This window comes from Acinetobacter sp. Q85-2 (assembly GCF_013420555.1).
Classification (GTDB): domain Bacteria; phylum Pseudomonadota; class Gammaproteobacteria; order Pseudomonadales; family Moraxellaceae; genus Acinetobacter; species Acinetobacter indicus.
In genome coordinates this window covers 1-57,671 of the sequence record NZ_VOXW01000018.1, presented here as the reverse complement: position 1 = coordinate 57,671, position 57,671 = coordinate 1, and the positions used below count along the sequence as shown (strand labels likewise).

General features: G+C 47.2%; 49 protein-coding genes and 1 riboswitch (1 of these 50 running past the window's edge). Of the genes, 34 read left to right on the top strand and 15 right to left on the bottom strand.

Annotated features, from left to right (window positions below; all coding sequences use genetic code 11):
• Window positions 1-1,012, bottom strand: the 5' portion of a protein-coding gene (locus tag FTT68_RS10685) for a GGDEF domain-containing protein (protein WP_016658730.1). The gene continues 179 nt to the left of window position 1, outside the view; 1,012 of the gene's 1,191 nt are visible here — the first part of the coding sequence; its start codon is at window positions 1,010-1,012; its stop codon lies beyond the left edge, outside the window.
• Window positions 1,013-1,244: 232 nt separating this feature from the next.
• Here FTT68_RS10685 and FTT68_RS10680 point away from each other — a divergent pair, with 232 nt between their 5' ends.
• Window positions 1,245-1,808 carry an FMN-dependent NADH-azoreductase gene (locus tag FTT68_RS10680; protein WP_005180838.1) on the top strand — a complete coding sequence of 188 codons (564 nt, stop codon included), beginning with the start codon at window positions 1,245-1,247 and terminating at the stop codon, window positions 1,806-1,808.
• 63 nt (window positions 1,809-1,871) lie between these two features.
• Here the strand turns inward: FTT68_RS10680 and FTT68_RS10675 are convergent, their stop codons facing one another.
• Entirely contained in the window at window positions 1,872-2,783 is a 912-nt protein-coding gene (locus tag FTT68_RS10675) for an alpha/beta hydrolase (protein ID WP_168369911.1), read from the bottom strand.
• A gap of 155 nt (window positions 2,784-2,938) precedes the next feature.
• Here FTT68_RS10675 and FTT68_RS10670 point away from each other — a divergent pair, with 155 nt between their 5' ends.
• Window positions 2,939-3,376 (top strand): DUF2147 domain-containing protein, encoded by a 438-nt coding sequence (locus FTT68_RS10670; protein ID WP_005180835.1) that lies wholly within the window; start codon window positions 2,939-2,941, stop codon window positions 3,374-3,376.
• Window positions 3,377-3,472: 96 nt separating this feature from the next.
• On the opposite strand, the gene FTT68_RS10665 is transcribed toward FTT68_RS10670, so the two are convergent.
• On the bottom strand, window positions 3,473-3,823 hold the full coding sequence (locus tag FTT68_RS10665) for a Spx/MgsR family RNA polymerase-binding regulatory protein (protein ID WP_016658732.1): 351 nt from the start codon (window positions 3,821-3,823) through the stop codon (window positions 3,473-3,475).
• Window positions 3,824-4,318: 495 nt separating this feature from the next.
• Window positions 4,319-5,140, bottom strand: coding sequence for an exodeoxyribonuclease III (locus tag FTT68_RS10660; protein ID WP_016658733.1), 822 nt, complete (start codon window positions 5,138-5,140; stop codon window positions 4,319-4,321).
• 40 nt (window positions 5,141-5,180) lie between these two features.
• Here FTT68_RS10660 and pyrE point away from each other — a divergent pair, with 40 nt between their 5' ends.
• Entirely contained in the window at window positions 5,181-5,831 is a 651-nt protein-coding gene (gene pyrE, locus FTT68_RS10655) for an orotate phosphoribosyltransferase (RefSeq protein ID WP_075175540.1), read from the top strand.
• 93 nt (window positions 5,832-5,924) lie between these two features.
• Window positions 5,925-6,557, top strand: coding sequence for a hypothetical protein (locus tag FTT68_RS10650; protein WP_180083971.1), 633 nt, complete (start codon window positions 5,925-5,927; stop codon window positions 6,555-6,557).
• 143 nt (window positions 6,558-6,700) lie between these two features.
• Here FTT68_RS10650 and FTT68_RS10645 read toward each other — a convergent pair whose 3' ends face one another.
• On the bottom strand, window positions 6,701-6,889 hold the full coding sequence (locus FTT68_RS10645; protein ID WP_016658735.1) for a DUF3565 domain-containing protein: 189 nt from the start codon (window positions 6,887-6,889) through the stop codon (window positions 6,701-6,703).
• Window positions 6,890-7,006: 117 nt separating this feature from the next.
• Between FTT68_RS10645 and gshB the strand changes: the two genes are divergently transcribed.
• The 8 genes from gshB to lpxC all read left to right on the top strand — a co-directional run bounded on the left by gshB (window position 7,007) and on the right by lpxC (window position 16,374).
• Complete coding sequence (gshB, locus tag FTT68_RS10640; RefSeq protein ID WP_104513186.1) at window positions 7,007-7,945, top strand: glutathione synthase; 939 nt, start codon at window positions 7,007-7,009, stop codon at window positions 7,943-7,945.
• A gap of 323 nt (window positions 7,946-8,268) precedes the next feature.
• The gene (murG, locus tag FTT68_RS10635; RefSeq protein WP_075167283.1) at window positions 8,269-9,366 is read left to right on the top strand and encodes an undecaprenyldiphospho-muramoylpentapeptide beta-N-acetylglucosaminyltransferase; all 1,098 of its coding nucleotides are present in this window, start codon (window positions 8,269-8,271) and stop codon (window positions 9,364-9,366) included.
• Window positions 9,367-9,378: 12 nt separating this feature from the next.
• Window positions 9,379-10,827, top strand: coding sequence for a UDP-N-acetylmuramate--L-alanine ligase (murC, locus tag FTT68_RS10630; RefSeq protein ID WP_016658738.1), 1,449 nt, complete (start codon window positions 9,379-9,381; stop codon window positions 10,825-10,827).
• A gap of 56 nt (window positions 10,828-10,883) precedes the next feature.
• A complete protein-coding gene (locus tag FTT68_RS10625; RefSeq protein WP_016658739.1) occupies window positions 10,884-11,813 on the top strand; it encodes a D-alanine--D-alanine ligase in 930 nt (309 codons plus the stop codon).
• Window positions 11,814-11,816: 3 nt separating this feature from the next.
• A complete protein-coding gene (locus tag FTT68_RS10620; protein WP_005180814.1) occupies window positions 11,817-12,671 on the top strand; it encodes a cell division protein FtsQ/DivIB in 855 nt (284 codons plus the stop codon).
• A 65-nt stretch (window positions 12,672-12,736) separates the two neighbouring features.
• Entirely contained in the window at window positions 12,737-13,999 is a 1,263-nt protein-coding gene (gene ftsA, locus FTT68_RS10615) for a cell division protein FtsA (RefSeq protein ID WP_005180811.1), read from the top strand.
• Between the two features lie 160 nt (window positions 14,000-14,159).
• Window positions 14,160-15,347 carry a cell division protein FtsZ gene (ftsZ, locus tag FTT68_RS10610; RefSeq protein WP_005180810.1) on the top strand — a complete coding sequence of 396 codons (1,188 nt, stop codon included), beginning with the start codon at window positions 14,160-14,162 and terminating at the stop codon, window positions 15,345-15,347.
• Between the two features lie 124 nt (window positions 15,348-15,471).
• Window positions 15,472-16,374 (top strand): UDP-3-O-acyl-N-acetylglucosamine deacetylase, encoded by a 903-nt coding sequence (gene lpxC / locus FTT68_RS10605; protein ID WP_005180809.1) that lies wholly within the window; start codon window positions 15,472-15,474, stop codon window positions 16,372-16,374.
• Between the two features lie 97 nt (window positions 16,375-16,471).
• Here the strand turns inward: lpxC and FTT68_RS10600 are convergent, their stop codons facing one another.
• The gene (locus FTT68_RS10600) at window positions 16,472-16,912 is read right to left on the bottom strand and encodes a hypothetical protein (RefSeq protein WP_016658741.1); all 441 of its coding nucleotides are present in this window, start codon (window positions 16,910-16,912) and stop codon (window positions 16,472-16,474) included.
• Window positions 16,913-17,020: 108 nt separating this feature from the next.
• On the opposite strand from FTT68_RS10600, the gene FTT68_RS10595 reads away from it, so the two are divergent.
• The 10 genes from FTT68_RS10595 (at window position 17,021) to recJ (ending at window position 30,533) form a co-directional block, all read left to right on the top strand.
• Entirely contained in the window at window positions 17,021-17,704 is a 684-nt protein-coding gene (locus FTT68_RS10595) for a M23 family metallopeptidase (protein ID WP_005180807.1), read from the top strand.
• Window positions 17,705-17,972: 268 nt separating this feature from the next.
• Entirely contained in the window at window positions 17,973-20,675 is a 2,703-nt protein-coding gene (gene aceE, locus FTT68_RS10590) for a pyruvate dehydrogenase (acetyl-transferring), homodimeric type (RefSeq protein WP_005180803.1), read from the top strand.
• Between the two features lie 2 nt (window positions 20,676-20,677).
• On the top strand, window positions 20,678-22,696 hold the full coding sequence (locus FTT68_RS10585; RefSeq protein ID WP_180057137.1) for a 2-oxo acid dehydrogenase subunit E2: 2,019 nt from the start codon (window positions 20,678-20,680) through the stop codon (window positions 22,694-22,696).
• A gap of 112 nt (window positions 22,697-22,808) precedes the next feature.
• Window positions 22,809-22,949, top strand: a riboswitch (yybP-ykoY riboswitch).
• Window positions 22,950-23,020: 71 nt separating this feature from the next.
• On the top strand, window positions 23,021-23,596 hold the full coding sequence (locus FTT68_RS10580) for a TMEM165/GDT1 family protein (protein WP_016658743.1): 576 nt from the start codon (window positions 23,021-23,023) through the stop codon (window positions 23,594-23,596).
• A gap of 183 nt (window positions 23,597-23,779) precedes the next feature.
• Complete coding sequence (locus tag FTT68_RS10575) at window positions 23,780-24,577, top strand: MBL fold metallo-hydrolase (RefSeq protein WP_180057135.1); 798 nt, start codon at window positions 23,780-23,782, stop codon at window positions 24,575-24,577.
• Between the two features lie 108 nt (window positions 24,578-24,685).
• Window positions 24,686-25,051 (top strand): YkgJ family cysteine cluster protein, encoded by a 366-nt coding sequence (locus tag FTT68_RS10570; protein WP_075167288.1) that lies wholly within the window; start codon window positions 24,686-24,688, stop codon window positions 25,049-25,051.
• Window positions 25,052-25,230: 179 nt separating this feature from the next.
• Window positions 25,231-26,697 (top strand): IMP dehydrogenase, encoded by a 1,467-nt coding sequence (gene guaB / locus FTT68_RS10565; protein ID WP_005180795.1) that lies wholly within the window; start codon window positions 25,231-25,233, stop codon window positions 26,695-26,697.
• Between the two features lie 126 nt (window positions 26,698-26,823).
• Complete coding sequence (gene glmM / locus FTT68_RS10560) at window positions 26,824-28,161, top strand: phosphoglucosamine mutase (RefSeq protein WP_045796225.1); 1,338 nt, start codon at window positions 26,824-26,826, stop codon at window positions 28,159-28,161.
• 11 nt (window positions 28,162-28,172) lie between these two features.
• Entirely contained in the window at window positions 28,173-28,829 is a 657-nt protein-coding gene (gene pdxH / locus FTT68_RS10555; RefSeq protein WP_104471918.1) for a pyridoxamine 5'-phosphate oxidase, read from the top strand.
• Window positions 28,830-30,533 (top strand): single-stranded-DNA-specific exonuclease RecJ, encoded by a 1,704-nt coding sequence (recJ, locus tag FTT68_RS10550; protein ID WP_180057133.1) that lies wholly within the window; start codon window positions 28,830-28,832, stop codon window positions 30,531-30,533.
• Between the two features lie 44 nt (window positions 30,534-30,577).
• Here recJ and FTT68_RS10545 read toward each other — a convergent pair whose 3' ends face one another.
• Both FTT68_RS10545 and FTT68_RS10540 read right to left on the bottom strand, forming a co-directional pair.
• Window positions 30,578-31,315: a putative porin gene (locus FTT68_RS10545; RefSeq protein WP_180057131.1), complete on the bottom strand. Its 738-nt coding sequence runs from the start codon at window positions 31,313-31,315 to the stop codon at window positions 30,578-30,580.
• A 171-nt stretch (window positions 31,316-31,486) separates the two neighbouring features.
• Window positions 31,487-32,263: a putative porin gene (locus FTT68_RS10540; protein ID WP_180057129.1), complete on the bottom strand. Its 777-nt coding sequence runs from the start codon at window positions 32,261-32,263 to the stop codon at window positions 31,487-31,489.
• Between the two features lie 442 nt (window positions 32,264-32,705).
• On the opposite strand from FTT68_RS10540, the gene prfB reads away from it, so the two are divergent.
• From prfB to FTT68_RS10515, 5 genes are all read left to right on the top strand, one after another.
• Window positions 32,706-33,801, top strand: a protein-coding gene (gene prfB / locus FTT68_RS10535; protein WP_104470758.1) for a peptide chain release factor 2 whose coding sequence is annotated in 2 segments (ribosomal slippage) — window positions 32,706-32,777 and window positions 32,779-33,801 — 1,095 coding nt in all. Because the reading frame shifts where the segments join, the coding sequence is not laid out codon by codon here.
• A 166-nt stretch (window positions 33,802-33,967) separates the two neighbouring features.
• Window positions 33,968-34,267 carry a helix-turn-helix transcriptional regulator gene (locus FTT68_RS10530; RefSeq protein ID WP_104489264.1) on the top strand — a complete coding sequence of 100 codons (300 nt, stop codon included), beginning with the start codon at window positions 33,968-33,970 and terminating at the stop codon, window positions 34,265-34,267.
• A gap of 45 nt (window positions 34,268-34,312) precedes the next feature.
• Complete coding sequence (locus tag FTT68_RS10525; RefSeq protein WP_180057125.1) at window positions 34,313-35,392, top strand: alkene reductase; 1,080 nt, start codon at window positions 34,313-34,315, stop codon at window positions 35,390-35,392.
• 106 nt (window positions 35,393-35,498) lie between these two features.
• A complete protein-coding gene (locus FTT68_RS10520) occupies window positions 35,499-36,779 on the top strand; it encodes a 3-deoxy-D-manno-octulosonic acid transferase (protein ID WP_180057123.1) in 1,281 nt (426 codons plus the stop codon).
• A 196-nt stretch (window positions 36,780-36,975) separates the two neighbouring features.
• Window positions 36,976-37,686 carry a 16S rRNA (uracil(1498)-N(3))-methyltransferase gene (locus FTT68_RS10515; RefSeq protein WP_005180773.1) on the top strand — a complete coding sequence of 237 codons (711 nt, stop codon included), beginning with the start codon at window positions 36,976-36,978 and terminating at the stop codon, window positions 37,684-37,686.
• Here the strand turns inward: FTT68_RS10515 and FTT68_RS10510 are convergent.
• Window positions 37,672-38,643, bottom strand: a complete 972-nt coding sequence (locus FTT68_RS10510; protein WP_075167295.1) for a mechanosensitive ion channel family protein — start codon at window positions 38,641-38,643, stop codon at window positions 37,672-37,674. The two genes, FTT68_RS10515 and FTT68_RS10510, sit on opposite strands and share 15 nt — an antisense overlap.
• A 343-nt stretch (window positions 38,644-38,986) precedes the next feature.
• Here FTT68_RS10510 and acs point away from each other — a divergent pair, with 343 nt between their 5' ends.
• Together acs and FTT68_RS10500 are read left to right on the top strand one after the other, a co-directional pair.
• Complete coding sequence (gene acs / locus FTT68_RS10505) at window positions 38,987-40,930, top strand: acetate--CoA ligase (protein WP_104483887.1); 1,944 nt, start codon at window positions 38,987-38,989, stop codon at window positions 40,928-40,930.
• A 135-nt stretch (window positions 40,931-41,065) separates the two neighbouring features.
• Window positions 41,066-42,244 (top strand): acyl-CoA dehydrogenase family protein, encoded by a 1,179-nt coding sequence (locus FTT68_RS10500; RefSeq protein WP_180057120.1) that lies wholly within the window; start codon window positions 41,066-41,068, stop codon window positions 42,242-42,244.
• 229 nt (window positions 42,245-42,473) lie between these two features.
• Here FTT68_RS10500 and msuE read toward each other — a convergent pair whose 3' ends face one another.
• Complete coding sequence (msuE, locus tag FTT68_RS10495) at window positions 42,474-43,205, bottom strand: FMN reductase (protein WP_005180758.1); 732 nt, start codon at window positions 43,203-43,205, stop codon at window positions 42,474-42,476.
• Between the two features lie 375 nt (window positions 43,206-43,580).
• Here msuE and FTT68_RS10490 point away from each other — a divergent pair, with 375 nt between their 5' ends.
• A complete protein-coding gene (locus FTT68_RS10490; protein ID WP_005180757.1) occupies window positions 43,581-44,231 on the top strand; it encodes a response regulator transcription factor in 651 nt (216 codons plus the stop codon).
• A 65-nt stretch (window positions 44,232-44,296) separates the two neighbouring features.
• On the opposite strand, the gene FTT68_RS10485 is transcribed toward FTT68_RS10490, so the two are convergent.
• Both FTT68_RS10485 and FTT68_RS10480 read right to left on the bottom strand, forming a co-directional pair.
• Window positions 44,297-45,064, bottom strand: a complete 768-nt coding sequence (locus FTT68_RS10485; protein WP_160240867.1) for a hypothetical protein — start codon at window positions 45,062-45,064, stop codon at window positions 44,297-44,299.
• Between the two features lie 405 nt (window positions 45,065-45,469).
• The gene (locus tag FTT68_RS10480; protein WP_005180746.1) at window positions 45,470-48,958 is read right to left on the bottom strand and encodes a PAS domain-containing hybrid sensor histidine kinase/response regulator; all 3,489 of its coding nucleotides are present in this window, start codon (window positions 48,956-48,958) and stop codon (window positions 45,470-45,472) included.
• Between the two features lie 184 nt (window positions 48,959-49,142).
• Here FTT68_RS10480 and FTT68_RS10475 point away from each other — a divergent pair, with 184 nt between their 5' ends.
• Entirely contained in the window at window positions 49,143-49,475 is a 333-nt protein-coding gene (locus tag FTT68_RS10475) for a DUF485 domain-containing protein (protein ID WP_005180745.1), read from the top strand.
• A gap of 1 nt (window position 49,476) precedes the next feature.
• Window positions 49,477-51,192, top strand: coding sequence for a cation acetate symporter (locus FTT68_RS10470; RefSeq protein WP_075167300.1), 1,716 nt, complete (start codon window positions 49,477-49,479; stop codon window positions 51,190-51,192).
• Window positions 51,193-51,234: 42 nt separating this feature from the next.
• On the opposite strand, the gene FTT68_RS10465 is transcribed toward FTT68_RS10470, so the two are convergent.
• The gene (locus FTT68_RS10465; protein WP_180057118.1) at window positions 51,235-52,134 is read right to left on the bottom strand and encodes a hypothetical protein; all 900 of its coding nucleotides are present in this window, start codon (window positions 52,132-52,134) and stop codon (window positions 51,235-51,237) included.
• A gap of 3 nt (window positions 52,135-52,137) precedes the next feature.
• Window positions 52,138-52,662: a DUF697 domain-containing protein gene (locus tag FTT68_RS10460; RefSeq protein ID WP_005180740.1), complete on the bottom strand. Its 525-nt coding sequence runs from the start codon at window positions 52,660-52,662 to the stop codon at window positions 52,138-52,140.
• Window positions 52,663-52,761: 99 nt separating this feature from the next.
• On the opposite strand from FTT68_RS10460, the gene FTT68_RS10455 reads away from it, so the two are divergent.
• Both FTT68_RS10455 and FTT68_RS10450 read left to right on the top strand, forming a co-directional pair.
• Window positions 52,762-53,442 carry an ion channel gene (locus FTT68_RS10455; protein ID WP_180057116.1) on the top strand — a complete coding sequence of 227 codons (681 nt, stop codon included), beginning with the start codon at window positions 52,762-52,764 and terminating at the stop codon, window positions 53,440-53,442.
• A gap of 172 nt (window positions 53,443-53,614) precedes the next feature.
• Window positions 53,615-55,582 (top strand): choline BCCT transporter BetT, encoded by a 1,968-nt coding sequence (locus FTT68_RS10450; protein ID WP_180006643.1) that lies wholly within the window; start codon window positions 53,615-53,617, stop codon window positions 55,580-55,582.
• Between the two features lie 65 nt (window positions 55,583-55,647).
• Here FTT68_RS10450 and omp33-36 read toward each other — a convergent pair whose 3' ends face one another.
• Window positions 55,648-56,541, bottom strand: a complete 894-nt coding sequence (omp33-36, locus tag FTT68_RS10445; RefSeq protein WP_266097194.1) for a porin Omp33-36 — start codon at window positions 56,539-56,541, stop codon at window positions 55,648-55,650.
• Between the last annotated feature and the right edge of the window lie 1,130 nt (window positions 56,542-57,671).

Below are 57,671 nucleotides of genomic sequence, written 5' to 3'. Positions count from 1 at the left end.
GCTCAATCTGGGTGATGGCCTGCCGGCAGCGCTCGGCCACCTGTTTGGCCTGGTGCGCAGTGGCCTGTTTCAGGACCAGAATAAATTCTTCGCCACCAAAACGGCCCAGCACATCCTGCTCGCGGATATGGCCGGCCAGCACATGACAGACTTGGACCAAGGCTTCATCGCCTTTATGATGGCCATGCTCATCATTAATCTGCTTAAAATGATCCAGATCGACCAGAATCACTGCATAACTGGGTGCCTGTTTGTGGTTCAGTTGTTCCAGACACTGGTTGATACTGCGCCGGTTAAAGGTATTGGTGAGCGGATCGACCTGACTTAAATGTGCAATCAGCGCCTCCCGATAGCGCCACTGACTCAGCAGAATTTCAAACAGCACCAGGCAGGTCAGCAGAATCGGCACAATAAAAAACAGCATCGACAGCACCCAGAAGCCATTTTTATAAGGAAAGTCGGTTAATAAAAATAAAGGTGCATAGGTTAACTGGCCGAAAAAGCTTAAATAACCGCAGCTGACCAGATACAGTGTGGCCGGAATTAAGGCCGAATAGACAATTCTGCGTTCAAACAGCACCAGACCGACCGTGGGTAGACTGATATAGGTCACCATAGTGGCCGGACTCAGCACCCCGACCAGATAGCCATCGCGGCACAGACTGACCACAAAGGTGGCCACCGCAATATAGGGCATATAGCGCCGGGTCCAGTCCTGTTTGCGAAAGTAGTGGCAGATGCCAATCATGCCAATAAACACGAACAGTCCGAATAAATTAATGACCAGCTGCTGTTTTAACAAGGCCAGATTGACCCAGCGCCACAGTTCCGGGGTGAGTAATACCACACTTTTCCAGATGGCCCAGATCACGTGCATCAGGCTGCCCAGAAACAGCATCAGAATACATTTGTTTAACGTGCTCCAGTTCATCACCACTTCTTTTTCGAGTAAATAACGGGTGACTTTGTATTTAAATGTGGGCACAGCACTGTGCGCAATGCGACTTTTCATGCGTGAATCACGACCCCAAAAATGAGCGTCTAAAGTCTCATTTTTATACAATTATTTTAATAAAACCTAACATATCATGATTTTAGAGAATTGGTAATGGCTATTTTTTGTACTTTTCGGGAAAATATCGTTGCATGGGTGCAACAGTGTGTGTTGTTTAAATCACTTATTTCTATTTTAAACTGCAGTAAAATGGCGCTATTGAAAAAATCACAGTTTAGGATTCTCTCCCATGAAAATTTTGCATATCGACTCGAGTATTTTAGGCGACGCTTCTGTATCACGTCAGTTGTCTAAAGCTATTGTGAACCAGCTACAGGCGAAAAATACAGCGGCCCAAGTTGACTATCTGGATCTGGCTGAACAGACCATTCCGCATTTAACCGCTGAAATTTTAATGGGACAAAATGCCGAGCAAAGCGCTTTAGGCGAACAGATTCTGCAACAATATCTAGATGCTGATGTCGTGGTGGTGGGCGCAGCCATGTATAACTTCGGTCTGCCATCGACTTTAAAAGCCTGGATTGACCGGATTAGCGTGGCAGGTCGTACCTTTAAATACACCGAAAATGGCCCGGTCGGTCTGGCAGGTGACAAGAAAGTGTATATCGCCAGCAGCCGCGGTGGTGTCTATGGCGAACAAAGCCCGGTTGATTTCCAGGAAGCATTCCTGAAAACCGTGTTTAACTTTACCGGTGTCAGTGATATTGAAGTAGTACGTGCTGAAGGGGTTAGCATGAGCGATATTAAAGATCAGGCGATTACTACGGCATTAGACCAGATTGCCAAAATCTAAGCTTTACGGCGCTGCATTAATCACAAAAAAGGTCAGTTTCTACTGACCTTTTTTTATGGTGTTTTAATCTCGGTCCTGCTGATGGGCAAATTCGGCTAAATCGGCCAGCGCCATTTTGGCTTCATCAAACCACGGTGAGAACATAATAAAGTTATGCCACATACCGGTATACAGTTTAAAACTGACCTTCACGCCCGCCTGTTCGGCCTTGTCACGAAAACGCTGCGCATCATCCAGCAGCAGTTCTTTAGAACCCACCTGCACCAAGGTTGGTGGTAAATCGGTTAAATCATCAAATAGCGGCGAAACACGCGGATCACCACGATCGACCGACGGTGGCACATAGTATTGAATCCCGGTTTCCAGAGTTTCAATCGACAATAAGGCATCGTGTTTGCGGTTATAACGAATTGATTCACTGGTCAGGGTTAAATCCAAAAATGGTGAAAGCAGCATGAGGCCGCTGACTTGCGGTAACTGTTCATCACGGATTTTTAAGGCTAAGGCCAGCGCCAGATTGGCGCCGCAGGAATCTCCTGCCAGCAAAATATCTTTGGCCTGTACGCCCTGATCCAGCAGGGTCTGATAGACATCAAAAATTGCTTCTAAGGCTTCCGGGAATGGATTTTCAGGCGCCAGCGGATAATCGATATGAATCACCTGCATCTGGGTGCGGGCGGCCAGTTCAGTCAGAAATGGGCGATGGGTATTTAAAGACCCTAAATAAAAGGCGCCACCGTGAATATAGAAAATCAGCTGGGTGGCTTCATCTTGTGGCTTGATTTCTTCGGCTTTCAGGCCAGCCAGACGTAAAGCGCGGACTTCGACAGTTTTATTGGTCGGAAACAGCCGGCACATCTGTTCGAGGGCGAAACGCAGCGGATTATGCGGTAAATTATATTGGCTTGGCAGGCGGATGGTGGTTTTTAAAAAGCCTTCTGTGAAAATTTGTTTCAATAACGGGTTGATCTTCATTGTTCTTCCATCTTGTTCTTGATTTTGGCCTGTGCTTGCGTATTTACCAACACAATTTACAAGGTTACACTAAATGGTCACATTCAAAAATTGCAAATTTGTAGTGACTTTTTAATACTAAGGCTGTCTAACACTAGACTAGGGAATCAAAAAAAATGAAAAAAATTGCACTGGCATTAGGATTAATGGGTTTAACAGCTTTGGCGAATGCTGCTGATCCGCTAAATGGTACTGTCTGGAAAACAATTGATGACAAAACCAAGCAAGCAAAAGCAACCGTCAAATTTACCGAGCAGAAAAATGGCACGTTAACTGCAACAATTCAGTCCATTTTAACGCCGGGTGAAGAAAATGCCTGTACAAAATGTGAAGGACCTTACAAAAACAAATCCTTGAAAGGTTTAACCATTGTACGTGGTTTAAAGAATTCGGGTGGTACCAACTATGACAGCGGTTCAATTCTGGATCCGCAATCAGGTAAAACCTACAAGTTAAAAGGTCAACTGGCTGATGGCGGGCAGAAATTACAATTGCGTGGCTATATTGGCGTAGCAGCGCTGGGTCGTAACCAGACCTGGGTTCGTGTGAAATAAGCCAGCCAATAGAAACGGATTAAACCAGAAAGCCTGATGCAGATGCATCAGGCTTTTTGATTTTTAACGGATAAGTAAAAGGTAGATAAAAAGAACTTATCCGTTTAAGGCGCGATAGGCGGTTTCATCAAAACCAACAATAAAGCCGTCTGCGGTGGCCAGCACAGGACGTTTGATCAGGCTGTTGTGAGTGCGTAAGGCTTCAATTAAATCTGCTTCGCTGGACAGGGCTTGTGCCTGTTCCGCTTCCGACAGTTTGCGCCAGGTGGTGCCTTTTTTATTCAGAATTTTGTCCTGACCTTCAGCATCCAGCCAGTGTTTTAGCGTTTCTGCATCAATCCCCTGTTTTTTATAATCATGAAATTCATAAGCCAGGCCCAGTTCATTGAGCAGATCAAAGGCTTTTTTCATGGAGTTGCAGTTTTTAATACCATAAATTTTAAGCATAAAGCGGATTCCAGCAAGAAACACAATGCTCAAGAGATTAACCAAAAAATTGGTTTTGCACTATAGCGGGTATAAATATTGAGTTCATGGTTCTGAAATTAAACCGTCATTAAAATGCAACGCTACCGCGCCATAATAGTGGCAGAAAAACAAGACAACACTTGAGAAGAATTATTCGTACTAAGAAAAAAACGAAAAGCAAAGAGCCAATATAAAAAATAAAAGCCCAGATGTAGAAAACCCGCATTTAATCATCCTGATTATGCGGGTCTCACTACAACGTCCGATGTCACATCCTTGAAACAAAGACCATCATGGCTTTGTTTATTTTCATCCTACGGCTTCCTGTCCCTTTGCTGTCATCCTGACACTGTCCCTTTGCCGTGCTGCAATAATGCGCCGATTTAAAAAGCAGATAAAGGTCTGAATGACGACAAAATATGTCGGAAATAAACCTCTATTGAGTGAACAATTGTTCACTCAATAGGAAGGTTTTTAGTTGAGTTTATAATCAATAATCACCGGGGCGTGGTCGCTATACCATTCCTCTTTGTAGACCCAGGCATTGACGGTACGTGCTTTCCAGTCCGGTGAGCAGGCATGATAGTCAATCCGCCAGCCAACGTTCTTGGCACGCGCTTGGCCACGGTTCGACCACCAGGAATACAGTTCGGCTTCTTTGCGCACTTCACGGAAGGTGTCGACATAGCCCAGATCATCATAGATATGATCGAGCCAGGCACGTTCATGCGGTAAACAGCCGGAAGATTTCTGGTTGCCTGACCAGTTTTTAATATCAATACGTTTATGCACGATATTGTAGTCGCCGCAGACAATGATCGATTTATTTTCATCGCGCCATTGTTTCAGGATTTTTGTATATTCTTCGAGGAAGTGGTCTTTACGGGCTTGTGCTTCTTCACCCGATGAACCCGATGGCAGATACAGTGAGCAGATATGCACCGGATAACCCAGCCCTAAATCAAATTCTGCCGTGACAAAACGGCCTTGGGAGTCGGCCAGTTCAAAGCCTAAACCATCCTGAATAGACACAAATGGCAGGCGGCTGTAAATGGCGGTGCCGGCATAACCCGGACGTTCAGCTGCGAACAGATGGGTATACCAGCCTTCCGGTTTGAATTTATCAGTCCACTGCGCATGGGTCAGACGGCTTTCCTGAATGCAGATGACATCAGCCTCTGATTTTTCCATCCACTCCAGCAGGCCTTTACTGACCGAAGAACGCAGGCCATTGACGTTAATTGAAACCACACGAAGAATTTTTTGATCACTCGGATAGCTACTCTTTGGTATCATGCGCAGGTCTTACCTCAATTTATGAATTTTGGAGCACCTCATGTCAACGCAAGCGACATTTAACCCTCAAGCTTTTATCGAACTCGCATTATCACGTGGTGTGCTTAAATTTGGTGAGTTTACTTTAAAATCGGGTCGCGTGAGTCCTTATTTTTTTAATGCCGGTTTATTAAATGATGGCGAAGCCTTGTCATTACTGGCGTCAGGCTATGCAGCCAAGTTAACAGAATGTGAAAATGTTGATGTGATTTTTGGCCCAGCCTATAAAGGCATTCCATTTGTGGCGGCAACGGCGGTGGCTTTATCGCAAAATCATGGTGTGAGCGTGCCTTGGGGCTTTAATCGTAAAGAAGCCAAAGATCATGGTGAAGGTGGTGTATTGGTCGGTGCGTCGGTTGAAGGTAAAAAAGTCTGGATTATTGATGATGTGATTACCGCAGGTACAGCAATTCGTGAAGTGGTGACCATTTTAAAAAATGCGGGTGCCACAATTGCCGGTGTACTGGTCGCGCTAGATCGTCAGGAAAAAGGGCAGGGTGATTTGTCTGCGATTCAAGAAGTTCAAAAAGAGCTAGAAATTCCGGTACATGCCTTAATTACGATGAAAGATTTAATGAATTATCTAGATGCCAAAGGTGAAAAAGAGGCTTTGGCGAAGATGGAAGCCTATCGTGTGAAGTATGGGATCTAATAATTAATACAACGTATTGATTTTTAATAAAGCTCTATCCATGATAGGGCTTTATTTTTATAAAAAACAAAAATGAATCTAGATTGGAATTTAATGATCGCAAGTTTTTCAGCTATTGCTGCAAGTGCAGCATCGATAGCGACTTTTTTGGGTTGGAAAGAAAATAGGGAACTTAGAAAAGTTCAAACCGAACCATTGATAGACATTAAGTTAGAACCTGCTGAGTACAGAATCCATTTTTTACGTTTAAAAATTACAAATGTAGGAAAAGGAGGAGCTCATAACGTAAAAATAAAATTATTTCCTGAACCTTCACTCGATGCTTCTTTTTTAGTTACTGCTCAAAAAGCTATTAAAGTTTTTATGCAAAGAGATTTTATGATTAAGGGAGTCAATTATTTAGCACCGAATGATTCTAAATATACGGACTATCTAAGTTTTACTGGTTTAAATCCTAAAGAGTTAGATAGTGAATACTTCTTTAATCTTATTTTTAATGCTGAGATCAGATATGAGGATTTAAAGGGAAAGAAATATAAGAATACATATAAAATTGATACTTCAGAACTAAAAATTTATAAATTAGGAGAGAGTTTTGAAGAAGCTCTTCCCAAAGCATTAGCAGGAATTCAAAAGTCTTTAGAAAGTATGAGTAAAAATATTAATAGGCAAACTGCATTTTTAGATAAAAAATCAAAAGCAGAAGAAACTCATTGGAATGAATAGGAGCTAAAACAAAAGTTGAATTATATGAGCTATGTAAAACGTCGCAATAAAGAGTTAGATATCGATCAGGATGCATATCTTTTTAAAAAAATAGAACGTAGATTGTCTATTCATGAAGTAAGAAGGAAAAATAAATAACAAAATCATCCTTCCTCACACTTCTTACACTCCAGCATCACCCCTAATTTTTCTTTGCGTCCTTGCTCCGTCATCACCCAGGGCCGGTTCTGCCACGGTGGATTATGCCGCACATGCTGGCCATGACCACAGGCCAGCTCTGCGACCCAATGATTTTCTTCATCTAAATGATATCCCACAATTGGCTGTTGCATGGGCAGCTTCCTGAAATCAGCAAATACAGTGCTGCAAAGCTTTACTCAAATTCAGAAAAACAGGCAGCGAATCTCCGTTATACTCCACATTATAGCAATTTTAAAAGAGCAGTCATTATGCGCGTACTTGTGGTGATGGACCCGATTGAAACGGTGAACCTGAAAAAAGATTCCACCATGGCCATGCTGTGGGCCGCGGCACGTCGGGGTCATGAGCTCGGTTATGCACTACAACAAGATTTATATATTGATCAGGGCAAGGCTTTCGGTCTAATCAGCCCGTTAAAAGTCTTTGAAGATTACAACCATTATTATGAGCTGGGCGAAAAACAAAAAGAATCCATCGCAGCCTATGATGTGGTGCTGATGCGTAAAGACCCGCCATTTGATATGAACTTTGTCTATAGCACCTATATTCTGGAACAGGCAGAGCGCGAAGGAGCGTGGATTATTAACAAGCCGCAAAGCCTGCGTGACTGTAATGAAAAACTGTTTGCGACCCAGTTCCCGGAGCTGCAGGTGCCGACTTTGGTGACCTCTCAGCAAAGCCTGATTCGTGAATTTATTCAGCAACATGGCGATGTGATTGTGAAACCGCTCGATGGGATGGGCGGCATGGGCATTTTCCGTCTGTATCAGAATGGTGTGAATATTGGCTCTACCATTGAAATTCTGACCAATAACGGCACCCAGCCAATTATGGCGCAGCGTTATATTCCGGAAATTGTAGAAGGGGATAAACGCATTTTAATGGTCAATGGCGAGCCAATTCCGTATTGTCTGGCACGTATTCCGCAAAACGGCGAAGTGCGTGGCAACCTGGCCGCTGGTGGTCTGGGTGAAGCACGTCCATTGACCGACAATGACAAGGCAATTGCTGCCAAAGTCGGGCCATTTTTACGTGAAAAAGGTCTGGTATTTGTCGGTCTGGATGTGATTGGTAACTATGTCACTGAAATTAACGTGACCAGTCCAACCTGTATCCGTGAAATTGATGCCCAGTTCGGCACCTCAATTGCCGATACCCTGTTTGATGTACTGGAAGCCGGTCGTTAATCTATCTTTCAAAAGAGTCACCTTGGGTGGCTCTTTTTGTATTCTTAAGCGAGATTTGAGCTTGAAAAACTGCGTTGAGCAAGAAAATTATAGCGATTTTGTAAATCAAAACCAGTCGACATAATTCAGTGAAAAATGCAGGAAACTTAACAATTTCGGTGAATTAATAATAAAACTAGTTTAAACTTTCAAAACTGTTGAAAAAAACAATGAGCCGCTTGGTGAAAAAAAGTAAATAAACTTTCAAGCTCATACGATTGTGATTACAATTGAGCGCTTATAAAGAACTTTCATTAGCCATATTTGGATTGAAGAATTAGACCGTGACTGATGCAGCGCAAACCAAGCCTAAACATGTGATGATGATGGCCGCAGGCACTGGTGGCCATGTGTTCCCAGCCCTAGCCGTGGCAAAAGAACTCCAGCAGCAGGGAATCCATGTGTCCTGGTTAGCAACGCCTACAGGCATGGAAAACCGTTTATTACAAAACCAGAATATTCCGATTTATCAGATTGATATTCAAGGCGTGCGCGGTAACGGGCTGGCACGCAAACTGATGGCGCCTTTTAAAATTCTAAAAGCCACCTTAAGCGCCATGCAGTTAATGAAAAAACACAAAGTAGAGGCTGTCGCCGGCTTTGGTGGCTATGTGGCTGGACCGGGTGGTCTGGCCGCACGTCTGCTTGGTATTCCGGTCATTATTCATGAGCAGAATGCAATTGCCGGCTTTACCAATACCCAGCTGTCGCGTATTGCCAACACTGTTTGTCAGGCGTTCCCGGATACGTTTCCGGCCAGTACTAAAATTGTCACCACTGGCAACCCGGTGCGTAAAGAAATTAGCGCGACTCTCACCCCATCCTGGCGTTATCAGGAACGTGAAAAAGCAGGTTTGCCGCTGCGTATTTTAATTGTTGGCGGCTCTTTGGGCGCGCAGGCACTGAATGAACGTGTCCCTGAAGCCTTAAAACAGCTGAATGTACCTTTAAATGTGTATCATCAGTGTGGGCAAAATCATGCAGACAGCACCCGAGCGCGTTATGCCAACAAGCCGGACAGCTTAACGGTTGAAGTGCAACCCTTTATTGAAGATATGGCACAGGCCTATAGCGATGCCGATCTGATTATCTGCCGGGCCGGCGCACTGACGGTTACGGAAATTGCAACCGCGGGTGTGGCTGCGGTATTTGTGCCCTTGCCAAGCGCTGTGGATGACCATCAGACGGCCAATGCACAATTCCTGGCCAAGACGGGCGCGGCAAAAATCTGTCCGCAAGCCAGCATGACCCCGGACAGCTTAAAAGAACTGTTAATGCCGTTGATGAACCGCCAACTGCTCTCTGAAATGGCCAGCAAGGCGCGTCAACAGGCACAACCTAATGCAACCCAACATGTGGTTGCTTTAATTCAAGATTTGTAAACCGAGTAAACTATGTCTCCATCTATCCCTGCTGATCAAGTAAAAGAACTGATTAAAGTGCCTGAAATGCGTCGTATCAAACATATCCACTTTGTCGGGATTGGCGGCGCCGGGATGTGTGGCATTGCCGAGGTATTAAAAAACCAGGGCTATGATGTTTCCGGTTCAGATATTAAAGCCTCAAAAACCACCGCCCAGCTGGAAGAAAACGGCATTCGGGTGTTTATTGGTCATAGCGCAGACAATATTCAGGGCGCCAATGTACTGGTAGTCTCTACTGCAATTGATCCGGAAAACCCGGAAGTTAAAGCCGCCATCGAGAGCCGTATTCCGGTGGTGCGCCGTGCTGAAATGCTGGGTGAGCTGATGCGTTATCGTCACGGGATTGCCGTGGCCGGGACGCATGGTAAAACCACCACCACCAGTCTGGTTACCTGTATGCTGGCAGAAGAAAATCTGGACCCGACTTACGTGATTGGCGGTTTGCTGAACCGTACCGGGGTTAATGCTGCACTGGGTGCGAGCCGTTATATTGTGGCTGAAGCCGATGAATCAGATGCATCTTTCCTGCATCTGGAGCCAATGGCAGCGATTGTCACCAATATTGATGCCGACCACATGGATACTTATGGCGGCAGCTTTGACAAGCTAAAAGATACCTTTATTGAATTCCTGCACAAACTGCCATTCTATGGTTTGGCAGTGGTTTGTGGTGATGATGCCAACATCCGTGAAATTATGCCGCGCATTGCCCGTCCGGTGCTAACCTACGGCTTTAATGAAGACAATGATATTCGCGCAGTCGATGTTGATCAGGACGGTATGCGTACCCACTTTACCGTATTGCGTAAAGACCGCGAGCCACTGCGTGTTACCGTGAATCAACCAGGTCTGCACAATGTACTGAATGCCTTGGCCGCCATTGGTGTGGCGACGGATGAAGGTGTTTCTGATGGTGCGATTTGCCGTGCACTGGAAGGCTTTAGTGGTGTAGGTCGCCGTTTCCAAGTGCAAGGTGAATTTGAACTGGACGGTGGCAGCATCAAACTGGTCGATGACTACGGTCACCATCCTAAAGAAGTGGAAGCCACCATTAAAGCAGCGCGTCAGAGCCATCCGGACCGCCGTCTGGTGATGTTGTTCCAGCCGCACCGTTTTAGCCGTACCCGTGACTGTTTTGATGACTTTGTTGAAGTGTTATCGCAGGTCGATCAACTGCTGTTGCTGGAAGTGTATCCTGCCGGTGAAAAAGCCATTGTGGGTGCCGACAGTCGCAGTCTGGCACGCAGTATCCGTCTGCGTGGTCAGGTTGAACCGATCCTGATTGATCCGGTTGAAGGCAATCTGGAAACACTGGTACAAAAAGTGTTACAACCGAATGATTTATTATTGACCCAAGGTGCGGGTAATGTAGGAGCAATCTCCATCGAGCTTGCTCAAAATAAATTGTATTTAAAATAATCACCCAAAGTGATATTTGAATTTGGTCGCTCAGTGTAAAGTTTAAGGATATAAACGTGTCAAATGCTTCAAAGTTCGGCAAAGTTGCCGTGTTATTTGGTGGAAAATCTGCCGAGCGTGGGGTGTCTCTGGATAGTGGACAGGCAGTGCTCGATGCGCTGCTGCGCGAAGGCGTTCAGGCAGAAGCGTTTGACCCGAAAGATCGTAGTGTGACCGAACTGGTCAACTATGATCGTGCCTTTATTGTCCTGCACGGCCGCGGCGGTGAAGATGGCCAGATTCAGGGTGTACTGGAATGGCTGAATGTGCCGTATACCGGTACTGGCGTACAGGGTTCAGCCATTGGCATGGACAAGGTCAAAACCAAACAGGTCTGGCAAGGTTCCGAGCTGCCAACAGCGCCGTATCGTATTGTCACCAAAGATTCAAACCCGGCTGATATTGTCGCTGCATTGGGTTTACCACTGATTATCAAGCCGGTACATGAAGGTTCCAGTATTGGCATGAGCAAAGTCGAACGTATTGAAGACTTTGCTGAAGCGATTGCCAAAGCCACCGAGCATGATGCAGTGGTAATGGCCGAAAAATGGATTACCGGTCGCGAATTCACGATTGTATTACTGAATGGTCAGGCCTTGCCGGTGATTCGTCTGGAACCGCCTAAAGATGTGGCGTTCTATGACTATGAAGCCAAATACAACCGTAATGATGTGCAATACGGCATTCCATGTGGCTTAACCGAGTCGGAAGAGCAGCAGTTACAGGTCTTGGCCCTGCGTGCGTTCCAGGCGGTAGGTGCCAGCGGCTGGGGCCGTATTGATGCAATGCAGGATGAACAAGGCAATTTCTGGCTGCTTGAAGTCAACACTGTACCGGGCATGACCAGTCACTCACTGGTGCCAAAAGCCGCGCAGGCGGTGGGCTACAGTTTTGATGCCTTGTGCGTGGCAATTCTTGAACAAACCTTAACGGATGCGACCCACTAAGCCATGGCTCAACTTCCTGCTTCCATGCGCCGTAAACGCGCAGCGATTACCTCGATTCACGATAAGCCACCGACGCGTAAAGAAAAGCTGACGAACCTGGGTGGATGGGTATTGCTGTGCGTGGCGATTGTGGTATTGGCAGCAGGAATCTATGGTCTATATAAAGTCATGACCGATGCACGCGTGGCTGAACTGGACGTGGTCGGTACCCGTTCCAATGCCGAACTGCGCCAGGTCATGACCCATGTTTCGCCAGTAGTCACAGATAACTATTTTACTTCCGATCTGGAACAGATTCGTGATACCGCACTGGAACTGTCCTGGGTCGATCGGGTGGTGGTGTCACGCGCCTGGCCGAATGCCATCCGTTTACGGGTCATGCCACGCCATGCGATTGCGCGCTGGGGCACCGGACGTTTACTCAGTGACAGCGGTGATGTGTTTTCGGAAGTGACACCCAAGAATAATCAGCATCTGCCGTTATTACATGGCCCGATGCATCAGTCCAAAATGATGATGCGTCGCTATAATGAAATTAACCAGTTATTTTTACCGGTGAATCTGCGTTTAAAAGAGTTATATCTCACCGACCGGATGACCTGGTTTATGCAGTTTGATTCTGGCCTGCGGGTGATTGTGGATCAGGATCAGACCATGAGTAAATTGCAGCGTCTGAGTCATCTGGCGCAAAGTGACTTCAAGCCGGTATGGTCCAGGATTTCTGCAATTGACCTGCGTTACCGCAATGGTCTGGCGATCCAGTGGAAAAACTCGGTGGCACCAAAAATTGCCAATGGTCATTTTGTTGTAACGATTGATGACACAAGCATTGCGAATGCAATAGCAGCAAAGCCATAATACTTGGCTTTAAAAATAGAGGCATTAAGCCATTAATTAAACAAACATGTGATGGTAGTAAATAAATGAGTGAAGCTGTTCCCTCGGTTGTTGCGATTGACATTGGGACACACAAAGTTTCAGTTTTGATTGGTAAGGTACACGCGCCAGACAATATCCAAGTGATTGGTATGGCTACCGCTCGTAACCGAGGCATGAATAAAGGAAAAATTGTAAGTCTCGATAAAGTCATTACAGCCATTAAAAATGCCGTTCAAGAAGCAGAAGATATGGCGGAATGCCGGGTGCATTCAGCCTGGATTTCTATTCCAAGTGCAGAATTAAAAAGTTTTTATGCTGCGGGGCGTACCCCGATTGAAAATAGTGACCACACAATTACAACAAGTGAAGTGGTTCGTGCCTTAGATCTGGCCAAAGCCAGCCATTTAACTTCAGATCATTATCTGGTCAGCGCGGTGCCGTTGGGCTTTGATCTGGATGATTCCGGTGAATGGGTACAAAACCCGATCCGTATGTCGGCGCATAGCATGACCGGTCATTATCAGCTGATGATGCTGCCGATTAGCACCATGCAGAATCTGGACCGTGCCTTAAAAGGGGCCAATATTGGTGTAGAAAAAATGGTGGTGTCGCATCTGGCCACCGCTGAAGCCAGTTTACTGAAAGATGAAAAAGAATATGGCGTGTGCCTGGTTGATATTGGCGCCGGTACCACCAATATTGCGGTCTATCTGGATGGTCGTCTGGCGCTGTCACAAACCCTGCAGCGTGGCGGTGAGCATGTGACCCGTGATATCGCGGCGGTATTGCAGACCACCACCGAAGAAGCCGAGCGGATTAAACTGCTTTACGGTTGCGTCGATTTAAAAGTGGTCAAACCTGATCACATGATTCAGATTCAGGGCATTGATGGTCCGCAAACCATCAGCCGGATTGAACTGTCGGAAATTATTATTGCGCGTTATGAAGAAATTTTTGCGCAAATCCGTCAGGAACTGGAAAACAGTGGCGCCATTCATGGCTTATATCATGGTGTGGTGCTGGCTGGTGATGCCTGTCAGATTGAAGGCATGGTCAGTCTGGTACGCCGCACCCTGGGTGTGTCTGCGCATTTGGGCAATCCGCCGGTACAGGTTTATGCCGATGAACCGCATCAGGCTGCCTTGCGCCGTTCGCAGTATGCAACCGCAGCGGGCGTGCTGATGTATAGCCAGAGCTACAGTCAGGACACCATTGTCGAAACCGAAGACCCGGAGACCTTATCGGTCTGGGCGCGTGTAGGTCGTGCCTGGTCAGGACTCAACGAAAAACTGAAATCAATTTTTTAGTTGATTTTTTAGGGAATATTGTTAGGAAGTTGTACGGATTATCGCTTGTACTTGACAAGGCAGCCGTTGGACAGCATTCTTAAAAACAATTTTTTATTAAGATCAAGGCAGTATACGGGCTGAAGTGACTGCCAATTATGAATTAGGAAAGCTAAAGGTCATGGCCTCATTTGAATTTTTTGAAGATGATCAAACCGATAACAACGGTCAAGCCCGTTTCACTGTATTTGGTGTAGGTGGTGCAGGCGGTAACGCCGTACAGCATATGCTGGAATCAGATATCCAGGGTGTGAAATTTGTCTGTGCCAATACCGATAAACAGGCACTGGACCGCATGAATGCACAGTGCAAAATCCAGCTGGGTGAGCAAAGTACCCGTGGTCTGGGCGCAGGGGCTAATCCGCAAGTGGGTCAAACCGCTGCTGAAGAAAGCCGCGAGCTGATTCGCCAGCAGTTAGAAGGCACCGATATGGTGTTTGTGACTGCCGGTATGGGCGGCGGTACCGGTACCGGTGCTGCACCTGTTGTCGCTGAAATTGCCAAAGAAATGGGCATTTTAACTGTCGGTGTCGTAACCACACCGTTTAACTTTGAAGGTAAACGCCGTCTGCAATCTGCGGAAAAAGGCATTGAAGCTTTAGAGCAGCATGTTGATTCCCTGATCATCATTCCAAACCAGCGCTTGTTAAAAGTATTCCGCGACATTTCCATGAAAGATGCCTATAAAAAGGCAGATGACGTGCTGTTAAATGCCGTGCGCAGTATCTTTGATTTAGTGGTACGTCCAGGTCACATCAACCTTGACTTTGCCGATCTGAAAACGGCCATGAGCACTCGTGGTTATGCCATGATGGGTGTCGGTCTGGGTCGTGGTGAAAACCGTGCCCGTCAGGCAGCAGAGCAGGCGATCCGCAGTCCATTACTCGATAACGTGACCATCATGAATGCTAAAGGTATTCTGATTAACGTGACCGGTGGTGATGACGTGACCTTTGGTGAAATTGAAGAAATTACCGATGTTGTCAACCAGATTGTCGATCTGGATGAAGGCCAGGTATTCTACGGTACTGTATTTGATCCGGATGCGCGTGATGAAATCAGCGTGACCGTAATTGCCACCGGTTTGACCCGTAATTCAGCCGATGCGGTTGAGCCAGTCAAGCGTTCTTCAGTGGTGCAGTCTGCACAGGCAACGGCTCAACAGCCGGTTGAAGAAGATGATGTTCCGGCCATTCAGCGTCAGGCAGAGGCAGCGCCAGCCATCAATGCGACTGCAGGCAGCAGCAATAATTCACGTCCAACGCCAATGAGTATTCAGGAATATCTTAAAAATCAACAACGTAAATAATTTTTACGATATAGATTTTTATTCCAGAACTTGTAAAAGGTAGCCAAATGGCTACCTTTTTGTTTTTTATCAATGGCTAAATATGCTAACGTATAGCGGTTTTATATACAGATGAATTGAGAGCATGTTGAAACAACGTACCCTAGAACGTGTCGTGAAAGCGAGTGGTATAGGTCTGCATAGTGGACAGAAAGTCATGATTAACTTTGTGCCGCACCATGCTGACGGGGGAATCGTGTTTCGCCGTATTGACCTGAATCCACCGGTCGATATTCCGGCCGATGCCATGCTGATTCAGGAAGCCTTTATGTGCTCGAATCTGGTTCAGGACAATGCCAAAGTCGGCACCATTGAACACATTATGAGTGCGCTGGCGGGTCTGGGAATTGATAACCTGATTATCGAGGTTTCCGCCTCTGAAGTGCCAATTATGGACGGCAGTGCCGGTCCCTTCATCTATTTATTAATGCAGGGTGGCTTAAAAGAGCAGGATGCGCCAAAAAAATTCATCAAGATTTTAAAACCGGTCGAAGCGCTAATTGATGATAAACGTGCCATTTTCACCCCGCATGACGGTTTCCAGCTCAATTTCACCATCGATTTCGATCATCCCGCCTTTAAAAAAGAATATCAGTCTGCCACCATTGATTTTTCTACCGAAACCTTCGTCTATGAAGTCAGTGAAGCACGCACCTTTGGCTTTATGAAAGATCTGGATTATTTAAAAGCCAACAATCTGGCCTTGGGCGCCAGCCTGGAAAATGCCATTGGGGTCGATGACACCGGTGTGGTCAATGAAGAGGGCCTGCGTTTCTCGGATGAATTTGTTCGTCACAAAATATTAGATGCGGTGGGCGACCTGTATTTGCTCGGTCATCAAATTATTGCGAAATTTGATGGATATAAATCGGGTCATGCACTGAATAACCAGCTCTTACGGAATGTGCAAAAAGATCCAAGCAGCTATGAAATTGTAACATTTGATGACATCAATCAATGTCCAATTCCGTATGTGAGTGTGACATAAGTCATTGTCTTTCCTTGGTGATGTTATAATGTAACATCTAAAAAAGTGAACTAATTCTCGTTTTTATCGGTTTTGTATTTTTTAGATTGGCGCAATGTTACTTTTTATTGCTTGCCAAACGTAACAAAGCTTGGCTAAGCTTAGGGTCGCTCACAAAGTCAGCAGCACCGCGAAGCATTTCCTGGGTTTCTGTACTGAGTGTTCTTGAAGATTTTTCCTGTTTTGGGGGCGTTTGCAACTGCGGTTTTAACCGGACCTGAATCTTGTGTAAATCTTGAAGTTCTGCCAATTGTGATAGCTGAGCAACATACTGTTTTTGCAAATAGGCCAGTTGACTCACCATCGCCTGATTGGTGCCAGTAATGGTAAGAATCCCTTGCTGATAACAAACAACCTGCCAAAGTTCGGGTTGGGGCAACAAGGGTTGAATAATTTGAGTAAGTTTCTGCCAGGCAGCAACTTGCGTTGAGAGAAACGTTAGGTTTCCTGTTTTTATGTGTTTTCTTGTTTGGCGAAAGACGTTACAAGGCTCGGACATACATATTTCCTTCATGTTTATGTCTTAATCTTATGCGCTCCTTTCAGTGAAGATCAAGGAAGAGATCACCAAGGAACTCTGAGTAAGAACAGTTTTTATGAGGTTTTTATGCATACGCGACGTATTTTATTAGCGTTTTCTTTGGCGGCTTCTGCGGCGTCAGTGGCTTTTGCTGATCTGGTTGACTTAAACAGCCAAAATTCATCGACAGACCGTATTGAAGAATTGACCCGCACCCTGGCACAAGGGACCTATAGCGAGTCACAAGACATCAATATTCCGGCGCAAACTGAAATTAATGTCAAACTGCGTGAAAAAACGGTTGAATTAAACAACGAATCTTTAGCGAAAAAATACGGTTCAGCGTCTTCTGCGAAATCTTATAGCGCTAATCCATATAGCTGGTTAGTGGCGCATCCTTTACCCAATGCCCGCGTGAGCTCAAACTATGGCGGTCGTACCATGAATGGTCGTGCTGAACGTCATTCAGGTTTAGATTTAGCAGCGCCAAGCGGCACACCAATTTATGCCACTGGCCCGGGTATCGTAACTAAATCAGGTTGGGGTACAGGTTATGGTCAATATGTTGAAATTAACCATGGCAATGGCTATTTAACGCGTTACGCTCATGCATCACGCTTAATTGCACGTGTCGGCGACCGTGTTGCTGCAGGTGAGCATATTGCAAACGTGGGTTGTACAGGTCGTTGTACCGGTCCTCATTTACATTATGAAGTAGTAAAAGACGGCGTTCGTAAAAACCCATCGACTTACCTGGCAATGCTGCCTTAACAGCTTGCGGCTTTTGCTCAAAAGGCCTAATTTTTGAGCACGTCATGCATTAAGACCTTATAACGATTATATTATCACTCAAAAGAATATTGTCTGTATATTAAACCGCCACTATTGGCGGTTTTTTGTTATTTTGGGTAATAAAACGTCAATAGATATTTTTTCTCGAAATACTAGTCTAAAGTCGTATTCACCGATGGCCATACCTGTAGAAAGCAGAAATATGGTACATATAAACCATATAATTAGGATTCAGGAATGACCGACTATGGCGTATTATGGTGATACCGACGCGCAGGAAACCCAAGAGTGGCAGGACGCGTTTGATTCAGTTTTGCAGCACATGGGAACCGAGCGTGCGGCATTTTTATTAGAAAAACTTTATCAACGGGCAATCGCGAAACACGTTCCCATTCAGCGTCTAAATACGCCTTATTTAAATACCATTTCCGTTGAAGAGCAACCACCAATGCCGGGTGATCAGGATATGGAACGTCGTATCCGCGCCCTGATTCGCTGGAATGCACTGGCAATGGTACTGCGTGCCAACAAAACGGGCGATGACCTTGGTGGTCACCTGGCCAGTTTTGCTTCTTCTGCCACCCTTTATGATGTCGGCTTTAACCATTTCTTCCGTGCCAATAGCGATAACTTTGGCGGCGACATGATCTATTATCAAGGTCACTGTGCTCCGGGTATCTATGCACGTTCTTTCCTTGAAGGCCGTCTGACGGAAGAGCATTTAAATAATTTCCGCCGTGAAGTGGGTGGTAAAGGTCTGCCATCTTACCCACACCCATACCTGATGCCAGACTACTGGCAGTTCCCGACCGTATCCATGGGTCTGGGTCCGATCATGTCAATCTATCAGGCGCATATTCAAAAATACCTGATGAACCGTGGCCTGATCAAAGAAGAAGACCGTAAAGTCTGGGCTTATCTGGGCGATGGCGAGATGGACGAACCGGAAAGCCTGGGTGCAATCTCGCTGGCCGGTCGTGAAAAGCTCGACAACCTGATCTGGGTGGTGAACTGTAACCTGCAGCGTCTGGATGGCCCGGTACGTGGTAACGGTAAAATTATTCAGGAACTGGAATCACTGTTCCGCGGCGCAGGCTGGCGTGTAATTAAAGTGGTCTGGGGCCGTCATTGGGACCCGCTACTGGATAAAGATAAATCTGGCGCGCTGAAAGCAGTGATGGAAGAAGCGGTTGATGGTGACTATCAGCGTTATCAGGTGAAAGGTGGTGCTTACACCCGTGCGCACTTCTTTGGCCGTTATCCGGAAGCTGAAGAGCTGGTGAAAAACTTAAGCGATGAAGATATTGATAATCTGAACCGCGGCGGTCACGACCCGTACAAGGTATTTGCCGCCTATACCGAAGCGACCAAAGCCAAAGGTCAGCCAACCGTGATTCTGGCCAAAACCGTAAAAGGCTATGGTCTGTCTGAAGAAATTGAAGCGGTGAACAAAACTCACCAAATCAAGAAAATGCAGCTTGAATCACTGAAATATGTACGTAACCGTTTCAACCTGCCATTTACTGATGAGCAGCTGGAAGAAGTGCCATTCTATCGTCCAAGTGAAAACTCGCCTGAAATTAAATATATGAAGGCGCGTCGTGAAGCACTGGGCGGCTACTTGCCGGCACGTCGTAAAGACAGCGAGTCTCTCGCGATTCCTGAGCTGTCGGTGTTTGATGCAGTGCTAAAAGGTTCAAACGGTAAAGAACAATCGACCACCATGGTGATGGTGCGCCTGATCTCTGCGCTGTTAAAAGAAAAAGCCATTAAAGACCGCGTGGTGCCAATTGTTCCAGATGAAGCGCGTACCTTCGGTCTGGAAGGTATGTTCCGTCAACTGGGTATTTATGCCGCACATGGCCAGAAATACACTCCGGAAGACCAGGAACAGTTGATGCATTACCGTGAAGCCAAAGACGGTCACATGCTGCAGGAAGGGATTAACGAAGCCGGTGCGATGAGTGCCTGGGCGGCGTTGGCGACCAGTTATTCGACCAATAACCTGCCAATGATTCCGATGTACATGTACTACTCGATGTTTGGTTTCCAGCGAATCGGCGATATTGCCTGGGCAGCCGGTGATGCACAGGCGCAAGGTTTCTTGCTCGGTGCAACCGCAGGCCGTACTACCCTGAACGGTGAAGGTTTACAGCACCAGGACGGTCACTCGCACATTCTGGCCAATACCATTCCAAACTGTGTCTCTTATGACCCATGTTTCGGTTATGAACTGGCGGTTATCGTCCATGACGGTTTACAACGCATGTATGTCAATCAGGAACGTGTATTCTATTACCTGACGGTTATGAACGAGAACTACGAGCATCCTGAAATGCCGCAGGGCGTTGAAGAAGGCATCAAGCGTGGTATGTATCTGCTTGAAGAAGATGAGAAAGCCACGGTTCAGCTTCTTGGTTCCGGCGTGATTCTGCGTGAAGTGATTAAAGCCGCGAAAATCCTGCGTGAGGAATACCAGATTCACTCCAATGTCTACAGCGTGACCAGCTTCAACGAACTGGCGCGTGATGGTATGGCATGCGAAGAATACAACCGTCTGCATCCGCTGGCGGAAGAAGCCAAAGAGCCGTGGGTATCGAAACAGCTGCGTGGTACGGACGGTATTGTGGTATCTGCAACTGACCATATGCGTGCTTATAGCGAACAAATCCGTGCTTATTTGCCAGACAGCCGTCCGTTTGTGGCGCTGGGTACAGATGGTTATGGCCGTTCGGATACACGTGCCAACCTGCGTAGCTACTTTGGTGTCGATGCCGCGCACATTGTGGTGGCGACCTTGAAGAAACTGGCCGATGAAGGCGAAGTTGATGCGCGTCTGGTCAAAGATGCCATTTCAAGCTTTGAGCTGGATACCGACCGTCCGGTCGCGTGGGCACCACAGGCTACGCCTGAGCTGCACGCTGTGGCTGACTACAAAGAGGAGAACTAATCATGCACATTACGACTCCTGATATTGGTGTAGATAAAGCCACCGTGGCTGAAATTCTGGTCAAAGTCGGCGATAGCATCGCGGTCGATGACAGTATTGTGTTGCTGGAATCCGACAAAGCCTCTGTTGAAGTGCCAAGCACTTCAGCCGGGGTGGTGAAAAGCATTCTGGTCAATCAGGGTGATGAAGTCGCAGAAGGCGCGGTGCTGATTGAACTGGAAGCCGAAGATGGAACGTCACAAGCCGTTGAACCACAACTGGCCGATGCACCGCAAAAAACGTCGGAAAACACCCCGACCTCATTGTCTGATCAGGACATTATTGCGGAAGTGAGCAGCCATCAACCTGCAGCCTCACAAAACCAGACAGCAGCGGCTAGCAGTTCTGCAACCGTTGAAGTGAAAGTGCCGGATATTGGTGTAGAAAAAGCGCTGGTTGGTGAAATTCTGGTTCAGGTCGGCGATCAGATTGATGTTGATCAGAGCATTGTGGTGGTGGAATCGGACAAAGCTACAGTAGAAGTGCCAAGTACGGTATCGGGTACCGTGGCTTCTATTGAGATTCAGGTTGGCGATAGCGTCAAAGAAGGCGTGCTGATTCTGACTGTGACCACGGCAGAGGCAGCACCAGCAGCTAAACAGGCGCAAGCTCAAGCCGAACAGCAACTCGCTGCTCAGGCGGTGCCTGAAGCCAAAGCTGAACCAGCAGCCCCAGCTTCTGCAGCACCGGCGGGTGATGTCGAAGTGAAGGTCCCGGATTTAGGGGTTGATAAAGCCGCGGTTGCAGAAATTCTGGTTCAGGTCGGTGATACGGTCGAAAAAGATCAAAGTATTATTGTGGTGGAATCGGACAAGGCCACGGTTGAAGTGCCAAGTACCGCCGCGGGTGTAATCAAGGCGATTCATGTCGAGCTGGGCCAGAATGTGTCAGAAGGCATTGCCTTGGTGACTATTGAGGCGGAAGGTCAGACAGCGCCTGCACCGCAAGCAGCAAAAGCTGAAGCGCCAGCACAAAAAGCCGCACCTGCTGCGCCAGCCGCACAGGCCTCAAGCGCTGTACCGAGTACACATACTGCAGACAAGCTCACCAAAGAGCAAAATGCAGCGAACTCGAAAGTATATGCTGGTCCTGCAGTGCGTAAACTGGCACGTGAACTGGGTGTCATCTTGGCCGATGTCAAAGCTTCCGGTCCACATGCACGGGTCATGAAAGAAGACTTGGTGGCCTATGTGAAGTCGCGTCTGACAGCACCGCAAACTGCTCCGGCGGCCGCAGCGGTGGCAGCAGCACCATCGGGCTTGCCGAAATTGCCAAGTTTCGATGCGTTTGGTGGTGTGGAAGAGAAAGCTTTAACCCGCTTGCAGCAAGTGTCCATTCCGCAGCTGTCTTTAAACAACTACATTCCGCAAGTAACCCAGTTTGATGCAGCAGACATCACCGAACTGGAAGCATGGCGTAATGAGCTGAAAGGCAACTTCAAGAAAGAGGGCATCAGCCTGACCATTATGGCCTTTATCATTAAGGCAGTGGCGTACTTGCTGAAAGAAGAGCGCGAGTTTGCCGGTCACTTGTCTGATGATGGTAAGTCCGTGCTGCTCCGTAATGAAATCCATATGGGGATTGCGGTAGCGACACCAGATGGCCTGACGGTACCGGTACTGCGTAATCCGGATCAAAAATCAATTAAGCAGATTGCAGTTGAATTGGGCGAGCTGGGCCAAAAAGCGCGTGACAAGAAACTGTCACCGAAAGACCTGCAAGGCGCCAACTTTACCATTTCCAGCCTTGGCGCAATTGGTGGTACTGCCTTTACGCCGCTGGTGAATTGGCCGCAAGTGGCAATTCTGGGGATTTCTCCAGCCACCATGCAACCGGTCTGGAATGGCGAAGGCTTTGATCCACGCTTAATGCTGCCGTTGTCGCTGTCTTATGATCACCGTGTGATTAATGGCGCAGATGCAGCCAGATTTACCAACAAGCTGACCAAGCTGCTCAAAGATATCCGGACTTTGTTAATCTAAAACTCCGCTTGGTGTTTCTCTGTGACAGAGAACGTGCAAAGTTGAAAAAACCCTGCTTCGGCAGGGTTTTTGCTTTTGGTACTTGAGTTTTTTCTGTGGCCGATTACAATAACAGCACTTCATTGGGGAGTAGCCGCTTTTTACGCAAAGTAAAAAGGTGATGGTCAACATATTTGCTCAACAGGGCATGGTCATCATAGCAAAGAACCAAAATGCTTTTCTCAAGCTTTCTTTTGTTGGCAAGACCTTTGATTTATCACTCTGCAGATTTGGCTAGCAGGAGGGATAGGTCATTGGTATGTGTGCTAGCCAGAGAAATCCATCATGTATGAATTCCTGATCTCAACTGCAATTGTCGCTTTGGCCGAAATGGGTGATAAAACCCAGCTGTTGGCCCTGTTACTGGCGGCCCGCTTCCGTAAACCGCTGCCAATTCTGCTGGCGATTCTGGCCGCTACCCTGATCAATCACGGTTTATCTGCAGCCTTGGGACAATGGATTACCACCATTTTAAGTCCTGAAATTCTGCGCTGGATTCTGGCACTCGGTTTTATTGGAATGGCGATCTGGATGCTGATTCCGGATCAGCTGGATGATGAAAATGAAAGCATCAACAAATGGCAGAAATACGGAGTGTTTGGTGCCACCTTTATTCTGTTCTTCCTGGCAGAAATTGGCGATAAAACCCAGATTGCAACCGTGGCGCTGGCTGCGCGTTTTGACAGTATTTTCTGGGTGATGATTGGCACCACCTTGGGGATGATGATTGCCAATGCGCCGGCAGTATTTATCGGCAATAAAATGGCAGAGAAATTACCGGTATCCTTGATTCATAAAATTGGTGCACTGATTTTCCTGATTATCGGGGTCAGCACCTTGTTGCAATATTATTTCTTTTAAAGGCTGCTACTGATTTTGGCCCAATCTTCCCGGTTGGGCTTTTTTATGGGCTGAACCTGACCCGTGCTTCTACAAAATAGTTGAAAGTTAAATTGTATATTGATTGTAAGTTGGCGGAATACCCTTTATTTTATAGGGAATTAAAAATTTAATGTAAAGATAAGATTTTTTTGGGGACAAGGTATGGCGTTCGATCGCACCACATCACAAGTATTATTTGATAATGGCACGCATAAATGTATCAGTTTCACCAGTCTGGTCAAAGGTGAGGGCGTACAGGCCAACCAGTTTCTGATTCTGGACAATGACCATGCCGCAGTTCTGGACCCGGGCGGCGATTTGACCTATGTACCGCTAACCATGGAACTGAATAAATATACCCGCCTGACCAATCTGGACTATGTGATGGCATCACATCAGGACCCGGATATTATTACCTCAATGCCGCGCTGGCTGGTGTATACCGATGCCAAAGTGGTGGCTTCGAAATTGTGGGCGCGTTTCTTGCCGCACTTGAACTCGGCCTTTATGAGTGACCGGATGAAAGGCAACTGGCTGGAGCGTCTGATTGAACTGCCAGATCATGGCCAGGTGATTCCATTGGGACAGGCATCCATTGTCGCCATTCCTGCGCATTTTCTGCATTCGGTCGGTAATTTCCAGTTTTATGATCCGGTGGCCAAAATCCTGTTTTCCGGTGATATGGGTGCTTCAATGGTCGAAGATGCGTCCAAGCCGTTAGAAAACTTTGCCGCGCATATTCCAAAAATGAAAGCTTTTCATCAGCGTTATATGTGTGCCAATAAAGTCATCCGTTTATGGGTGAATATGGTGCGTCAAATGGATGTTGAAATGATTGTACCGCAGCATGGTACCGCGTTTGTGGGCAAGGAGCAGATCAACCAGTTCCTGGACTGGATTGAAACGCTGGAATGCGGTGTCGACCTGATGGATGAGTCGGTATTTACCTGTCCGACTTAAGCCAAAAAATCGCGTAAAAAAACTGAAAAAATAACTTGAGTGTAAAAACAACATTTTTTATATTTTCTTCCCCAAAAAAACTCTTTTTTGATGACGAGAATTTTAACAATGTTGTCTCAAGTTGCTTCCTCAGATGCGTGTCTTAGCTGCGGCGCATGCTGCACCTATTTTAGAGTTTCATTTTACTGGGCAGAAGGCATTCCCATGCCTGAGCATTATACCGAACCGGTAAATGCCCTCTATTCATGCATGAAAGGGACCAATCAGGCCAATCCGCGTTGTATTGCGCTGGAGGGAACGGTCGGACAACAGGTCAGCTGCTCTATGTACGAGCAGCGCAGTTCCAGTTGCAAAGAGGTACAGATTGCCGATGAGCAGTGCAATAAGGCACGCCGTGCGCATAACCTGATTCCTTTAGTGCTGGTCGAAGCGGCCAATGATGGCCAGGACCCGGATTTTGACCGGGTCAGTTAAAGACTTCAGCATCCAGATGCTGTTATCGTAGAAAAGCAGGCCATGGCCTGCTTTTTTCATCAGCAAACTCATCCGAATTGTCAGGATGTGCGGAATAAATAATTATTTATGCAATAACAAATGAAATTTATAGCAAGATTTGTTTATAATAGCGCACGGAAATTACCAGTGAGACTGTTATGTTGACCATCGTTCAAGAAGCGCTAACCTTCGATGATGTCTTATTACTCCCTGCCTACTCAACTGTCCTCCCAAAAGATGTCTCTCTAAAGACACGTTTAACTCGCGGCATTAATCTGAATATTCCTCTTGTGTCTGCAGCCATGGATACGGTGACTGAATCCCGTATGGCCATTGCAATGGCGCAAAATGGCGGTATTGGTATCCTGCATAAAAACATGGATATCGCAGCGCAGGCGGCTGAAGTACGTCGTGTGAAAAAATTTGAAGCCGGTATGGTCAAAGACCCGATCACTGTGACCCCAGAAACCACAGTACGTGAACTGATTGCCTTAACCCAAGCCAACAACATCAGCGGTGTGCCTGTGGTGAAAGATGGCAAAGTGGTGGGCATCGTCACTGGTCGTGATACACGCTTTGAAACCAATCTGGAGCAGCCGGTCAGCAACATCATGACTGGTCAGGACCGTCTGGTGACGGTGCGTGAAGGCGAATCAAAAGAAAATATCCAGGCACTGTTGCAACAGCACCGTATTGAAAAAGTACTGGTGGTGGGTGAGAACAACGAACTGCGTGGTTTAATTACGGTCACCGATTTCCGTAAAGCCGAACTTTATCCAAACAGCTGTAAAGATGACCTCGGTCGTTTACGCGTAGGTGCTGCAGTGGGTACCGGTGTAGAAACCCCAAGCCGTGTAGAAGCGCTGGTTGAAGCTGGTGTGGACGTGATTGTAGTCGATACTGCACACGGTCACTCTGCCGGTGTAATTGAACGCGTACGCTGGGTAAAACAGAACTATCCGCAAGTGCAGGTCATTGGTGGTAACATCGCAACGGGTGATGCTGCGCTTGCGTTATTAGATGCCGGTGCAGATGCAGTGAAAGTCGGTATTGGTCCGGGTTCTATCTGTACCACCCGTATTGTGGCCGGTATTGGTATGCCGCAAATCTCGGCGATTGACTCTGTAGCAAATGCATTAAAAGAACAGATTCCATTGATCGCGGATGGTGGTATCCGTTTCTCTGGCGATATGGCCAAAGCGATTGGCGCAGGGGCCAGCACGATTATGGTCGGTTCACTGCTGGCTGGTACTGAAGAAGCACCGGGCGAAGTTGAATTCTTCCAGGGCCGTTATTACAAGGCTTATCGTGGTATGGGTTCATTGGGTGCCATGGCGGGTGCAACCGGTTCTGCAGACCGTTACTTCCAGGACTCTAAAGCCGGTGCTGAAAAGCTGGTGCCAGAAGGTATTGAAGGTCGCGTACCGTACAAAGGCCCAATGGGTAATATCGTGCATCAGATGATGGGTGGTTTACGTTCATCAATGGGTTATACCGGTTCTTCAACCATTGAAGACCTGCGTCAGAATGCCAAATTCGTGAAGATTACTGCAGCCGGTATGTCTGAATCTCACGTGCATGATGTGACCATTACCAAAGAAGCACCGAACTATCGCGTTGGTTGATTTTTGGTAATTCGCCTTATAGAAAAGCCGTCATAAATGTGACGGCTTTTTTAATTTTGGTGTAAAGTAAGCGTGTTGAAACAGGATGATGAAAATCACCATAACCCTATAAGAAGTGAGTAAGACATGAGTTATTTTGGAACCGATGGTATACGTGGCAAGTTTGGGGAGCTTCCAATTACACCAGAGTTTGCATTGAAACTAGGTTTCGCGGCAGGTAAAGTTTTAAAAAAATACAGCAAGAAAAATAAACCGATTGTGGTACTGGGCAAAGATACCCGTCTGTCAGGTTATATTCTGGAATCGGCGCTACAGGCTGGTCTGAACGCTGCCGGTATTTATGTACATTTACTGGGGCCATTGCCGACCCCCGCGATTGCACATTTAACCCGTGCCTTACATGCCAGTCTGGGCATTGTCATTTCTGCATCGCATAACCCGTATTTTGATAACGGGATTAAATTCTTCTCCAGCGAAGGCAAAAAACTGCCGGATGAACTGCAGGAAGCGATTAATCAAGAACTCGAAAATGAAATTCAGATTGAAGATAACGCCAATCTGGGTAAAAGCTTCCGCGTTAAAGACTCTGCCGGACGTTATATCGAATTCTGTAAATCGACCTTTCCTTATCATTTCGATCTGAACCATTTAAAAATTGTGGTGGACTGTGCCAATGGTGCAGCCTATAACGTTGGTCCGGCGGTATTTAAAGAGCTGGGTGCCAAGGTCATTCCGCTATATAACACCCCAGATGGTCTGAATATTAATGAAGATTGTGGTTCGACCCATCCGGAACAGTTACAGCAGGCGGTGGTAGAACATCAGGCGGATTTGGGCATTGCCTTTGATGGCGATGCTGACCGGGTAATTATGGTCGACAAAAATGGTGAGCAGATCACCGGTGATCATATCCTTTATATTCTGGCAACGCAGGCCAAAAACAAACCGGCAGGTATTGCCGGAACTGTCATGAGCAATATGGCACTGGAACTGGCGTTAGAAAAAGCTGGAGTCGAGTTTGTCCGGGCCAAAGTTGGTGACCGCTATGTGTTGCAGGCGCTTGAGGAAAATGGCTGGAATATCGGCGGTGAGCCATCGGGCCATGTCCTGACTCTGGATAAAAGCACCACTGGTGATGCGATTATTGCCGCATTACAGGTCTTAACCGTCATGGTAGAACAGGGTAAAGCCCTGCATGAGCTGGTTGCCGATTTTAAACTGTTCCCGCAAGTGTTGGTAAATGTGCGTTTAGAGGCCATGTTTGACCCATATGCCGTGCCTGCTTTAGTGGAAGAATTTGGCAAAGCAGAAGCACAGCTGCAAGGTCGTGGCCGTATCCTGATTCGTAAGTCAGGCACTGAACCGGTAATTCGTGTAATGGTCGAAGGGGATGACCAGCAGGAAGTCACGTTACTGGCCAACCATCTGGCCGATGCCGTGCGTCATCATGCGATTGCTGCCTAAGGGGAGTATAGATGTCTGATTTAATTAAAGACTTAAGTGAATTACGTTTAAGCTATCAAAAAGGCGAGCTGCATGAGTCAGCCGCTTTGGCTGATCCGCATCAGCAGTTTTTAAACTGGTTTAATCATGCGCTGGAAATCAAGCTGCATGAACCCTATGCCATGTCTTTAGCCACAGCCAATGCGCAGGGCCGTCCGCATGTGCGTACCGTGCTACTGCGCGGTGCAACCGAACTTGGTTATGACTTTTATACCAACTATGACAGCCAGAAAGGCACCGACTTACTGGAAAATCCTTATGCGGAATTGCTGTTTTACTGGCCGGAACTGGAACGCCAGATCCGGATTAGCGGCCGGGTGAGTAAAATTCCTGAGGAGGAGTCGCATCTGTACTATAACAAGCGTCCACGTGATAGCCAGATTGCGGCGCATATCAGCACCCCGCAAAGTGGTGTGATTGCCAGCCGTGAAGCATTGCAACAGCGTTTTGCACAGCTTGCTGCCCAGGTGGGTGAGCAGGATGTACTGAGCAAGCCGGAATTCTGGGGCGGCTATCGTCTGGAACCGGATTATTATGAATTTTGGCAGGGGCGCCCGAATCGTTTACATGACCGTTTGAGTTATGAAAAAACTGATGGGGCATGGACACTGCAACGACTGATGCCTTAAATGTCGAATATACAGATTAAACAACGACCTTTTCTGACACGCCCTGAAAGTTTTCAGGGCGTGACACCGTTAATTGCCCAGATTTTGGCGCGACGTGGTGTGCAATCCGAACAGGAACTGGAACTGAAGCTGAAACACTTGCTGGCGCCGACCATGAAAGGGCTGGATCAGGCCATTCAGCTTCTGGATCGGGCCATTGACGGGCACAAAGAGATTGTCATTGTTGGTGATTATGATGCCGATGGTGCCACCAGTACCGCCTTAATGGTACTGGCCTTGCGTGAATTGGGTGCCAAGGTGCAGTATCTGGTGCCGGACCGGTTTAAATATGGGTATGGCCTGACCCCGGCAATTGCCGATCTGGCCTTTACCCGTTTTCAGCCTGATTTATTAATTACCGTTGATAATGGTATTTCCAGTCATGCCGGCGTGGAACAGGCGCAAGCGCATGGTATGCAGGTTATTATTACCGACCATCACCTGACCACCAAAGCTACACCAGCGGCGGATGCCGTCGTCAATCCGAACCAGCTCGGCTGCGAATTTCCAAGTAAAGCCTTGGCGGGCGTCGGGGTAGCATTTTATGTCTTGGCCAACCTGTCCAGCTATCGTAAAAAACAAGGCAAATCCAGCAGCAACCTGACCCAATATCTGGATCTGGTGGCCTTGGGTACCTATGCCGACGTGGCCAGTCTGGATTATAACAACCGCATTCTGGTCGATGCCGGACTAAAAAAAATCCAGCAACATCTGTGTCGGCCGGGAATTTCAGCACTGCTGGATATAGCCGGACGAGAGGCAGCCAGCCTAAAAGCCCAGGATTTAGGTTTTGTGTTGGGACCACGAATTAATGCCGCGGGCCGAATGGAAACCATGGATATTGGTATTGAATGTCTGCTGGCCAATGATGCACAAACTGCTTATCGCTTCGCTGAACAGTTAAACCAGTTAAATGTAGAGCGTCGTCAGGTTGAAGGGCAGATCAAGCAGGAAGCATTGCAGGAACTGGAAAAAATCCAGCTCGATGCTAGCGAACTGCCTGCGGCCTTAATCATGTTTGAGCCGCACTGGCATCAAGGGGTGATTGGTATTGTCGCAGGTCGGCTGAAAGAACAGTTCCATCGCCCGAGTATTGTGTTTGCGGCTGATGAAGATGGTATTCATATTAAAGGGTCGGCACGTTCCATTGATGGTATTCATATCCGTGATGCGATTGAACAGGTAGCCGAGCAGTATCCGCATCTGGTCAGCCATTTTGGTGGACATGCAGCTGCGGCCGGACTGACCATTCAAAAAGCTCATTTTCAGGAATTTAGGCAGATTTTTGAACAGCTGATTGCCAGCATGGACCCTGAGCTGTTTCAGGCCACCTTATGGACCGATGGTGAATTGCCGGTAGAAGATTTTCATTTAGAAACTGTGCATACCTTGCAGCACTTGGCGCCGTGGGGGCAGAAATTTCCACCGCCAATTTTTGAGGGACAATTTCAGATTGTAGATTATCGCTGGTTAAAAGACAGCCATTTAAAGCTGCGTCTGGCTTTAAATAACGGGCAGGTATTAGATGCAATTGCTTTTAGCGCCAAAGATAAATTTGCATTTGACCCGATGCAGGATAGCGTGCATTTGGTCTATGAGCTGGAACGCAATGAGTTTAATGGCAATGTCAGCTTACAGCTGCGGATTTTACATTTACAACAATAAAAAACCGCTCGAGTGAGCGGTTTTTTACCTTTTAATCGGAATGATTAGAAGCGGTATGCACCACGTACACCGAAGATATCAGTATTGTCACCAAAATCAATTGAGCCTTCTAAGCTAACTTGTTGGTTAAAGAATTTCTTGGCACGAATAGTAAAAACATCCTTACCTTCTAGATCTGAGTCAGAGAATCCTAAGCCAACACTGAAAGTTTTGTCGAGGTATAGGTCTGCACCTAAATTATATGCATCGATATCACCGAAGCTTGCACCACCTTCAAAATTCATGTCGTATTGGCCGACTTGAGTCACATATTTAGCACGTAAAGTTGGGTCAATTTCATCATCTGCATCATCTTGAGAAATGCCAATAAGACCGATCGCAACTAAGAAGCCAGGCACAGGTAAATAACCGACTTCAGCTGTATAACTAGTCTCATCAACAGCATCATTATCAAAATGAGAAATATTGCCGCTCAAATAAAAATCTGAGTTCGGAACAAAGTATTCAATACCTGCATCAATGCCAAACGTGTCTGAATCATCTTGATAGCTTAATGCACCATTTACATTGCTGGCACGGTTTAAGAATGCAGCTTCATTTAGAGGCGAATTTTTGACTTGGACCGAGTTGAAGTAGTAAGTCCCATCAATAGCAAAACCTACATCTGAACCACCTTGGTCACGATCAATAATATCAATTGAGGCTCCAACTTCAGTTTGGTAAGCATGTGCAGTTCCTAGGCCAGCAAGAAGTGCTGTAGCAAGCGCAAGTTTTTTAAGCATTTAGATTTCTCTCTTTGTTATAAGAATATGACTGTTTTATGAACAGTTGTAACAAATTGTACAGTTTATATTCGCCCAGTCAATGTGCAAAAACTACCTAAATGCTTCTTATCAGTGCAAAAAACCCATCCGAAGATGGGTTTTTTTACGATTTATGCGTTTCTATACAGATTAGAAGCGGTATTTTGCTGCTACACCAAAGCGGTTGTAGTCGTTGCTACCTGCTTCACCGAAACCGACACGACCTTCAAGGCTGACTTGCTGGTTAATGAACTTACGTGCATTGATACCGAATTCGCTGCGATCCGTAATATCATTGTTGTGATAATCAGCACCGACACTGAAGGTTTTGTCAATGAAATAATCTGCTGCCAGATTGTATTCGTCTAGATCACCAAAAGCTGCACCTGCTTCCAGGTTAATGTCTTTACCATTGCTTAAAGTGGTGACATATTTGGCACGTAAGGTAGGGTCTACACCATCATCATTGTCGTTATCCCAACCTTTTACACCCGCTGCAATCAATAGACCTGGAGCTGGTAAATAACCAACTTCTACACCGTAAGTAGTTAAATCGTTATCAATCTCATCATTATCTTGCAGATCATGACCATTCACGTTACCGCTCAGGTAAAAGTCAGAATTCGGTACGAAATACTCTGCACCTACGCCATAACGATGCGCTTCACTGTCACCAATCTCATTATATTGATAGTGAGCATTTACGTTACTGGCACGATCAAGGAAAGCTGCCTCTGCTAATGGTGCATTACGTGTTTGAACTGGATTGAAGTAATATGTACCATCAACACCGAAAGAGCCACTGGTTCCACCGTTATCAGGATCAAATACGCCTGCTGATGCACCAATTTCAGCTTGGTATGCGTTCGCAGTACCAGTGATAGCCAAAGCTGAAAGTAGGGCTGATGCGATTGCTAATTTTTTCATGGAAATTACCCCTCTGAAATCTGGTTAACAGTTAAACTTTTTGTTACAACTTTTAGTCTAGGCTAAAAAATTTCAGCGTCAATCATCAGAAAGTTACCGCATTGTTTCAGTCGTAAGTTTGTGTAATGATTCGATCTTAAGTTATTGAAATAAAAATGAAATAATTAAATGTTTTGTTTTATTAAAACTATGTAGATTTTGTGAATTTTCTAAATATTGACTATAAAATCATCAAATATGTGTCAGTTCTCCTTCAACGCTAGAGCAAATGGAAATTGCAGATCTAAATATTTCAGGCAAATTTAAGCTGAATATGCGTAGGCAATGGCCGTCTAAGTTTATATCCATCATTTTAGCTGCGCGGATGCAGGCGCCTCTTACTCCTGATTGGCTCTATGCTACAATACACGGGTTTTATCGATATTTTTTTGAGAGCATTCACGTGGAAATTAATCCTTATCTAAACCAGCTAAAAGACTTGAACGAACGTGGTCAAACACTACGGGGGTATCTTTGACTACGATCTTAAAAAAGAGCGTTTAGAAGAAGTTCTCCGTGAATTGGAAGATCCGGCCATCTGGAATGACCAGAACCGCGCCCAAGCCATGGCCAAAGAAAAAGGCGAGCTTGAGAACGTTCTGAATGTATTAGACGGTCTGGCAACACAGCTCGAAGATGCGCAGGCAATGCTGGATCTGGCGGTGGAAGCCGATGAAGAAGCCATGCTGGAAGATGTGCAGGCCGAATTGAGCGCCGCTGAAGAAGAGTTGGCAAAACTTGAATTCCGCCGGATGTTTAACAATCCAATGGACCCGAACCCGTGCTATGTTGAAATTCAGGCCGGTTCTGGCGGTACCGAAGCACAAGACTGGGCTTCAATGCTACTGCGTATGTATATGCGCTGGATTGAGCGTCATGGCTTTAAGGCCGAGCTGATGGAAGAATCAGACGGTGATGTGGCCGGGATTAAATCTGCGACTATTCGTGTAGAAGGCGAGTATGCTTATGGCTGGTTGCGGACTGAATCGGGTGTCCATCGTTTGGTGCGTAAGTCACCATTTGACTCGGGTAACCGCCGTCATACGTCATTCTCTGCAGTGTTCGTTTCACCTGAAGTAGATGACAATATTGAAATTGAAATCAATCCGTCAGATGTCCGTACCGATACCTATCGTGCATCGGGTGCTGGTGGTCAGCACATTAACAAAACTGACTCTGCCGTGCGTTTAACCCACATTCCAACCGGTATTGTGGTGGCCTGTCAGAACCAGCGTTCACAACATGCCAACCGTGACCATGCCTGGAAACAGTTACGTGCCAAACTCTATGAACTGGAGATGAACAAACGTAACGAAGCTGCGCAAGCGCTTGAAGATTCCAAGTCAGATATCGGCTGGGGCAGCCAGATCCGTTCTTATGTATTGGATGACTCGCGGATTAAAGACCTGCGTACCGGTGTCGAAAACTCCAACACAGGTGCAGTGCTGGACGGTGATCTGGACAAATTTATTGAAGCGAGCTTAAAGCAGGGGCTTTAAGCCGCTGGCAATAAGAAAGTATCAACAACAAGGCACTAGCAGTGTAAAACTAATATATCTAAAAAAATCGATATATAAATCGAAAAAATACGATATATTGGATAAGAACACTGAATAGTGCTTTGTTGCGTTCCTTGAACACAGCCTGATGCGACGTGCCTGAATTATGGATATTGATTTAATTTTTAAAGCCTTAGCCAATCCGACGCGCCGACAAATCTTGCTCTGGTTAAAACATCCGGAACAGTTTTTGTCAGAAGAGCAGTGCGGCGGCTTTCAACGTGGCGTCTGTGCCGGCAATATCGAAAAACTCGGTAAGGTGTCGCAGTCAACCATGTCCAATCATTTATCTGTGTTACAGCAGGCCGGTTTAATTCAGGCTGAAAAACATGGTCAATGGTCCTATTTCTCCCGCAACGAAGCCCTGATTCAGCAATATATTGAATTTTTAGAAAGCTCACTCTAAGACAAAACAGCATCTGTTTGGTCGCGTGCAGCTACAGAGGCATCTATGGCAGAACTGAATACTCCCTTAACCCTGGGTCAACTCCAGTTAAAAAATCGTGTGGTGATGGCACCCTTAACCCGTAGTCGGGCTACGGATGATCGCGTTCCGACGGCATTAATGGCGGAATATTATGCCCAGCGTGCCAGCGCCGGTCTGATTATTTCTGAAGCCACAGTCATTTCTGAAGAAGCCAATGGCTATTTAAATACTCCGGGCCTGTTTAGCGATGCTCAGGTTGAAGGCTGGAAGCGGGTCACCCATGCAGTGCATGAGCGCGGAAGTTTAATTGTGGCGCAGTTATGGCATGTGGGCCGGGTGTCGCATCCCGATTTACTTCAAGGCGAAACGCCAGTGTCTGCCAGCGCTGTGCAACAGGCTGGTCATGTCAGCTTGCTGCGTCCAAAACGTCCTTATGTGCTGCCACGTCCGCTAGAAATTGCTGAAATTCACGCGATTACTGCGCAATATAAACAGGCGGCGATACGTGCCAAAGACGCCGGTTTTGACGGGGTAGAACTGCACGCGGCCAATGGCTATTTAATTGACCAGTTCCTGCAAAGCAAGACCAACCAGCGTGAAGATCAGTATGGCGGTTCAGTTGAAAACCGTGCCCGTTTCTTGCTGGAAGTGGTGGATGCCTTGATTGAGGTCTGGGGTGCCGGTCGTGTGGGTGTACACCTTGCACCGCGCGGTGATGAGCATGATATGGGCGATGATGATCCACGTGAAACATTTGGCTATGTGATGCAGGAATTGGGTAAACGTCAGATCGCGTTTTTCTTTACCCGTGAATATTTGGCAGAAGACAGTATTTCCGAGTATATGAAACAGCGTTCAGGTGGTGTTCCCTACATTGCCAATATGCGTTTAAGCCGTGCCGATGCGATTGCACTGCTGGCTTCAGGCAAAGCCGATGCCGTGTCTTTTGGTAAGGCTTATATTGCCAACCCGGATTTATATGAACGTCTGCTGGATGATGCACCGCTAAATGATTTGCAGCTAGAGACCATGATTGGGGTGCAGGGTGCAGCAGGCTATACCGATTATCCAACTCTGGCTGAAAGCGTGGTGAATGCCGACTAAAGCAGCCGCGTTGTTGCTTTGCTTTTTTATTTGGAGCCATATCCATTAACATGCGGATAGGGCTCTGTTATATTCTCAGGGCAAAAAATCAGTTTGAGGCATCTCTTTGGCTACTCCGTTTTGGTATAACGCAGCGTTATCTGTTCTAAAACCGTTGTATCGGTCGCGTATTAAAAAGCGGGCCGAGAGTGAAGCGCAGTATCAGCAGGAAATTGTAGAGCGTTTCGGGCCATTTCAGCCGCCGAAAAATCTGCAGGCGATCTGGTTTCATGTGGTCTCGGTGGGGGAAACCAACGCGGCCCAGCCTTTAATTGAACATTATTTAAAAGCCGGTCATCCGGTGCTGGTCACCAACACCACCAAAACCGGACAGGCACGGGCTAAATCTCTCTTTTTAAAAGCACCGTATGAGGCGCTGTTTCAGGCAGTGTATTTACCAGCTGACCAGAAACATCTGATTCGGGATTTTTATCAGAAATATCAGCCGAAATTATTGCTGTTGATGGAAACCGAGCTGTGGCCGAACCTGATTGATCAGGCCCAAAACTTCCATGTGCCATGCCTGTTGCTAAATGCACGGCTGTCTGAAAAATCGGCCAAAGGCTATGCCAAAGTCTCCGGCCTGACCCGGGCGATGTTGCAGGGTTTGACGCAGCTGTTGGTGCAAGATCAGGCCTCACATAGCCGCTTTGTGGCACTGGGTGCAGTTGCTGAACAGACCCAGGTGGTAGGCAGTGTTAAATTTGATATTAGTGCACCGCCGGCCTTTATTGAACAGGCCAACATGTTGCAGCAGGACTGGCAGCTGGCAGGTCGTAAAGTGATCACCCTGGCCAGCACCCATGCACCGGAAGAAAAAGACGTGCTGGCCGCGTTAAAACCAGCCCTGATGGCAGATCCGGCGCTGGTTTGTATTGTGGTACCGCGCCATCCGGAACGTTTTGATGAGGTCTTTCACGCGGCACAGGCTTTGGATTTGCGTACCCAACGCCGCAGTTTGGGACAAACTATTGAAGCGAATACCCAAGTCTATCTGGCCGATTCAATGGGCGAAATGTGGCTCTGGTACGGTCTGAGTCAGGCCTGTTATGTCGGCGGTTCTTTAAATGAACCGGGCGGTGGACACAATATTCTGGAGCCGATTGCGCTGCATGTGCCGACCATTCTGGGCAAGAATTATTTTAATTTTCAGACCATTGTTGATGAGTTTCTCGACGCTCAAGCGGTGGTGGTGGTAGAGAATGCTGAACAAGCGGCACAGACCATGCTGGAGATCTTATCGGATTCCTCCAAAGCACTGGCTTTAAATACCGCAGCACAAAAGATTATGCAGCAGAATCAGGGTTCACTGGCAAAGCATATTCAGGTGATTGATCAATATCTTTGATGATATTCTGATGGGTAAAGAAGCTGATTTTCATGGATTTACGAGATCAGATTTAAACCGGGCCTTCTCTTTATAGATTTAATACCAGGAGCTCTGCTTTCTTTTACTTTTGTTTTGGTAAAAGGATTTCTGCCTCGGACCATTGTGGATGACGTTTCCGCCTATCCAGTGATGGATTTGTTGAGTTATTTTTTTTATGAATATTGTCCTTCTTGATCCTCGCCAAACTGAATCTGAACTGTGGTCGATTAGTTCAACGCGGCAGTTAGCGCATTTGCAACAGCATCTGGATATTCAGGTTGGTGATACCCTGAAAGTTGGGATTCGTGAAGGCAAACGGTATCTCACGGAAATTATCGAAATTACAGACAAAACAGTTCGTCTAAAACCGTTAAAAGAAGAAGCTGTGCCAGCAAAATTGCCAGTGACGTTAATTGTGGCTTTACCACGTCCGAAAGTGCTGCGCCGTTTAATTATGGATGCAGTCACGGTCGGGGTGGAAAAAATTATCCTGATGCATAGCTATCGGGTCGATAAAAGCTACTGGCAGACGCCATTTTTACAGCAGCTGGAGCATTATATTGAACTGGGGCTGGAGCAGGCTGGCGATACCATTGCACCAAAAGTTGAACTGTACAAACGCTTTAAACCCTTTGTTGAGGATGTTTTACCGGGTCTGATTAGCGCCGATTGTCCTGCCTATGTAGCACATCCCTATGCAGAGATGCGCATGCCTGCCGCGATTCAGCATCCCTGTAGCATCGTGATTGGGCCGGAAGGCGGTTTTATTCCTTATGAGGTCGATCTTTTGATACATAACGGCTGCCAGGCGGTGAGTCTGGGCAACCGGATTATCCGCACGGAAACCGTGATTCCGTATGTGCTGGGACGATTATTTAGCCTCTGAGCTGTCTGCCACGGAAGGATCACCACGATAGACTTTCACTTCCTGCACCGGGTAAGGAATGGAAATGCCCTGTTCGGCAAAGCTTTGAATGACTTCTTCCTGAATTTTACTGATAGATGCCGCGCTATTGGTTTCGCTGGTATTAATCCACCATTGCACGCGTAAATTGACCGAGAAATTGGCCAGCGCATCGACATTAACGCTAAATTCCGGCTGGGTCAGAATGGTCGGGTCACGTTTCAGAATGCACATCACCAGATCTTTGGCTTTCTGAATGTCATCTTCATAGCCAATGCCGACCACAAATTCGCAGCGGCGGCGTGGAAAGGCAGTATTGACGGTAATGGCGCTGGTATAGACCGTGGCATTGGGAATCACAATGCGGCGACCATCGGCCGAGCGTAAAAAGGTGGCGCGAATCTGGATATCTTCGACCGTACCTTCCAGTCCATTCACCAGAATGCTGTCGCCAATCTTAAAGGGCTCGCCCAGTAAAATCAGCACGCCGGAAAGCAGGTTCTGGAAAATATCCTTAAAGGCAAAGCCAATGGCAACCGAACCAATCCCGAGGGCGCTCATCAGCTGGCCCGGGGTAAAGCCGGGAATGGCAATCACCAGACCAATCAAGAAACCGAAGAAGATAATCACCGAACTGCCAACCCGGTTCAGTACCAGCACCAGATTTTGCCGGGTATAACTGCGGTTGGATAAGGTTTTTTTCACAAAAAATTTAAACAGCTGGGCAATCAGCCAGAAAATCAGAATCACGCCAAGCGCGATCAGGAAATAGGGCACACGCTCCCAGAAGCCTTCCATGATTTTATCAATAGCAGAATAGGCATCATTGTATTTATGGGTATGTTCAATGACTTTCTGGGTGGTTTTTTCCGTGGCCTGTTGAATCAGCTCGGAAGTTTCTTGGGTGACTTCGCCCAGTTGGGTTTTTTCTTCGGCCACGAATCTGCCAGTCCTCAGCAATAAAATCGTATTTTGCCTGAAATCCGCCCGGATTTTAATAAATATTCTGCAAGCGCGCTGCCGATTTTTGCAAAGTACACTGCGGTTTTGGCTACAAGCGGGTGGTTTTTATAGATAAAGCTACCGCTTTTATACTGAAAAGTACGGCAAAGACATTGAATCTGCTGGTGTATCTGTGCTTAAAATTAAATCAATCGCTACGACCAAAGCATGATTGTGGTGGAGAAAAAATAAGCGTCATACTGCTGATATGCAGAAATAAAAAATCAAGAATGTGGCATACATCTCGTGATGAGATAAGAGAAGATCAAGGAAGTATAATATGAATGAGATCTATCCTGTACCCGAAGAATTTAAGAAAACTGCGCGTACCAACGAGGCAGAATATTTCGAACGTTATCAGCAATCCATTGAACAACCCGACGAGTTCTGGGCCGAGCAGGCCAAGCGTCTGGACTGGATTAAACCGTTTACCCAGGTCAAAAATACCAATTTTGATCCGGACAATTTCAAGATTGAATGGTTTGCCGATGGCCAGCTCAATGTCAGTGCCAACTGTCTGGACCGGCATTTAAAAGAACATCCTTATAAACCGGCAATTATCTGGGAAGGCGACCACCCTTCACGGCATAAAATTATTTCCTACCGTGAGCTGTACGATGAAACCTGCCGCTTTGCCAATGTGCTGAAAAAAAATGGCGTCACCAAAGGCGACCGCGTAGTGCTGTATATGCCAATGGTGTCCGAGGCTGCCATTGCCATGCTGGCCTGTGCCCGGATTGGCGCGGTGCATTGTGTGGTGTTTGGTGGATTCTCTCCAGATTCGCTGGCCAGCCGGATTGAAGACAGCCAGGCCAAACTGGTGATTACCGCAGATTCGGCCATGCGCGGCGGCAAGCCGATTTATTTAAAGGCCAATGTCGATCAGGCCCTTACTGTGGCCGGTACCGAGTCGGTGCAAAACGTGATTGTGGTCCACCGGACCGGTAACCCGATTGAAATGAAAGCCGGGCGTGACCTGTGGTATCACATGGAAATCATGACGGTCAATGAAATTTGCCCGCCTGAGCCAATGAATGCCGAAGACCCGTTATTTATTTTATATACTTCCGGCTCGACCGGTAAGCCGAAAGGGGTGCTGCACACCACCGGCGGTTATCTGACTTATGTCAACAGTACCTTCCGTGAAGTTTTTGATATTAAACAGGATGATGTGTTCTGGTGTACCGCCGATGTCGGCTGGGTGACCGGGCACTCCTATGTAATTTACGGGCCATTATCGAATGGCACCACCACAGTGATGTTTGAAGGGGTGCCGCAATATCCGACCTGGGCGCGCACCGGGCATTTGATTGATAAACACAACGTCACGATTTTATATACCGCACCCACTGCGATTCGCGCCATGATGCGTGAAGGCGACAGCTTTGTACGGGAAAGTGACCGCAGCAGTCTACGTCTGCTTGGTTCGGTTGGTGAACCGATTAACCCGGAAGCCTGGAACTGGTACTACACCGTGGTTGGTGAAAGCCGCTGCCCAATTGTGGATACCTGGTGGCAAACCGAAACCGGCGGGATTCTGATGTCGCCGCTGCCGGGCGCAACGCCACTGAAACCGGGCTCGGCCACGCGTCCGCTGTTTGGGGTACAACCGGCCCTGGTCGATGCTGAAGGTAATGAGCTGGAAGGTGAAGCCGAAGGTAACCTGATTATCAAGGATTCCTGGCCAGGGCAAATGCGCACCATCTGGGGTGATCCAGCACGCTTTATTGAAGCCTATTTTGCCACCTATCCGGGCAGTTACTTTACCGGAGATGGCGCGCGCCGCGATAAAGATGGCTATTACTGGATTACCGGCCGGGTCGATGATGTCCTGAATATTTCCGGACACCGCCTAGGCACGGCTGAAATTGAAAGTGCGCTGGTGGCACATGATGCGGTGGCCGAAGCCGCGGTGGTGGGCATGCCGCATGATATTAAAGGTCAGGGCATTTGTACCTTTGTTACCTTGCAAGCCGGCGTGACAGAAAGTGATGAGCTGCGTACCGAACTGGTCAACTGGGTCCGGAAAAATCTGGGACCGGTGGCCACTCCAGATGCGCTGCATTGGGCACCGGCCTTACCAAAAACCCGTTCCGGTAAAATCATGCGCCGGATCTTGAGAAAAATTGCCGCCAATGAGCTGGATAGTCTGGGCGATACCTCAACCCTGGCAGAACCACAAGTAGTAGATCAGCTGATTGCCACGGTGCAAGCCAGCCGTTAAAAATAAATATTAAGATACCGCCTCTCGTAGGCGGTATTTTTATACTGAAAACCGTGTAGCATAGATAGACCAGAAGCGAGCACAACAGCCCGCTCCATCCACAGTATTACGATTGATCAAGGATATGATTTTTAGATGAACCCGACTACGGCCACTGTTTTAGACCCGCTGGAAATTGCCCGGCAACTGGCCCGCCAGTTTGCCCAGACCGCCGCTGAACGTGACCGGCAGGGCGGTAATCCCAAAGCAGAGCGTGATCTGATTCGCCGTAGCGGTTTGCTGAGTTTATCAATTCCGACAGAATATGGCGGGCAGGGTGCCGCCTGGTCGACTATATTTAAAACGGTCCAGATTTTGGCACAAGCGGACAGCTCCTTGGCGCATGTCTATGCATTTCATCATTTACTGATTGCCACCGTGCAGCTGTTCGCCCAGCCCGCACAATATCAGCACTGGTTGCAACAGACAGTTCAGCAGCAGCTGTTTTGGGGCAATGCCCTGAATCCGCTGGATCGGCGTACCACGGTCACACCGGTCGCAGATTCTGAATATCTGTTTCAGGGCGATAAAAGCTTCTGCTCCGGTTCGGTCGATTCAGACCTGTTGCTCTGTTCCGGTTATGATGCGACCGGCAGGCTTTTGATTGCGGTGATTCCGAGTACCCGGAGTGGTGTCCATTTTCTGGGTGACTGGCACAATATGGGACAGCGCCAGACCGATAGCGGCACGACCCATTTTGAACAGGTGCGTGTTCATCAACATGAATTGCTGCTGAATCCCGGACCGCTAAGTACGCCTTATGCCAGTTTGCGGCCGCTAATTGCACAACTGATTTTTGTGCATCTGTTTTTGGGTGTGGCCGAAGAGGCATTTGAAACAGCGATTCAGAGCGTGCAAGGTCAAAAAGCCTGGTCCAAATCTCGGGTCGAGCAGGCGGTGGATGACCCGTTTATTCAACGGCATTGCGCCGAGTTTTATCTGCAGCTAGAAAGTGTCCGGCTTTTGGCAGATAAAGCCGTGCAGAGTGTGCAGCAGGCTTGGCGCATCGGACCGGAACTCACGGCTGAACAGCGCGGTGAAGTAGCGGTGGCCATTGCTACGGCCAAAATTGCCTCGACCAATACCTCTTTATATATTACCGAGCACATGTTTCAGGTAATGGGCGCACGGGCCACCACCGCCCAGCTGAATCTGGATCGTTTCTGGCGCAATGTGCGTACCCAGACCCTGCATGATCCGGTGGATTATAAATATCAGGAACTGGGCGAATGGGTGCTGACTGGCAAAGTGCCAGATCCCAGTTTTTATTCTTAAGACTTAAACCGCTTCATTCTCATTTCAGTGAGTCAGAGCTTAAAATGAAAAAATCCCTCAAGCCGAGTCTTGAGGGAAAAATAAGGGGCCTGTTGTTGTGTTTATTTGATCCGGCATTGCAGCGATGTTTCGCTGCAAGCTTGCGGACCCAGGCTGCTGCAAGCCTAAATCCGCAGGATCAATGGCCAAGACTACACTCGGAAGAAGGGGATGCCAGCGGGTCAGCAGATTAAGCCACTTGCGGTTTGACCTTGTTCTGATGCAGACGCGATTCTGCTGCATCCAGACTAGGTACTGCAGCAGAAGGTAGTACTTCATCCTGCTCAATCTGTTTATTAATGCCCAGGTTCTGGTTGGCCTGCTGGGTTTTACTTTTCACCACTTCGGCGCGCTGGCCTTTGGCCGGTGCCCATTCCAGAATGGGCAGGGCGCGTGCCACAGCCAACGTAATCCGGTCACGCAGGGCCTCGCTATGGATGGTGTATTCCAGGGTAAAGTCACGGTCTGTGGCATAGACACCAATAGGCAAGGTTTGCGCCTGGAAAAAGCTGAATAACGGACGCAGCTGATGCTCCAGTACCAAGGCATGGCGGTCACTACCCCCCGATGCCGCCAGTAATACCGGTACATCTACCAGCGCAGTCTGTTCGACAAAATCAAAGAAATGTTTGAATAGACCGGTAAAGGAGGCGCGATATACCGGTGTACCGACAATTAATGCATCCGCTGCTTCAACGGCAGCCAGATCATCCTGCACGCGCTGTGGTAACTGCTTGCGGTAAATGGCACCGCCCAGCAAAGGGGCAATTTCACTGAATTTAATAAAATGCACCTGAATCGGGGTGGCTTCGCCCAGTTCATCAATAATGGCTTGCACCAAAGCTTCGGTTTTAGACGGATGATTTAAGCCGCCCGATACTGCGACAATATTGAGCGGTTTGGTTGAATTGAAAACAGACATAGGCTTACCTGAATTGTGGTTGATCTCGGAATGTCTGTTATTAATCAATAGTTGAATTACCCTGTAAAATAAGCAAATACAGAAAAGTTATCTGTTTTTCAGATAACTTTAAAATGAGCAATTAATAACTAAATTTAATGAAATAAATAATTGAAATTTATACTTATATGCGACTCAGATAAGCATCTGAATCAGGCTGATAAATGTTATATCAAAATCAGATTTCCTATCTCAGATTTAAGAAAATGTAAGAAAATATGAATAATCGGACAAAAAATCTCGTTTAAGCCAAAAATAGTTCACTCTTGCATATCCTTAACCGCATTTGTATGGGTAGAATAGGAGCCATTGTGCACAAGATCTCTCACGTCACTTATGAATATTTTAATCGTTGATGATCATCCGCTGTTTCGTCATGCTTTAATTCAGGCTGTACGCTATAGCTTACCGCAAGCTCAAATTCATGAAACTGCTGCAGTCAATGAATTCTATGAACGTTTAGAAAAAGGACCTGAACCTGATCTTGTTCTCCTCGATTTAAACTTGCCAGGCGCTTCGGGTTTCTCGGCGCTGGTGCATGTGCGTGCACAATATCCTTCAATTCCGATTATTGTGGTGTCGGCACATGAAGAAGTGTCGATTATCCAGCGTGCCATTGCGCATGGTGCCATGGGCTATATTCCAAAATCTGCCCATCCAAGCCATATTGGCGAAGCGATTCGTCAGGTGCTGGAAGGGGAAATCTGGTTACCGCCAAACCTGCCGGCCAATGTCAATTTTGACCCGCGTGCTGCCGATGAAACTGCACTGGCAGAGCGGATTCAGTCCTTAACGCCGCAGCAGTTCCGTGTGTTGATGATGGTGGCTGAAGGCTTGCTGAATAAACAGATTGCCTATGAACTGGATGTTTCTGAAGCGACCATTAAGGCACACGTGACGGCGATTTTCCGTAAACTGGGCGTACAAAACCGTACCCAGGCGGTATTGGCGATAAATGCGCTGAATATTGAAGAAAAGAAAATCTAAATATTGAAAAATATATAAAAAGGACATCAAATGATGTCCTTTTTGTTTTGCAGATCGGCTAAGGCTTAAGCCAGACAATCCTGTTTCGGTGTGGCATCGGTACAGAACAGCGGATTCAAAGCGCATTGCAATTCATCAATCTGTTCCTGAGTCACATAGTCCTGAGATTTTAAGTAGTCGGCAATACGGTTATCGCGCAGGCTTAAAAATGCCGGATCATAGACGCCTAAATCGACAAATAGCGCGGCAGTTTCCAGACTGTTAAAACGGTCCAAATAGACATCATTGCCATACATCAGGAAGATATGATCTTCATGGGAATGAATATCTACACCTAAACGCTGTGCCAGTTCATGCGGCGGGGTTTTGATAAACAGTAAATCGGACAGTTCATCAAACTGGCTGGTATCGAGTTCGGTTTTATCGGTTTTGACTTTGCCGAGCCAGGCTTTAAATACCAGGACCGCACCACCGCGCAGCAGCATGCTCCAGATCTGGTGACGGGTGGTGGCACCAAGACAGTCACATTCAGTTTCCAGCGAACGCAGCAGTTTCTGTTCCTGTTCAGACAGTTTTTCAAACAGGCCCAGTCCTTGTGGTTTATAGGCTGCCGGACTAAATACATCAAAATGCAGTTCATCAAAGACCTGTAAGGCCAGCGGTACAGCGGTTTGATAAATGGTATTCAGGGCTTCAATATGCGCATGTTCTAATTTGCTGTGCTGAAACAGGGTTTTCCAGTCGATGGCCGGCAACAGGGCATTGGCGCCATACTGACGGTGAAACTGTTGGTTCTGCTCATGACCTTGCTGTACTGCGCTTGAAAGACTCATCAAAAAACTCCTCTAGGCTGGATGATGATCAGCTCCGGACAGGACGTTCAGGGGCTCATCTCCAGACTAAACACTGATCTTTTCTTTTTAATGTCTTTTTTATGCGCGTATTGCTACATATCAGATATACGACTAAAGTCTAATGTGTATTTTTTAATCAAAAAATAATTTTAAAAATCATAAGATTAAAATTTTGTAACCAGGTATACAGCTGTACACTGAGATTTTTGGTAGCCTTTGCCATAGTAAATAATTCAATGGAATTTTCTGCCAATGGCTGTCAGGCAGATAGCGCCTGTTTTGAGCAGTTTTGCCTAGCGGGCTGCAATAAATCGCCATTTTCAGGCCCAAAATACAAAACCTCTTTGTTACCGAAGCCGCAAAGAGGTTTCAAAATATGTCAGCCTAAGCTGAAATTTTCAGACCGGATAACCAGGCTCGCAAGGAGGCCGGTTTCAGCGGTTTTTTCAGCAACACGATATTCAGCTCTTTTAGACGCTGCGGTAATTCCGGATCCGAATCGGCGGTAATTAATGCCACTGGTACATTTTCCTGACGGTTGGCCAGAATAAAGTCCAGACCGACTTTATTGTTATTTAAATGCTGATCGACCAGCCAGACCTGAATATTTTCCTGCTGGATAATCTCCAGGGCCTGTTCCGGTTCGGTGGCTTTAAAGACCTGATAGCCCCATTTGCCCAATAAGGTCGCCATGCCTTCTAAAATGGTTTCATCATTATCCAGACACAGAATTTTATAGGCCTTGGTTTTCAGCGGTACGGCCTGAACCGGTGCAGCCACGGCTTTAGGTGCATCCACCACCGGTACTTCAATCATGAAGCAGGAGCCCTGTCCGAGAGTGGAATAGACATAGACCGGATAATCCAGCAGGCTGGTCATACGCTGCACAATGGCCAGACCGAGGCCCAGACCCTGTTCACCCCACGGCGAGGTATGGCCGCAACGTTCAAATTCCTGGAACAGTTTAATGCGCTGTTCTTCGGCAATGCCGGGACCGGTATCCCAGACCCCGATGCGGATATGCTGCGGACGCTGTGCAGAACGTAATACCCCGACCACGACTTTGCCTTTGGCGGTATAACGCAGTGCATTGCTGACAAAGTTTTGGATAATCCGGCGAATCCATTGCGGATCGGTGTCAATCCAGAACTGGGCATCATGCACGGCAAACTGGATGCCACGCTGTGCAGCAATGGATTTAAATTGCAGTTCCAGATCACTGAGCAGGTCATGCAGTGGATAAGGCTGACGTTTTGGCTGAATAGTGCCGCCTTCTAAACGGGCAATATCCAGCAGTGCAGACAGCATGCTTTCAGCCCCATGCAGCGCACGATCCAGCTGCTGCAAGGTTTTACGGTCATCATCTGACTGGATGCTTTGCTCCAGCGCGGTACTGAACAGACGGGCTGCGTGCATCGGCTGTAATAGGTCATGACTGGCCGCGGCAATAAAGCGGCTCTTGGACATATTGGCTTTATCGGCCTGTTCGCGCGCCAGCTGCTGTTCGGCCAGGGCATCGGCCAATTGCTGGGTACGGTCTTGTACACGTGCTTCAAGGACCGCTTCATTTTCACGGAAGGCGGTAATATCGGCAAAGGTGGTCACGAAGCCACCGCCTTCAATCGGATTACCGCGCATTTGAATCACGCGGCCATCTTTACGGATACGTTCAAACTCATGCGCACTGCCGACTTTCATCCAGTGAATCCGTTTACGCACGTGTTCTTCCACCGAGCCCGGGCCACATTCGCCGCGCTCGGCGTTATAGCGGATCAGGTCGGCAATTGGACAGCCGACATAGACAATATCTTTTGGATAATCAAACAGTTTCAGATATTGATTGTTCCAGGCCACCAGACACATGTTTTCATCGACCACGCTCACCCCCTGGGTCATGTGGTCGATCATGGTCATGATCAGATTCTGGTTAAAGCGCTGCCATTGGGAGGCCTGGTCAAGAATATTGGCGACCTGACCCAGTGCCAGACCATTGTTGACCATCGCCGTGGTGAGCAGGGTTCGCGCCGATGCCGCGCCAATGGTGCCGGCCAGGTACTGTTCGGTAAAACGCCACCACATGCCGTTGGCATTGCTGTTTTCATTCAGCACCACATTATTCTGTTCACTGAACTGCCGGAAGGCCTGCATGGTTGGCTCATCGCCGGTAATGCGTTTGGCCAGCGTAATCAGGTCACCGACTTTTAAACGCGCCACATCCTGATGCGAATAGCTGACTTCATTGCTGGTGGTGTGCGATGGCAGCGGCTTGGTTTCATAGTAGAAGAAACTTTCAGCCTGAATCTGTTCAGCCACACTCGGGCGGAATATGCGCGATACCCAGACATACAGCAATAGGTTCAGACCAAGTGACCAGACCACACCATGTGTCAGCGGCGCAAATGATTCAAAACCTAACAGCGCTTCCGGACGTAAGCCATTAATGCCAAATGGACCGACGGTTAAATAGTACTGGGTAATCGCTGAGAACTGCTCTGGCAGACTGCGTAAAACTGTTGGCCAGAGCAGGGTATAGGCCCACATGATAAAACCGACAATCAGGCCGGCATAAACACCCTGTTTACTGCCGCCGCGCCAGTACAGCCCGCCAATCAGGGCCGGGGAGAACTGCGCTACCGCACTAAAGGCCAGTAAACCGAAGACCGAAAGCTGGTCAATATCATTAAAGAAATGGAAGAACAGGAAGCCGAGCAGCATCACCGCCAGAATACAGATGCGGCGGGTGAATTTCAGCACCAGTGGCAACCGTTTGTCATGACGCGAAATCAGGCCCGAGCGCCACAGCGCCGGCATGATCAGGTCATTACTGAGCATGATCGACAGCGCCACCGAAGATACCAGCAACATCCCGGTTGAAGCCGAAAAACCACCCAGGAAGGCCAGTAAGGTCAGCCATTCCTGATTATAGCTGAGCGGTAAGGACAGCACCGCGACATCCGGAATCATCAGATATTGCGGCGCGGCATGTAAGGCCCAGCTGGCAATTGGAATAATCGCGATGGTGGTTAAAATCAGATAAACGGCAAACCAGCGCCGTGCCCCGCGAATATGTTTTTCATCGCGTAATTCGACCACCGCCACGTGGAACTGGCGTGGCAAGCAGATAATCGCCAGTGCGGCCAGCAGGGTTTGCACCCAGAAAGTTTCCGGTACGCCCAACAGCTGCACTTCATGGAAGGTCTGGGCCACATCATTGCTGATCTGCTTCAGGTTATCGGCCGATTCAAAGACAAAGAAACCGGCCACACAGAGCAGGGCAAACAGCTTGACGAAAGATTCAAACGCCACCGCCAGCATTAAACCGCCGTGCTGTTCGGTGTTGGCAATTTGCCGGGTGCCAAACAGCATCGCCAGAATTGCCAGCAGCGCGGTTAAAAACAGTACACCATTGGTGGTACTTTCGACATGGGTGGTCTGATCCAGAATTACGGCAGCACTTAAGGCAATTGCGCGTAACTGCAGGGCCAGATAGGGAATAATCGCAATCACCGCCAGAATGGTCACCAGCGAGGCCAGGGCACCACTTTTGCCATATCGCGCTGCCACGAAGTCGGCAATCGAGGAAATGGCATGATGCTGCCGGACCCGTCCCAAACGGCGCCAGATGTCATAGCCAACCGCCACGAACAACAGCGGCCCTAAATAGATCGGCAGGAAGATGATGCCTTCGCGTACCGCTGCACCAGTGGCCCCGTAAAAGGTCCAGGATGAACAGTAGACGCCCAAGGTCAGACTGAACAGCAGCATACGACCGCGCGTACTGAGGCGGCTCGCATGTTTTTCACCAAAAAATGCACAAATAAAAAGTAATGCAATATAAAGGGCTAACACCCCGATAATCAGCCAGCTGTTCATAATACCCGCGGTGTATTTATCTCGCGTTATAATACTCTATTCGTGAACGCATCAGTTTGAATTGCTCAAAATTTAACGACCAAAGTCTAAATTACAAGCACCCTACAAACTTGTTAGTTTTCATCATGAATATAATTCGAATTAAAAATTACGCCTAAGGCTGGGCGTTTCAAGGAGTAAAACTATGGATGAGGCTCAAGTAGATCGAATTCTACACAATCCAAAATTCAAAGAAATGGTTGCAAAAAAGCGTAATCTTAGCTGGACGCTTACCGCAATCATGTTAATCGTTTATGTCGGCTTCATGTTGTTAGTTGGCTATAACAAAGAGTTTCTATTATCTTCCATTTCTGGTGGCGTGACGACCTGGGGTATTCCACTGGGTCTGGGCATCATCGTGTTATCTTTCATTTTGTGTGCAGTGTATTCCTATATTGCGAATAACAAGCTGGATCAACTGAATGAAGAAGCAATGCGTGAAGTAGAAGCAATTGCACAACAAAAAGGACAAGACTAAGATGAAATGGACTTCATTGAAGGCGCAAGCTGCTGCAGCTTCTGCGTTGATGATGTCAGGTATGGCTTTCGCCGCACCTGATCTGGGCGCAGCAGAACAACAAGCCACCAACTGGCCTGCAATTATCATGTTCCTGATCTTTGTGGGTGCGACCCTGTTCATTACCAAATGGGCGGCGAAACAAACCACCAATACCAAAGACTTCTATACTGCCGGTGGTGGTATTTCAGGTTTCCAAAACGGTCTGGCCATTGCCGGTGACTATATGTCGGCTGCGTCTTTCCTGGGTATTTCCGCCATGGTGTTTATGTCAGGCTTCGACGGCTTGCTGTATTCACTGGGCTTCATGGTGGGCTGGCCAATCGTATTGTTCCTGATTGCAGAACGTTTACGTAACCTGGGTAAATACAACCTGTCTGACGTAGTTTCCTTCCGTTTATCAGAAAAACCGGTACGTACCCTGGCGGCATTCAGCTCGCTAGTCGTCGTGGCGTTCTATCTGATTGCACAGATGGTGGGTGCAGGTCAGCTGATCAAACTGCTGTTCGGTCTGAACTATAACATCGCAGTTGTGCTGGTTGGTTTATTGATGATGGCTTACGTTATGTTCGGCGGCATGCTGGCAACGACCTGGGTACAGATCATTAAAGCGGTACTGTTACTGTCTGGTGCAACCTTCATGGCTTTCATGGTAATGAAAGGCGTGGGCTTCAGCTTCACCAATATGTTTGAACAATCAATTCAGGTGTTCTCGAAGGTACATGACCTGAGCCTGGCTGATGCAGCCAATATCATGGGTCCAGGTAGCCTGGCATCTAACCCGATTGATGCGATCTCACTGGGTCTGGCATTAATGTTCGGTACTGCAGGTCTGCCACACATCCTGATGCGTTTCTTCACGGTAAAAGATGCCAAAGAAGCACGTAAATCTGTTGTGGTTGCAACCGGCTTTATTGGTTACTTCTACCTGTTAACCTTCATCATTGGTTTCGGTGCGATCCTGTATGTGGCCAACAACCCGCAATTCCTGGATGTCGCGAAAATGGCAGTCACTGGCAAACTTGAGCTGGTGGGTGGTAACAACATGGCAGCGGTACACCTGTCTGATGCAGTCGGTGGCGACCTGTTCATGGGCTTCATTTCAGCGGTTGCATTCGCCACAATTCTTGCGGTGGTTGCCGGTCTGACCCTGTCAGGTGCTTCAGCAATCTCTCACGACTTGTATGCCAACGTATTCAAGAAAGGCCAAACTACACCTGAATCTGAACTTCGCATGTCTAAAATCGCAACTTTAGGTTTAGCGATCTTCGCGATGATTCTGGGTATTCTGTTCGAGAAACAAAACGTTGCCTTCATGGTGGGTCTGGCATTCTCGGTAGCGGCATGTGCGAACTTCCCGGTACTGGTTCTGTCGATGTTCTGGAAAGGTTTAACTACACGTGGTGCAGTGATTGGTGGTGTTGCTGGTCTGGTGTCTGCTGTCGTGCTGATCGTATTGTCGAAAGCAGTTTGGGTCGATACGCTGGCAATTTCTGATACACCAGTGGTGCCATTTAACGGTCCTGCAATCTTCGCAATGCCATTGTCATTCTTCTGCTGCTGGTTGTTCTCGATTACCGATAACTCTGCACAAGCACAAGCGGAACGTAAAGCATTCGATGCACAGTTTGTCCGCTCACAAACCGGTATTGGTATCTCAGGTGCATCTGATCACTAAGATGAGCAGGTATGCCTAGAAAAAGCCCCGCAAGGGGCTTTTTTATGGCTGCGGTTTTTGCTTGCTGGCCCAGTAGGCCTGTAGTTTGCGATATAGCGCTGATTCTTTTTCAAACCAGGTGGCTTTGGCATTCAGTAACAGCTTGGCGACCAGGTAGGCACCCGTGACCTGACCGACCACCGGTAGACCCAACAGCAGACCAATAAAGGCAATTTTACTGACCTTGATGCCAGATACTTTGGCCGCCATCCATTTAAATTCTGACCAGCTGATTTCCTGCTGCTGATAGCGCCGGAACAGTTCATAAATCGCCAGTGAAACACTGGCCACGGAGATGGCCGGAAAGTAGTCCCAGAAATGTTCATCATTCGGGTCTTTGGCGGTGACAATTACATCAATCGCATCTTCCACGCTCTGGGTCAGCTCTTTGGGGCTGAGACCAGAACTTTCCAGACCCAACTGTGCCGCGATTTCTTCAGTGGCAAGCAACATTTCTTCAGGAGGGGCAGCAATCCAGTCTTTGCCGGTGCCAGTACCTTCGATGGCTTTTAGTTGCAGTTGCCAGCTTTCGCCGCTGTGCTGATCGGCCAGAAGCACATCAAAATCGGTATGGTCGTGCTGGTTCAGATACGCGGCATACAGACTGTCGCCATCTTCATGGTCCAGCCGTACAAACTCCATATCATGCAACATGCCTTTAACCGTCGATACCAGCCCGACAATCTGCTGCTCATCAAAACCCTGTAAATAAGCCTGAATATCTTCCAGAGGGGCGTTTGCCAGTTCAGCATGACTGCGTCTTAATGCGGCCAGTACCGCCTGATCCGCTTCAGTCAGTTGCGGCCTGTGTTCGTTCCAGGCCAGTTTGGCCAATACGGTGGTGATGGCCAGCGCATCAAAATTTTTACGGAGATAGTGAATCGGAGAGGACGATCGGGTCATGGCTTAATCCTCTGGCTGTTGCAGCTGCTCTGCCTGAGCCTGTCCCTGCTTTTTACCTTGCTGGAACGCCTGTTTCCATACCGCTTTAATGCGTTCCTCACTGAGCTTTTCATTGCGGGCTTTATGAGAAAAATACAAATCGGCCACTTTCATAATCGCAAAAGTCAGGCCGTAGACCAGCGGAATGGTCAGCAGGCCGCCAAAGCCAAAGGTCACGGTTTTCCAGACCCCCAGTGCAATCTGCTGCGCGGCGATGCCCAAACCCACCAGCCCGATCAGTTCCTTGACCCAGTCCAGTGCTTCATTGTCGGTCAGTTTAATGCCGTGAATGGCGGCAATCCGGCTGGCAAAGTAGCCTTGTAAAGGCGTCAGAATCAGAATATCGGCAAAAGGCAGGGGCTGAATGGCGACACCGGCACAGGTGGCACAGGCCAGATGGGTGATTTTGGCAATCTTTTTATCCTGAGAAAGATCATCCCGGAATTCAATCTGGGTGATTTCTTGACGTACTTTTTCTGTAATTTTCATACAAAGGAGTGATCTGTCTGCGCTTTTAAGCATGCTATGGTAATCAGAACAAAAAAGAAAGTGATGTCCGCATTACACCAAGATACCCAGGATGTGCCCATGCAAGCATTCATTGATTTATGGAAAGGATTCCGGCTGTTGCCTTCGGCCTGGCTGCTGTTAATGCAGTTTTTTATTCTCGTATTGTCGCTGCTCAGTCATCATACCACCTATCGCATGCTGATCTGGATGCTGGGCGTGGTGGTATTGCTGTTAATTGCCAAAGTCATTCGTCAGACCCCGATGTTTACTTTTTTAGGGCTGAGCTTTGTCACGGGCGCCTTGTTCTTTTCTCTGCTGATTGTGCTGGGGGTTAACAACCCGACCGTGCTGGTGATTAGTCATGCCTTTGAAGCCGCGGCCTATTTAAGTGCGGCCTATGGTTTGCTGCGTTATATGTTTGAAGACCGTTATCTAACCCGCGATGAACTGTTTGCCGCCGGCGCGGTATTCACCTTAATTGCCTGGGCGTTTGCCTTTGTTTATAACATTTGCCAGATTCTGGATCCTTCCAGTTTTTATCATCCGACCCAGCCGGATTTGCAAAGCTGGCTGGATCTGCTGTTTCTGAGTTTCAGTCTGCAGTCTGCCACCGGGCTGTCTGACCTGATGCCGATTGGTCCGGCAGTACGGGTGATTGCCATGCTGCAAATGTTTTGCGGGGTGATGTATCTGGCCTTAATTGTTTCCCGGCTGATTGCCCTGCAATACATTCGTCATTTGCCCAGAAATAAAGATTAATCATCGGCTTGGGCTATTGTGTTACAGCAGTTCAATAGTGTTTTGGTTGTAATCGGACTAAGCTGTGCGCGAGTTTAAGCTCACGACACTCATCTTTTGTTCACCTTTGCGGTGAATGCTGCCCGGACCTAAAGCGTCTGTCTATCATCTTTAAAAATAAAATGGGGGAGTTATGCCTTCCGAAAAATTGCCCTGGTGGGGCAATATCAATCCGAATGTATTTATCAGTACGGTCGCGGTTATTGCGATTTTTCTGGCGGTGGTGCTGCTGGCGCCCAATAGTTTTGAACTGCTGACCCAGCGCATGAACCAGTGGATTACCGATTCTTTTAGCTGGTTCTATGTGCTGTCGGTGGCGGTGTTTCTGATTCTGCTGATTTATATTGCACTGTCCGATATGGGCAAAATCAAGCTCGGTCCGGACCATAGCCAGCCGGAATATCATCAGGGTTCCTGGTTTGCGATGCTGTTTACCGCCGGCATGGGCATTGGCCTGATGTTCTTTGGCGTGGCTGAACCGGTGATGCACTATGTGTCGCCACCGGTCGGTGAGCCGGCCACCATCCAGGCAGCGCAGCAGGCGATGCGTATTTCTTTTTTCCACTGGGGCATTCATGCCTGGGCCATTTATGCGCTGGTCGGGCTGGCGCTGGCTTATTTTGCTTACCGGCACAATCTACCACTAAAAGTCCGTTCGGCCTTGTATCCGCTGATTGGCTCAAAAATTTACGGCCCGCTCGGAGATGGGATTGATACCTTTGCCACGCTCGGCACTGTCTTCGGGATTGCCACCACTTTAGGTTTTGGTGTGACCCAGATCAATTCCGGCTTAAATTATTTATTCGGGATTGAGCAAAGCGCCAGTACCCAGATGATCCTGATTATTGTGGTCAGCAGCATGGCGTCTTTATCGGTGTTTTTTGGTCTGGACAAAGGTATTAAACGGCTGTCAGAGCTGAATCTGGTGCTGGCGGTGGTGCTGCTGTTATTTGTATTTATAACGGGGCCGAGTATCTATTTACTACAAACCACCATTCAGAATATTGGTCAGTATGCCTCGAATCTGTTTCATATGACCTTCAATTTATATGCCTATCAACCGAGTGGCTGGATTGGGGGCTGGACCATCATGTACTGGGCCTGGTGGATCTCTTGGTCGCCATTTGTGGGACTGTTTATTGCCCGGGTATCCAAAGGACGCAGTATCCGTGAATTTATTGTGGGGGTGATGCTGATTCCGACCGGTTTTACCCTGGTCTGGATGGGTTTTATGGGCAATGCTGCGCTGTATAGCATTTTACATGAGGCGAACCTGCAACTGATGACCGCAGTACAGCAGGACTCCTCGGTGGCCCTGTTTGAGTTTTTAAGTAATCTGCCTTTTGCCTCCATCATGAGTCTGCTGGCGACCCTGCTGGTGATGCTGTTTTTTGTTACTTCGGCAGATTCAGGTGCGCTGGTCACAGATTTTCTCACTGCAAAAACGGAACATTCTCCGGTCTGGCAACGGCTGTTCTGGACCGTATTGATGGCGGTGCTGGCGATTATCCTGCTATTGGCCGGTGGCCTGAGTGCGCTCCAGTCGGCCACCATTATGAGTGCCTTGCCATTTACCCTCATTCTGCTGCTGATGTGCTGGGGCCTGCTCAAAGCCCTACGGCTAGATGTCACCAAAATGAACGCCTTGCAGGAAGCTCGGATTACGCCGCGTGCCATTCATAATCCACGCAGCTGGCAACAGCGTCTGGGGCTGATCATGCATTATCCGCATAGCCAGGCCGAGGTAGAACAGTATATTCAGATTCAGGTACAGCAGGCTTTTGAGAATATTCAGAAGGAGTTCCTGAAGCGGCATCTGACTGTGTCGATTGATTCGCTGGAAGATGGCCTGCGTTTAAAGGTCGATCATCAGCATGAGATTAACTTTATTTATCAGGTGGTGTCCCGTGAAACTGTGCCGCCGAGCTTTATGCCAGAAGTTACGGCCGATGCACCATTTTATCAGGCCGAGGTATTTTTAAGAGAGGGCGGGCAGAACTACGATGTAATGGACTGGACCCAGGAAGATTTACTACAGGATATTCTGGATCAATATGAACGGCATTTATATTTCCTGAGTATTGTACGTAGTCCGGAATAATCATTTCTTTCAAACAAAAAAAGACGCTCATAGAGCGTCTTTTTTACATCAGTTTCTAAATCAGATTAGAAACGGAATTTAGCATTTAAGCCAACAGTTTGAGTATCTACTGCTGCATTTTCAGCGTTAGCATTTACATAGCTTGCGCCAACTGCAACTGCTGGAGTGATGAAGTAGTTTACGTTTGCACCCCAAGCTGAATCAATTAGGAAATCATCACCGCTAGTTTCAGCATAAGAAGCACCTACGCTAAGAGCAGGCGTTAAGTAAAGATCAGTTTTCAGGTTGTACGCTGTGCTTTCACCGTAAACAAGGCCAGTTTCAAAACCGATTGCCATGTTTGTACCATCAATTGCACCCACGTATTTAGTACGTGCAGTAATAGCATCTTGATCTTCATTGATTGTTAATGCTTCACCAACGGCTTTAACTGCACCATTTGCAAGTGTACCGAAGGCATCAACAGCCATTGTGTCAGCAATGCTGGTATAACCTACAGCAACCAGAAAGTTTGGTGCTAGCAATGCACCCACTTCTAATGCATAGCGGTCGCCATTGTCATCAGCAGTAAATTCATTTTTGCCATCGTTGTGCGTGTGGCTATAAGAAGCGCTTGCATAGGCTGGAACGAATTTTGTCGGAATGTAAGCTTCAGCTTTAGCACCGTAAACATGAGATTCTACATCTGAACGACCACCTTCACGTGGCGCATCGTATTGACCATATTGGTAAGCTAAAGAAAAGTTAGATGCTTGGTTTAAAAATGCAGCTTCAGCTAAAGGCCCTTTAGTTGAATCAACATTTTTGAAGTAGTAAGTACCTTGAACTGCACCAGTAAAGTTTTGATCGTTTTCAGTTGTATCTAGGAATTCTGATTGACCTTGAACTTCAAATTGGTACGCTTGAGCACCGGTCATGGCTAATAATAAAGCTGTGGCTAAACCGAGTTTTTTCATGATAGTTACCAGTTTTGTTAAAAATGGATTAAACAATAGGCATTGTATTGTAACAATTTATTAAGTCAATGAAGACAAAGGAGATTATTTAGTTGAGTAATTGCTCTAAAATGCGTATAGGCGAAAAAGTAGTCAATTGGTAAATCTGTTGTCAACCTAAAAAGTGTATAAAGAACAAGCGGCTAAATCTCATTTGCGAAAGAAAAGTGTTTGCTGCCTCACTTTTCTTGATAGTTAATATGAATTGATTCAATATAAATTATCTATAAAAACAATCTAATAAAAATGTGAAAAGCAGCGCATAAAGCTTAAAAAATGAAACTTAAGACCAGGATTATGTAGCTGAAATTGATAACGCTTTACTTTTTTTCTACGTTTTCTGGTTTTTATAGGTCTAAATTCGCTGACTATTAATCCTGGTTAAACTAAAAGCAGACTATTTTAATAGGCTTTACAAAAAGTGTGATAAGTATCATAATCGCTAGATAAAGTTATACCGTTTGGTCGGCTTTATCGAAATTGTGATTTCGGTCATGATTTTTCTTGATGCAGGACTAGAGGTTAGAGGAACTGCACTGAGATTCTCCACAAAGTTTTACTTTTTATATGCCCAGCTTTCCCCAAGGCTGGGTTTTTTTTTATGCCTGAATCCTGTAGTCAGGATTAAAAACCGCTTAAGTATAAATTTATTGTGCACTATGTTGGTGCAATATTTCTTGAATTAAAAAGCGCTATTGAATATATGACCATAAAAAAATCCCGGTTTTCAACGAAAACCGGGATTTTTTAGCCAAAATTTGCGGGAAAATTTAAAATTCTGCTGAGGAATATCTAAAGTCGCCCCAATGCGGGGCATTATGCACTTATTTGATGCAACTGTAAAATGTTTTCTTTAATTTTTTATACAATTTTTAAAACCTTGTTTTTGTTATATAAATCATTGACTTATATTTAATTTTCAAGAGAATGCAATCTCGGTTGCCCTTCAAAAAAAATAGAAACTTACCATTGCTGTCCCACAATTTTTCACAAGAGGAAGCTCATTTGAGCTTCCTCTTGTTTTATGGGTATTTTATCGGGTGAAAATAAAGCTTTTAAAGTTCTTCTTTCAAACAAATTCACTTGAATTATTC

Excerpts from the sequence above, each read along its gene's own strand:
- FTT68_RS10530 (WP_104489264.1), top strand. The coding sequence starts at position 33,968 with ATGGATATTGATTTAATTTTTAAAGCCTTAGCCAATCCGACGCGCCGA.
- FTT68_RS10480 (WP_005180746.1), bottom strand. The coding sequence starts at position 48,958 with ATGAACAGCTGGCTGATTATCGGGGTGTTAGCCCTTTATATTGCATTA.
- lpxC (WP_005180809.1), top strand. The coding sequence starts at position 15,472 with ATGTTGAAACAACGTACCCTAGAACGTGTCGTGAAAGCGAGTGGTATA.
- FTT68_RS10470 (WP_075167300.1), top strand. The coding sequence starts at position 49,477 with ATGAAATGGACTTCATTGAAGGCGCAAGCTGCTGCAGCTTCTGCGTTG.
- FTT68_RS10595 (WP_005180807.1), top strand. The coding sequence starts at position 17,021 with ATGCATACGCGACGTATTTTATTAGCGTTTTCTTTGGCGGCTTCTGCG.
- FTT68_RS10525 (WP_180057125.1), top strand. The coding sequence starts at position 34,313 with ATGGCAGAACTGAATACTCCCTTAACCCTGGGTCAACTCCAGTTAAAA.
- FTT68_RS10600 (WP_016658741.1), bottom strand. The coding sequence starts at position 16,912 with ATGTCCGAGCCTTGTAACGTCTTTCGCCAAACAAGAAAACACATAAAA.
- FTT68_RS10500 (WP_180057120.1), top strand. The coding sequence starts at position 41,066 with ATGAACCCGACTACGGCCACTGTTTTAGACCCGCTGGAAATTGCCCGG.
- FTT68_RS10540 (WP_180057129.1), bottom strand. The coding sequence starts at position 32,263 with ATGAAAAAATTAGCAATCGCATCAGCCCTACTTTCAGCTTTGGCTATC.
- FTT68_RS10665 (WP_016658732.1), bottom strand. The coding sequence starts at position 3,823 with ATGCTTAAAATTTATGGTATTAAAAACTGCAACTCCATGAAAAAAGCC.
- recJ (WP_180057133.1), top strand. The coding sequence starts at position 28,830 with ATGTCGAATATACAGATTAAACAACGACCTTTTCTGACACGCCCTGAA.
- msuE (WP_005180758.1), bottom strand. The coding sequence starts at position 43,205 with ATGTCTGTTTTCAATTCAACCAAACCGCTCAATATTGTCGCAGTATCG.
- FTT68_RS10620 (WP_005180814.1), top strand. The coding sequence starts at position 11,817 with ATGGCTCAACTTCCTGCTTCCATGCGCCGTAAACGCGCAGCGATTACC.
- ftsZ (WP_005180810.1), top strand. The coding sequence starts at position 14,160 with ATGGCCTCATTTGAATTTTTTGAAGATGATCAAACCGATAACAACGGT.
- ftsA (WP_005180811.1), top strand. The coding sequence starts at position 12,737 with ATGAGTGAAGCTGTTCCCTCGGTTGTTGCGATTGACATTGGGACACAC.
- pdxH (WP_104471918.1), top strand. The coding sequence starts at position 28,173 with ATGTCTGATTTAATTAAAGACTTAAGTGAATTACGTTTAAGCTATCAA.
- murC (WP_016658738.1), top strand. The coding sequence starts at position 9,379 with ATGTCTCCATCTATCCCTGCTGATCAAGTAAAAGAACTGATTAAAGTG.
- FTT68_RS10680 (WP_005180838.1), top strand. The coding sequence starts at position 1,245 with ATGAAAATTTTGCATATCGACTCGAGTATTTTAGGCGACGCTTCTGTA.
- FTT68_RS10455 (WP_180057116.1), top strand. The coding sequence starts at position 52,762 with ATGCAAGCATTCATTGATTTATGGAAAGGATTCCGGCTGTTGCCTTCG.
- FTT68_RS10670 (WP_005180835.1), top strand. The coding sequence starts at position 2,939 with ATGAAAAAAATTGCACTGGCATTAGGATTAATGGGTTTAACAGCTTTG.
- FTT68_RS10575 (WP_180057135.1), top strand. The coding sequence starts at position 23,780 with ATGGCGTTCGATCGCACCACATCACAAGTATTATTTGATAATGGCACG.
- FTT68_RS10460 (WP_005180740.1), bottom strand. The coding sequence starts at position 52,662 with ATGAAAATTACAGAAAAAGTACGTCAAGAAATCACCCAGATTGAATTC.
- FTT68_RS10485 (WP_160240867.1), bottom strand. The coding sequence starts at position 45,064 with ATGAGTCTTTCAAGCGCAGTACAGCAAGGTCATGAGCAGAACCAACAG.
- FTT68_RS10465 (WP_180057118.1), bottom strand. The coding sequence starts at position 52,134 with ATGACCCGATCGTCCTCTCCGATTCACTATCTCCGTAAAAATTTTGAT.
- FTT68_RS10475 (WP_005180745.1), top strand. The coding sequence starts at position 49,143 with ATGGATGAGGCTCAAGTAGATCGAATTCTACACAATCCAAAATTCAAA.
- FTT68_RS10490 (WP_005180757.1), top strand. The coding sequence starts at position 43,581 with ATGAATATTTTAATCGTTGATGATCATCCGCTGTTTCGTCATGCTTTA.
- glmM (WP_045796225.1), top strand. The coding sequence starts at position 26,824 with ATGAGTTATTTTGGAACCGATGGTATACGTGGCAAGTTTGGGGAGCTT.
- FTT68_RS10675 (WP_168369911.1), bottom strand. The coding sequence starts at position 2,783 with ATGAAGATCAACCCGTTATTGAAACAAATTTTCACAGAAGGCTTTTTA.
- pyrE (WP_075175540.1), top strand. The coding sequence starts at position 5,181 with ATGTCAACGCAAGCGACATTTAACCCTCAAGCTTTTATCGAACTCGCA.
- FTT68_RS10515 (WP_005180773.1), top strand. The coding sequence starts at position 36,976 with ATGAATATTGTCCTTCTTGATCCTCGCCAAACTGAATCTGAACTGTGG.
- FTT68_RS10450 (WP_180006643.1), top strand. The coding sequence starts at position 53,615 with ATGCCTTCCGAAAAATTGCCCTGGTGGGGCAATATCAATCCGAATGTA.
- aceE (WP_005180803.1), top strand. The coding sequence starts at position 17,973 with ATGGCGTATTATGGTGATACCGACGCGCAGGAAACCCAAGAGTGGCAG.
- FTT68_RS10650 (WP_180083971.1), top strand. The coding sequence starts at position 5,925 with ATGATCGCAAGTTTTTCAGCTATTGCTGCAAGTGCAGCATCGATAGCG.
- guaB (WP_005180795.1), top strand. The coding sequence starts at position 25,231 with ATGTTGACCATCGTTCAAGAAGCGCTAACCTTCGATGATGTCTTATTA.
- FTT68_RS10660 (WP_016658733.1), bottom strand. The coding sequence starts at position 5,140 with ATGATACCAAAGAGTAGCTATCCGAGTGATCAAAAAATTCTTCGTGTG.
- FTT68_RS10580 (WP_016658743.1), top strand. The coding sequence starts at position 23,021 with ATGTATGAATTCCTGATCTCAACTGCAATTGTCGCTTTGGCCGAAATG.
- gshB (WP_104513186.1), top strand. The coding sequence starts at position 7,007 with ATGCGCGTACTTGTGGTGATGGACCCGATTGAAACGGTGAACCTGAAA.
- FTT68_RS10645 (WP_016658735.1), bottom strand. The coding sequence starts at position 6,889 with ATGCAACAGCCAATTGTGGGATATCATTTAGATGAAGAAAATCATTGG.
- FTT68_RS10570 (WP_075167288.1), top strand. The coding sequence starts at position 24,686 with ATGTTGTCTCAAGTTGCTTCCTCAGATGCGTGTCTTAGCTGCGGCGCA.
- acs (WP_104483887.1), top strand. The coding sequence starts at position 38,987 with ATGAATGAGATCTATCCTGTACCCGAAGAATTTAAGAAAACTGCGCGT.
- FTT68_RS10585 (WP_180057137.1), top strand. The coding sequence starts at position 20,678 with ATGCACATTACGACTCCTGATATTGGTGTAGATAAAGCCACCGTGGCT.
- FTT68_RS10545 (WP_180057131.1), bottom strand. The coding sequence starts at position 31,315 with ATGCTTAAAAAACTTGCGCTTGCTACAGCACTTCTTGCTGGCCTAGGA.